55 protein-coding genes and 2 pseudogenes (1 of these 57 only partly in view) are annotated in these 56211 nt (G+C 67.9%); 36 read left to right on the forward strand and 21 right to left on the reverse strand.

What is annotated here, in order from left to right:
* The first annotated feature begins 170 nt into the window (after positions 1 to 170).
* Both ABZV91_RS12470 and ABZV91_RS12475 read left to right on the forward strand, forming a co-directional pair.
* Positions 171 to 686, forward strand: coding sequence for a hypothetical protein (locus tag ABZV91_RS12470; protein ID WP_355239564.1), 516 nt, complete (start codon positions 171 to 173; stop codon positions 684 to 686).
* 422 nt (positions 687 to 1108) lie between these two features.
* Positions 1109 to 3433, forward strand: a complete 2325-nt coding sequence (locus tag ABZV91_RS12475) for a hypothetical protein (RefSeq protein ID WP_355239566.1) — start codon at positions 1109 to 1111, stop codon at positions 3431 to 3433.
* A gap of 58 nt (positions 3434 to 3491) precedes the next feature.
* On the opposite strand, the pseudogene ABZV91_RS12480 reads toward ABZV91_RS12475, so the two are convergent.
* Together ABZV91_RS12480 and ABZV91_RS12485 are read right to left on the reverse strand one after the other, a co-directional pair.
* Positions 3492 to 3674: pseudogene (locus tag ABZV91_RS12480) on the reverse strand (formate/nitrite transporter family protein); the annotation flags it as partial.
* Between the two features lie 7 nt (positions 3675 to 3681).
* A complete protein-coding gene (locus ABZV91_RS12485; RefSeq protein ID WP_355239569.1) occupies positions 3682 to 4143 on the reverse strand; it encodes a MarR family winged helix-turn-helix transcriptional regulator in 462 nt (153 codons plus the stop codon).
* Between the two features lie 85 nt (positions 4144 to 4228).
* Between ABZV91_RS12485 and ABZV91_RS12490 the strand changes: the two genes are divergently transcribed.
* From ABZV91_RS12490 to ABZV91_RS12500, 3 genes are read left to right on the forward strand one after another with little or no spacing between them, the layout of a single operon-like run.
* On the forward strand, positions 4229 to 4621 hold the full coding sequence (locus ABZV91_RS12490) for a VOC family protein (RefSeq protein ID WP_355239571.1): 393 nt from the start codon (positions 4229 to 4231) through the stop codon (positions 4619 to 4621).
* Between the two features lie 31 nt (positions 4622 to 4652).
* The gene (locus ABZV91_RS12495) at positions 4653 to 4985 is read left to right on the forward strand and encodes a metalloregulator ArsR/SmtB family transcription factor (protein WP_355239574.1); all 333 of its coding nucleotides are present in this window, start codon (positions 4653 to 4655) and stop codon (positions 4983 to 4985) included.
* Complete coding sequence (locus ABZV91_RS12500) at positions 4982 to 5455, forward strand: SRPBCC family protein (RefSeq protein WP_355239577.1); 474 nt, start codon at positions 4982 to 4984, stop codon at positions 5453 to 5455. The genes ABZV91_RS12495 and ABZV91_RS12500 overlap by 4 nt, the downstream gene beginning before the upstream one ends.
* 62 nt (positions 5456 to 5517) lie before the next feature.
* On the opposite strand, the gene ABZV91_RS12505 is transcribed toward ABZV91_RS12500, so the two are convergent.
* Complete coding sequence (locus tag ABZV91_RS12505; protein WP_355239581.1) at positions 5518 to 6531, reverse strand: aldo/keto reductase; 1014 nt, start codon at positions 6529 to 6531, stop codon at positions 5518 to 5520.
* A 101-nt stretch (positions 6532 to 6632) separates the two neighbouring features.
* Here ABZV91_RS12505 and ABZV91_RS12510 point away from each other — a divergent pair, with 101 nt between their 5' ends.
* The gene (locus ABZV91_RS12510) at positions 6633 to 7523 is read left to right on the forward strand and encodes a helix-turn-helix transcriptional regulator (protein WP_355239583.1); all 891 of its coding nucleotides are present in this window, start codon (positions 6633 to 6635) and stop codon (positions 7521 to 7523) included.
* On the opposite strand, the gene ABZV91_RS12515 is transcribed toward ABZV91_RS12510, so the two are convergent.
* Genes ABZV91_RS12515 through ABZV91_RS12525 form a run of 3 tightly spaced genes read right to left on the reverse strand, consistent with a single transcriptional unit; the run spans position 7484 to position 9355 of the window.
* Positions 7484 to 8494: an aldo/keto reductase gene (locus tag ABZV91_RS12515; RefSeq protein ID WP_355239586.1), complete on the reverse strand. Its 1011-nt coding sequence runs from the start codon at positions 8492 to 8494 to the stop codon at positions 7484 to 7486. The two genes, ABZV91_RS12510 and ABZV91_RS12515, sit on opposite strands and share 40 nt — an antisense overlap.
* Positions 8495 to 8510: 16 nt before the next feature.
* Positions 8511 to 8957 (reverse strand): MerR family transcriptional regulator, encoded by a 447-nt coding sequence (locus ABZV91_RS12520; protein ID WP_355239589.1) that lies wholly within the window; start codon positions 8955 to 8957, stop codon positions 8511 to 8513.
* Positions 8954 to 9355 carry a zinc-binding dehydrogenase gene (locus tag ABZV91_RS12525; protein ID WP_355239592.1) on the reverse strand — a complete coding sequence of 134 codons (402 nt, stop codon included), beginning with the start codon at positions 9353 to 9355 and terminating at the stop codon, positions 8954 to 8956. Before ABZV91_RS12525 ends, ABZV91_RS12520 begins: the two co-directional genes overlap by 4 nt.
* A gap of 81 nt (positions 9356 to 9436) precedes the next feature.
* Between ABZV91_RS12525 and ABZV91_RS12530 the strand changes: the two are divergent.
* Both ABZV91_RS12530 and ABZV91_RS12535 read left to right on the forward strand, forming a co-directional pair.
* Positions 9437 to 9499 (forward strand): annotated as a pseudogene (locus ABZV91_RS12530) (hypothetical protein); the annotation flags it as partial.
* A gap of 91 nt (positions 9500 to 9590) precedes the next feature.
* The gene (locus ABZV91_RS12535) at positions 9591 to 9674 is read left to right on the forward strand and encodes a hypothetical protein (protein ID WP_355239762.1); all 84 of its coding nucleotides are present in this window, start codon (positions 9591 to 9593) and stop codon (positions 9672 to 9674) included.
* Positions 9675 to 9744: 70 nt separating this feature from the next.
* On the opposite strand, the gene ABZV91_RS12540 is transcribed toward ABZV91_RS12535, so the two are convergent.
* Entirely contained in the window at positions 9745 to 10728 is a 984-nt protein-coding gene (locus ABZV91_RS12540) for a pirin family protein (protein WP_355239595.1), read from the reverse strand.
* A complete protein-coding gene (locus ABZV91_RS12545) occupies positions 10721 to 11026 on the reverse strand; it encodes a GNAT family N-acetyltransferase (RefSeq protein WP_355239598.1) in 306 nt (101 codons plus the stop codon). The genes ABZV91_RS12540 and ABZV91_RS12545 overlap by 8 nt, the downstream gene beginning before the upstream one ends.
* Before the next feature lie 203 nt (positions 11027 to 11229).
* On the opposite strand from ABZV91_RS12545, the gene ABZV91_RS12550 reads away from it, so the two are divergent.
* Positions 11230 to 11430 carry a hypothetical protein gene (locus ABZV91_RS12550; RefSeq protein ID WP_030525238.1) on the forward strand — a complete coding sequence of 67 codons (201 nt, stop codon included), beginning with the start codon at positions 11230 to 11232 and terminating at the stop codon, positions 11428 to 11430.
* Between the two features lie 3 nt (positions 11431 to 11433).
* Here the strand turns inward: ABZV91_RS12550 and ABZV91_RS12555 are convergent, their stop codons facing one another.
* On the reverse strand, positions 11434 to 11925 hold the full coding sequence (locus ABZV91_RS12555; protein WP_355239601.1) for a histidine phosphatase family protein: 492 nt from the start codon (positions 11923 to 11925) through the stop codon (positions 11434 to 11436).
* 176 nt (positions 11926 to 12101) lie between these two features.
* On the opposite strand from ABZV91_RS12555, the gene ABZV91_RS12560 reads away from it, so the two are divergent.
* Positions 12102 to 13778, forward strand: a complete 1677-nt coding sequence (locus tag ABZV91_RS12560) for a 4Fe-4S binding protein (protein WP_355239604.1) — start codon at positions 12102 to 12104, stop codon at positions 13776 to 13778.
* 264 nt (positions 13779 to 14042) lie between these two features.
* On the opposite strand, the gene ABZV91_RS12565 is transcribed toward ABZV91_RS12560, so the two are convergent.
* Positions 14043 to 14813: an acyl-ACP thioesterase domain-containing protein gene (locus ABZV91_RS12565; RefSeq protein WP_355239607.1), complete on the reverse strand. Its 771-nt coding sequence runs from the start codon at positions 14811 to 14813 to the stop codon at positions 14043 to 14045.
* 380 nt (positions 14814 to 15193) lie between these two features.
* Here ABZV91_RS12565 and ABZV91_RS12570 point away from each other — a divergent pair, with 380 nt between their 5' ends.
* From ABZV91_RS12570 to ABZV91_RS12605, 8 genes are all read left to right on the forward strand, one after another.
* Positions 15194 to 16168 (forward strand): NADPH:quinone oxidoreductase family protein, encoded by a 975-nt coding sequence (locus tag ABZV91_RS12570; RefSeq protein WP_355239610.1) that lies wholly within the window; start codon positions 15194 to 15196, stop codon positions 16166 to 16168.
* Between the two features lie 104 nt (positions 16169 to 16272).
* The gene (locus tag ABZV91_RS12575) at positions 16273 to 16803 is read left to right on the forward strand and encodes a DUF3558 domain-containing protein (protein ID WP_355239613.1); all 531 of its coding nucleotides are present in this window, start codon (positions 16273 to 16275) and stop codon (positions 16801 to 16803) included.
* Between the two features lie 5 nt (positions 16804 to 16808).
* Complete coding sequence (locus tag ABZV91_RS12580; RefSeq protein ID WP_355239616.1) at positions 16809 to 17363, forward strand: DUF3558 domain-containing protein; 555 nt, start codon at positions 16809 to 16811, stop codon at positions 17361 to 17363.
* A gap of 399 nt (positions 17364 to 17762) precedes the next feature.
* The gene (rpsL, locus tag ABZV91_RS12585; RefSeq protein ID WP_030525247.1) at positions 17763 to 18137 is read left to right on the forward strand and encodes a 30S ribosomal protein S12; all 375 of its coding nucleotides are present in this window, start codon (positions 17763 to 17765) and stop codon (positions 18135 to 18137) included.
* Position 18138: 1 nt separating this feature from the next.
* Entirely contained in the window at positions 18139 to 18609 is a 471-nt protein-coding gene (gene rpsG / locus ABZV91_RS12590; RefSeq protein WP_014353063.1) for a 30S ribosomal protein S7, read from the forward strand.
* A gap of 126 nt (positions 18610 to 18735) precedes the next feature.
* Complete coding sequence (gene fusA / locus ABZV91_RS12595) at positions 18736 to 20838, forward strand: elongation factor G (protein WP_355239619.1); 2103 nt, start codon at positions 18736 to 18738, stop codon at positions 20836 to 20838.
* Between the two features lie 86 nt (positions 20839 to 20924).
* Positions 20925 to 22115: an elongation factor Tu gene (tuf, locus tag ABZV91_RS12600; RefSeq protein ID WP_030525250.1), complete on the forward strand. Its 1191-nt coding sequence runs from the start codon at positions 20925 to 20927 to the stop codon at positions 22113 to 22115.
* Between the two features lie 434 nt (positions 22116 to 22549).
* Positions 22550 to 22921, forward strand: coding sequence for an LppP/LprE family lipoprotein (locus tag ABZV91_RS12605; protein WP_355239622.1), 372 nt, complete (start codon positions 22550 to 22552; stop codon positions 22919 to 22921).
* 577 nt (positions 22922 to 23498) lie between these two features.
* On the opposite strand, the gene ABZV91_RS12610 is transcribed toward ABZV91_RS12605, so the two are convergent.
* Together ABZV91_RS12610 and ABZV91_RS12615 are read right to left on the reverse strand one after the other, a co-directional pair.
* On the reverse strand, positions 23499 to 25613 hold the full coding sequence (locus ABZV91_RS12610) for a hypothetical protein (RefSeq protein ID WP_355239625.1): 2115 nt from the start codon (positions 25611 to 25613) through the stop codon (positions 23499 to 23501).
* A gap of 321 nt (positions 25614 to 25934) precedes the next feature.
* Positions 25935 to 26291 carry an SPW repeat protein gene (locus ABZV91_RS12615; RefSeq protein WP_039826854.1) on the reverse strand — a complete coding sequence of 119 codons (357 nt, stop codon included), beginning with the start codon at positions 26289 to 26291 and terminating at the stop codon, positions 25935 to 25937.
* A gap of 222 nt (positions 26292 to 26513) precedes the next feature.
* Here ABZV91_RS12615 and ABZV91_RS12620 point away from each other — a divergent pair, with 222 nt between their 5' ends.
* A complete protein-coding gene (locus ABZV91_RS12620) occupies positions 26514 to 27713 on the forward strand; it encodes an FAD-dependent oxidoreductase (RefSeq protein WP_355239628.1) in 1200 nt (399 codons plus the stop codon).
* Between the two features lie 9 nt (positions 27714 to 27722).
* Complete coding sequence (locus ABZV91_RS12625) at positions 27723 to 28481, forward strand: aspartate/glutamate racemase family protein (protein WP_355239631.1); 759 nt, start codon at positions 27723 to 27725, stop codon at positions 28479 to 28481.
* Between the two features lie 271 nt (positions 28482 to 28752).
* On the opposite strand, the gene ABZV91_RS12630 is transcribed toward ABZV91_RS12625, so the two are convergent.
* Positions 28753 to 29634 (reverse strand): LysR family transcriptional regulator, encoded by an 882-nt coding sequence (locus tag ABZV91_RS12630; RefSeq protein WP_355239634.1) that lies wholly within the window; start codon positions 29632 to 29634, stop codon positions 28753 to 28755.
* 248 nt (positions 29635 to 29882) lie between these two features.
* Between ABZV91_RS12630 and ABZV91_RS12635 the strand changes: the two genes are divergently transcribed.
* Together ABZV91_RS12635 and ABZV91_RS12640 are read left to right on the forward strand one after the other, a co-directional pair.
* On the forward strand, positions 29883 to 31076 hold the full coding sequence (locus tag ABZV91_RS12635) for an MFS transporter (RefSeq protein WP_355239637.1): 1194 nt from the start codon (positions 29883 to 29885) through the stop codon (positions 31074 to 31076).
* Positions 31077 to 31083: 7 nt separating this feature from the next.
* Entirely contained in the window at positions 31084 to 32349 is a 1266-nt protein-coding gene (locus ABZV91_RS12640) for an FAD-dependent oxidoreductase (protein ID WP_355239640.1), read from the forward strand.
* A 349-nt stretch (positions 32350 to 32698) separates the two neighbouring features.
* Here ABZV91_RS12640 and ABZV91_RS12645 read toward each other — a convergent pair whose 3' ends face one another.
* A complete protein-coding gene (locus ABZV91_RS12645; protein ID WP_355239643.1) occupies positions 32699 to 33754 on the reverse strand; it encodes a ferredoxin--NADP reductase in 1056 nt (351 codons plus the stop codon).
* Positions 33755 to 33822: 68 nt separating this feature from the next.
* Positions 33823 to 34473, reverse strand: a complete 651-nt coding sequence (gene mftR2 / locus ABZV91_RS12650; RefSeq protein ID WP_355239646.1) for a mycofactocin system transcriptional regulator MftR2 — start codon at positions 34471 to 34473, stop codon at positions 33823 to 33825.
* 328 nt (positions 34474 to 34801) lie between these two features.
* On the opposite strand from mftR2, the gene mftA reads away from it, so the two are divergent.
* The 4 genes from mftA to mftG all read left to right on the forward strand — a co-directional run bounded on the left by mftA (position 34802) and on the right by mftG (position 39493).
* On the forward strand, positions 34802 to 34900 hold the full coding sequence (gene mftA / locus ABZV91_RS12655; RefSeq protein ID WP_355239767.1) for a mycofactocin precursor MftA: 99 nt from the start codon (positions 34802 to 34804) through the stop codon (positions 34898 to 34900).
* 16 nt (positions 34901 to 34916) lie between these two features.
* Complete coding sequence (gene mftC / locus ABZV91_RS12660) at positions 34917 to 36422, forward strand: mycofactocin radical SAM maturase (RefSeq protein ID WP_355239649.1); 1506 nt, start codon at positions 34917 to 34919, stop codon at positions 36420 to 36422.
* 193 nt (positions 36423 to 36615) lie between these two features.
* Entirely contained in the window at positions 36616 to 38016 is a 1401-nt protein-coding gene (gene mftF, locus ABZV91_RS12665; RefSeq protein WP_355239652.1) for a mycofactocin biosynthesis glycosyltransferase MftF, read from the forward strand.
* A 19-nt stretch (positions 38017 to 38035) separates the two neighbouring features.
* Complete coding sequence (gene mftG, locus ABZV91_RS12670) at positions 38036 to 39493, forward strand: mycofactocin system GMC family oxidoreductase MftG (protein ID WP_355239654.1); 1458 nt, start codon at positions 38036 to 38038, stop codon at positions 39491 to 39493.
* Between the two features lie 611 nt (positions 39494 to 40104).
* On the opposite strand, the gene ABZV91_RS12675 is transcribed toward mftG, so the two are convergent.
* The 6 genes from ABZV91_RS12675 to ABZV91_RS12700 form a co-directional block, all read right to left on the reverse strand.
* The gene (locus ABZV91_RS12675) at positions 40105 to 41538 is read right to left on the reverse strand and encodes an ATP-binding protein (RefSeq protein WP_355239657.1); all 1434 of its coding nucleotides are present in this window, start codon (positions 41536 to 41538) and stop codon (positions 40105 to 40107) included.
* A 94-nt stretch (positions 41539 to 41632) separates the two neighbouring features.
* Positions 41633 to 42475 carry a carbohydrate ABC transporter permease gene (locus ABZV91_RS12680; RefSeq protein ID WP_355239660.1) on the reverse strand — a complete coding sequence of 281 codons (843 nt, stop codon included), beginning with the start codon at positions 42473 to 42475 and terminating at the stop codon, positions 41633 to 41635.
* A complete protein-coding gene (locus tag ABZV91_RS12685) occupies positions 42475 to 43425 on the reverse strand; it encodes a sugar ABC transporter permease (RefSeq protein ID WP_355239662.1) in 951 nt (316 codons plus the stop codon). The genes ABZV91_RS12680 and ABZV91_RS12685 overlap by 1 nt, the downstream gene beginning before the upstream one ends.
* On the reverse strand, positions 43422 to 44744 hold the full coding sequence (locus ABZV91_RS12690) for a sugar ABC transporter substrate-binding protein (RefSeq protein ID WP_355239665.1): 1323 nt from the start codon (positions 44742 to 44744) through the stop codon (positions 43422 to 43424). Before ABZV91_RS12690 ends, ABZV91_RS12685 begins: the two co-directional genes overlap by 4 nt.
* A 212-nt stretch (positions 44745 to 44956) precedes the next feature.
* Positions 44957 to 46237 (reverse strand): hypothetical protein, encoded by a 1281-nt coding sequence (locus ABZV91_RS12695; protein WP_355239668.1) that lies wholly within the window; start codon positions 46235 to 46237, stop codon positions 44957 to 44959.
* Positions 46238 to 46960: 723 nt separating this feature from the next.
* A complete protein-coding gene (locus tag ABZV91_RS12700) occupies positions 46961 to 47893 on the reverse strand; it encodes an oxygenase MpaB family protein (RefSeq protein WP_355239671.1) in 933 nt (310 codons plus the stop codon).
* A 277-nt stretch (positions 47894 to 48170) separates the two neighbouring features.
* On the opposite strand from ABZV91_RS12700, the gene ABZV91_RS12705 reads away from it, so the two are divergent.
* The 10 genes in view from ABZV91_RS12705 to ABZV91_RS12750 are tightly spaced (at most 7 nt apart) and all read left to right on the forward strand, a layout consistent with a single transcriptional unit that may run on beyond the window.
* A complete protein-coding gene (locus ABZV91_RS12705) occupies positions 48171 to 48395 on the forward strand; it encodes a hypothetical protein (RefSeq protein WP_355239674.1) in 225 nt (74 codons plus the stop codon).
* Positions 48395 to 48610: a hypothetical protein gene (locus ABZV91_RS12710; protein ID WP_355239677.1), complete on the forward strand. Its 216-nt coding sequence runs from the start codon at positions 48395 to 48397 to the stop codon at positions 48608 to 48610. The genes ABZV91_RS12705 and ABZV91_RS12710 overlap by 1 nt, the downstream gene beginning before the upstream one ends.
* Positions 48604 to 49464, forward strand: a complete 861-nt coding sequence (locus ABZV91_RS12715) for an ABC transporter permease (RefSeq protein ID WP_355239680.1) — start codon at positions 48604 to 48606, stop codon at positions 49462 to 49464. Before ABZV91_RS12710 ends, ABZV91_RS12715 begins: the two co-directional genes overlap by 7 nt.
* A gap of 1 nt (position 49465) precedes the next feature.
* Entirely contained in the window at positions 49466 to 50329 is an 864-nt protein-coding gene (locus ABZV91_RS12720) for an ABC transporter permease (protein ID WP_355239684.1), read from the forward strand.
* A 7-nt stretch (positions 50330 to 50336) separates the two neighbouring features.
* Positions 50337 to 51824 carry an MCE family protein gene (locus ABZV91_RS12725; RefSeq protein WP_355239686.1) on the forward strand — a complete coding sequence of 496 codons (1488 nt, stop codon included), beginning with the start codon at positions 50337 to 50339 and terminating at the stop codon, positions 51822 to 51824.
* A complete protein-coding gene (locus tag ABZV91_RS12730) occupies positions 51824 to 52846 on the forward strand; it encodes an MlaD family protein (protein ID WP_355239689.1) in 1023 nt (340 codons plus the stop codon). The genes ABZV91_RS12725 and ABZV91_RS12730 overlap by 1 nt, the downstream gene beginning before the upstream one ends.
* Entirely contained in the window at positions 52846 to 53859 is a 1014-nt protein-coding gene (locus tag ABZV91_RS12735; protein WP_355239692.1) for an MCE family protein, read from the forward strand. Before ABZV91_RS12730 ends, ABZV91_RS12735 begins: the two co-directional genes overlap by 1 nt.
* On the forward strand, positions 53856 to 54956 hold the full coding sequence (locus ABZV91_RS12740) for an MCE family protein (protein ID WP_355239695.1): 1101 nt from the start codon (positions 53856 to 53858) through the stop codon (positions 54954 to 54956). The genes ABZV91_RS12735 and ABZV91_RS12740 overlap by 4 nt, the downstream gene beginning before the upstream one ends.
* Positions 54953 to 56071: an MCE family protein gene (locus ABZV91_RS12745; RefSeq protein WP_355239698.1), complete on the forward strand. Its 1119-nt coding sequence runs from the start codon at positions 54953 to 54955 to the stop codon at positions 56069 to 56071. The genes ABZV91_RS12740 and ABZV91_RS12745 overlap by 4 nt, the downstream gene beginning before the upstream one ends.
* A protein-coding gene (locus ABZV91_RS12750) for an MCE family protein (RefSeq protein WP_355239701.1) crosses the window boundary here: on the forward strand, positions 56068 to 56211 show its 5' portion. The gene runs 1038 nt beyond the window's last position; 144 of the gene's 1182 nt are visible here — the first part of the coding sequence; the start codon lies at positions 56068 to 56070; its stop codon lies beyond the right edge, outside the window. Before ABZV91_RS12745 ends, ABZV91_RS12750 begins: the two co-directional genes overlap by 4 nt.

A 56211-nucleotide genomic window follows, 5' to 3' on the forward strand; every position in this document is an offset into this window, starting at 1 on the left:
CGCGATCTGGCACAACCACACGATCGGCGCACCGGTCACCCGGTCACTGATCGCCTACGACCATTGACCAGGGTTTGGACTTACTCGTCTAGGTGCAAGTGTCGGGTTATTGTACTTTTACTTAGTTCAAGTCAGCGGCCGCGGAGTTCGCCGAGAGAAGAGGGATCATCATGAACGTCACTGCCGTCCTGGCCCTGATCGTTGCCGCCGCGTTCGTGAGCATGCCGCTGGTGCGGCACCGCTACGGAGCCGCGGCCATGGCGAGCGCGCAGCGGGAGCTCGCCCGCCAGCGGGTTCGCCCGACCGCGCTGGCCGAGCACGGGATGCGCTTCGATGCCAGTGGGCACGAATGGGCGGCGCCCGTCGGCATCGCCGCGGTGCTGCTGGCGGTCGCCGGTGTGAATCTGGCCGGACCGGCCTGGGCGGCAACCGTGAGCGTGGTGGTGTTCGCGCTGGTGCTCATCGGCAACGCGGTCATCGTCTACAGCAACCTCACCGCTGTGCGATCGGTGCGGGCCGCCTTCGCGGGCAAGAACGATCCGGAACTGCGGCGCGTGGATGTGCCCGCACTGCTGGCGGCGGCCGAGGCCGGGTTCCCCGGCTGGACGTGGACGCTGCAGAAACTGCGGAACGTGGCGGTGTTCGGCGCCGCCGCGCTCGGGATCGCGGTCACACTGCTCGGGTGAGTACCCAGCGTAGGGCGACTTCTGTCAAGGCCGGGCCCGCTCCCGAAAGGGAGCGAGCCCGGCTCTGTCGGCGCCGCTGAGCCGCTGAGCTGCTGGTTGCTGGTTGCTGGTTGCTGGTTGCCGGTCGCTGGTTGCCGGTTGCCGGTTGCCGGTTGCCGGTTGCCGGTTGCCGGTTGCCGGTTGCCGGTTGCCGGTTGCCGGTTGCCGGTTGCCGGTTGCCGGTTGCCGGTCGCCGGTCGCCGGTCGCCGGTCGCCGGTCGCCGGTCGCCGGGCCACTCGGTCCAGCAGTGGGAATATGAACCGGGCATTTCGATCACATTGCGTACAAACGTCGTTCGGCCGAACAGTAGTGAATAACGTTGCAGCGCACTGTCTGCCGGAGTCGTCGAACAGGCGCCGAACCGACGACCACCGGAGGGCCCATGACATTCCGAATCACTCAGCTCACGCGCGGTGGTCGTGCACAGGTGGGGCGTGCGGAGGGCGGCGCGGCGGTCGCTCGCCGTCGCCGGTGGTTGCGGCGGCTCGCGGTGTTCGGCTCGGTTCTATTCGTGCTTCCCGCAATGCTCGGGGCGGCAGCACTGGCCGCGACCGGGGATTCCGAAGCGGTGGCGACCGCGGGTTTTCCGGCGTTGAACTGGATGAACATTCGCGATTCCAGCGGTGTCGAACTGACCCACTATCGATTCGTCACCACACACGGCAGTATTTTCGAGCCGCTGGAGACGGCTGTCTCGGTGGTGCTCGGGCTCGAATTCGCCGGCTACATCGTCATCGTGACCAGTGCGATCTGGGTGATCGGCTACACGATGAGCTTCCACTGGCTCGACCCGTTCGGTGACGCGCTGGCCGGAGTCGCCCGCAGCCTGCACGCCCAGATCGGTATCCCGATGGTCCTCCTCGTCGCGGCGTCACTCGGCGCGTTCATCGTGGCGTGGTTCGTCTTGCGCGGTCACCACGCGCGGGCCGCGACGCAGGCGGTCACCATGGTCGGGGTCGCCGTGCTCGGCCCGGTCTTCATGGCCCAACCGCTCGAGGATGTACTCTCCTCGCACGGACTGATGTCGCAGGGCCGCGATATCGGTATCGCGGTGGCTGCCGGGCTCACCGGGCACGCGTACAGCGATCCCACCGGACTGGTCGCGACCATGCAGGTGAATCTGGCCGACAACTTCGCCCGGCGCCAGGTCCAGGTGTGGAACTTCGGGCATGTGATCGACGACCGGCCGGGCTGCGCGGCCGTGTGGTCGGCGGGGGTGCGGTCGGGTTCGGATTCGGCCCTGGCCTCCGGGCTGCGCGGCTGCGGTGATCTGGCGGCATACCAGGCGGCGCTGAACCCGAGCATGGGGCAGGTCGGTTCGGGGCTGGTGGTGCTGCTCTGTGCCGGCATCCTGCTCGCCTTCGGGGCCTACCTCTCGGTCAAGATCATCTGGTCCGCTCTCGATTCGGTCTTCCACGGTTTCGCGGCGATCTTCGGTTTCGCGGCGGGCGGTTTCGTCTACGGTCCCACGCAGACCTTCCTCGTCCGCAATCTCGTGGACAGTTTCTACGGTGCCGTGGTGATGGCGGCCTATGTGATCTACCTGGGTTTGTATGTGCTGTTCCTCGGTAACCTGTTCGATCAGGCCCGCGGCCAGGCGACCGTGGTGCTGATCCTGGCCGCGGTGGTGGAAGTCGTCGGCCTGCTCCAGTTCCGGCGGTTCGCCGCCGCGCTGCGCCAGGGCAACGAGTGGATCGTCAACCGATTCTCCCTGGCTCTGCAACAGGCGCCGGGCGGAAGCGGTGCGGGCGGGGGCGGCGGCCCGGCGCTCGGTATGGGTTCCGGTGGACTCGCCCATTCCGGCGTACCGGGGCTCGGGTTGCTCGCCGGTGCCGCCGCACTGTCGACCTTGAACAACAACCCGGCATCGGCCTGGCTGTTCAACCGGGTATCACCGCTGGAACCGCATTCGATGAAACGGCAGAGCGCGATGCTCGACCAGTGGGGTGTGTGGAATGCTCGCTGGAACGGTGAGAAGGCCGGTGGTCCGGATGGGCTGGCCACGCACACCTACCTGGATCGACTGCATCTTTCGCACGCCGCCCGCGATGCGGCGGCCGTCGCCCGTGACGCCGGTCGCGGCGGAGTGAACACCGCGCGGGGCGCGGCGGCCGCCGTCGACGGTGTGCTGGTCGGTGGCGGTGGATTCCTCGGGCAGGTCGCCGCTTCGTTGCGCGGCGCCGGCTTCACCGACGAGGACATGATCCAGCGCGCGGTGGAAGCGCGGGGTTATGTGGTGAAGCACGGAGGCGATGTGTCGCTGGCCGACAAGAATTTGGCCGAGGTCGTCGCGGCCTCGCACTACGCCTCGGCGATGAACACCCCGGCGGCCCACGCGGAGCTGGAGCGCGCTGTCCTCGACTACTCTCTCGGCCGGGAAGGGCTCCAACTGCAGGGTGCGTCGCGGCGGGTCGGCGAGGAATATCTGACCGCGCCGTCCCGGGTGAAACTGAGCCAAATCCAGAAAGTCGCTACCGGAGAGGAATCGGCCGCGTACTCGGAGGCGGACGCCTCCCAAATTCTGCGCTGGATCGGTGACGAACATGCGCGACGGGTTTCCGCCGCGATGACCAATTTCGTTCTGAACCCTACCGATCCCGAGAGTCGCCGCCGCTTCTTCGCCGCGCAGAACGCCGCTGTCGATACCGACTACTGGGCCGCCGAAGCGACCCGCGCCCCCGCGTCCGCTCTCGCCGCAGGCGCATGAGCGACCGGGCCCGTTGCGGCCGGGTTCGATTCGGAAGCGCTGGATCCGGCCGGAGTGCGGCAGTGCGCGCATGGGTCGCGTAGAGGGTGAGGCCGACGAAGGCAGGACCTCCGACGAGATTGCCGGCCACCGTGGGGATGTCATTCCAGATCGGATAGCCACTGATCGAGGAACCGCCACCGAGGAGCAGCCTCGAGGGGAACAGGAACATATCGACGATCGAATGCTCGAACCCCGTGTGGGTGTTCTCACTGATTGTGCGGTAGTTCGTCGGCCAGTCGCTGAAGGTAACCGGCGAACCGGCGGCGGTCGGCGGGGGACCAGTCGTCGGTGAGCCGATCGAATATCTGCCGCTGCCAATCGTGGGCATCGGCCAGCAGGCGGGTACCCGCCGGGGTGAGGTGGAGTGCGGTACGGCGGCGGTCGAGATCGGATTCGCGGCGTGACAGGTAACCGGCGGTGGTGGCGTCCCGGACCATCCGGCTGGCGCCGGAATGGTCGAGGCCGAGCTGGTGGGCGACCGCGGTGATGGTCGCCTCGTCCGGGGCCTGGGCGGCACCGGCCACCGCCTCCACGACCTGGACATGTTGAGCATTGCGCAGTTCGGCGCTCTGCCCGCCGACACCGCGCTGTATCCAGCGCCGGGACCAGAACCGGACCAGGCGGAACAGGGCGGGTCCGCCGTCTGCGGGGGAGGAGCTGCCGCTCATATAGACCAATCTATCCTCTTCTGATTTTTCTGTGCGAAACGCATGTAGATTACATGTGTAACGCATGTAAATAGGAGGAGCTGTCATGTCCGGAACGAGTAGCGCTCCGCGCATCGTGCTCGACCACACCATCGTCCCGGTGTCGGATCGCGCGGCGGGGGCCGCGTTCTTCGCCGAGCTCATGGGGCTGACGGTGGGCGAGCCGGCCGGTCCGTTCGTGCCGGTGCGGGTGAACGAGAGCCTGACCTTCGATTTCGGCGACCGCGGCCGGGCCGAGCCCGGACACTACGGATTCCTGGTCGACGAGGCCACCTTCGACGCCGTGCTGCGCCGGCTGGCGCGATGGCCCGCCGTCGAGTTCGGATCGGGGCCCGGGAACGGTTGGGACCGGGATATCAACCACCTGGGCGGCGGCCGCGGTGTGTACGTCCGCTCGCCCGAGGGGCACAGCTACGAGATCTTCACCGTGGCCTGTTGACATCGCGTGCTCCGCCCTCATTCTGAACTAGATGGTTCAGTATGAGTTCTTGGACGCCTCTTTCGGGGCGCTCGCGGACCCCACTCGGCGGGGCATCCTCGAGCGGCTCGGCCGTGGCCCGGCCACCGTCAGCGAGCTGGCCGACGACTTCTCGATGACCCTCACCGGTATCAAGAAGCACATCCGGTTGCTCGAGGACGCGGGCATGGTGGTCACGGAGAAACGGGGCCGGATCCGGTACTGCCGGGTCGGACCCGATGTTTTCCGGCGGGAGGTGGCCTGGCTGCAGGGCTACCGGCAGATGCTGGAAGCGCGTATGGACCGTCTCGGCGAATTCCTGCAACGAACGGAGCACGAACAATGAGCACTGCCACCGAAGAAGCCGTCGTCACCGCGGCCGCGGACCGCGAGATCAGAATCGAGCGGGTTTTCCACGCACCCCGGGAGCGGGTGTGGGACGCCTACACCCGGCTCGAGCAGCTCACCCAGTGGTGGGGCCGGGGCAATCGCCTCGATGTCGAGCGCTGGGAGTTCCGGGTCGGCGGACACTGGCGTTTCGTCGAACACGCCGACGGGCAGTCGCACGGGTTCGAAGGACGGATCCGGGAGATCGTGCCGCAGGAGAGGATCGTGCAGTCCTTCGAATGGGACGGGATGCCCGCGCACGTCGCCATCGATGCCGCGACCTTCGAGGATCTCGGCGACGGACGCACCCGGGTGGTCACGGTCAGCCAGTTCCACACCCCGGAGGAACGGGACGGAATGCTGCAGTCCGGGATGGCCGAGGGGCTCAATGCGAGCTACCGGGCGCTGGACGCACTGCTGGCGAAATGAGTCCTTCGTCGCGGGCGCCCGGCAGTACGCCGGGGCCCGCGACGCGGCGATCCCGGCCGGGTTCAGCGCTCGCTGTCGAGTGCGCTCATCTGCGCCTCCGCGTACCGGCTACCCGCCACCGCCGCGGCCGGAACCGCGGCCTCGATCGCCGCGATCTCGGCCGCGGTGAGGGCGATGTCGAGCGCGCCGAGCGCCTCCGACCAGCGGGTACGGGTGCGCGCCCCGATGAGCGGAACGATATCGTCGCCGCGGCTCAGCACCCAGGCGATGGCCAGTTGGGCGGTGGAGACACCCTTGTCCCGCGCCAGCGCGGCCAGCGCGTCGACCAGTTCCAGGTTCGCGACGAGGTTGCCGGCCTGGAAACGCGGGGTATGGGCGCGGTAGTCGGCCGGCCCGAAACCGGCGGTGCGGCCGGGCGCGGTATCGCTGAGCAGACCCCGCGAGAGCACGCCGTAGGCGGTGACGCCGATGCCGAGTTCGCGGCAGACGGGCAGGATCTCGGTTTCGATTCCGCGGGAGAACAGCGAGTACTCGATCTGTAGGTCGGCGATCGGATGTACCGCCGCCGCCCGGCGCAGGGTATCGGCGCCCACCTCGGACAGGCCGATATGCCGCACATATCCCGCGTCGACGAGTTCGGCGATGGCGCCGACCGTATCCTCGATCGGTACCGCCGGGTCCAGCCGGGCCGGGCGGTAGATGTCGACATGGTCGACCCCCAGCCGGCGCAGGCTGTAGCTCAGGAAGTTGCGCAGCGCCGCCGGACGGCTGTCGAAACCCTGCCAGCTGCCGTCCGGGCCGATCATCCCGCCGAACTTCACGCTGAGGATCGTCTCCTCCCGCGGGCGGTCGGCGATGGCTCGGCCCACCAGCAGCTCGTTGTGGCCCATGGCGTAGAAATCGCCGGTATCGACCAGCCGGGCACCGGAATCGAGCGCGGCGTGGACGGTGGCTGTGGATTCGGTTTCGTCGGCGGGGCCGTAGGCACCCGACATCCCCATCGCGCCGAGCCCGATCCGCCCGACCGTCGGCCCGGTGCTGCCCAGTCGTGCGACTGCGATCTGTGTATTCGTCATACCGACCACGGTGGTGGACCGGAGGTACCCGTGGCAGAGACGCTTTATCGGGGGACCGACGATCCCTGGCCGACCGCGCGGCGGTGCGCGACAGTGGAGGTATGGATCGCAGCGAACTCGCCGATTTCCTCCGGCGACGCCGGGAGCAACTGACCACCGAGTCGGTCGGCCTGCCTCCCGGGACCCGCCGCCGGACCCCCGGCCTGCGCCGTGACGAAGTGGCGCAGCTGGCCGGGATCTCCACCGACTACTACACGCGGTTGGAGCAGGCACGTGGGCCGCGGCCGTCCACTCAGGTGCTCGCCGCCCTGGCCCGTGCGCTGCGCTGCACCGCCGACGAACGCGATCACATCTATCTGCTGTGCGAACACGCGCCGCCCGGCGGCAGCCGGACCGATAAACACGTCGGGCCGGGACTGATGCACGTGCTCGCGAAATTGGACGATATCCCGGCGGCGGTCATCACCGATCTCGGTGAATGCCTGGTGCAGAACCGGATGCACACCCTGCTGTTCGGCGATCAGGCCGAACAGCAGGGCTGGGGTAGGTTCTACGCCTGGCGGTGGTTCACCGACCCGGAAGCCCGGGCGATCTCTCCGCTGCGCGACACCGACGGGCTCGCCCGCAGGCAGGTCGCCGACCTGCGCGCCACCGCCGCGCGCCGGCCGAAGGATCCCGACGTCATCGAGTTCATCGGCGCGCTGCGGGCGAACAGTCCGGAGTTCGAGCGGCTCTGGAACGAGCACGAGGTGGCGGTCCGGCACTCCGATACCAAGAGCGCGGTGCATCCGGAGCTCGGTGTGATCGATATGTTCTGCGAGACCATGCTCACGCCCAACGCCACCCAGCGGTTACTCATCTACTGGCCGCTGCCGGGTACCGACGCCGCGGAGAAGATGGAACTGCTACGCGTCATCGGCACCCAGCGGCTGGGGGCGCCGGAGCAGCCGACCTACTCGCGGCCCGCCGAGGTGAACGACATATCGGCGTAGCGCGGTCCGGCCACCTGACCGGCGATCGGTTCCAGCTGATCCAGTTCCGCCGCGGTCAGGGTGACCGCGGCCGCGGCGGCGTTCTCCGCGAGCCGGGTCCGGCGGCGGGTGCCGGGAATGGGCACCACCGGCAACCCGTGCACCCGGCCGCGCGACTGCACCCAGGCCAGCGCGATCTGGGCGGGGGTCAGTCCGCGCGCCTCGGCGATGGCGTGCAGCGGTGCGAGGAGTGTGGCGTTGTGTGCGGCGTTGTCGCCGGTGAAACGTGGCATATGCCGCCGGAAATCGCCCTCGCTCAGGTCGTCGGTGCTGGGCAGGGCTCCGGTGAGGAAGCCGCGGCCCAGCGGGGAATAGGGCACGAAGGTGACGCCCAGTTCGGCGGCCGCGGGAACCGCTGTCCGCTCGACGTCGCGGGAGAACAGCGACCACTCCGACTGCACCGCCGCGATCGGATGGACCGCGTGCGCGGCGCGCAGTTCTTCCCCGGTGACCTCGGACAGGCCGAGCGCGCGTACCTTGCCGGCGCGCACCAGCTCCGCCATCACCCCCACACTGTCCTCGATCGGCACCTGGGGGTCGCGCCGGTGCATGTAGTACAGGTCGATGGTGTCGGTACCGAGGCGGCGCAGGCTGGCGTCGACGGCCTGCCGGATGTAGTCGGGTGAGTTGTCGATGCCGCGATAGTGCGGATCGTCGGCCCGGCGGACGATCGCGAACTTGGTGGCCAGCACGATCCGGTCCCGGTTGGCGCGGACGAAATCGCTCAGGAATTCCTCGTTGTCGCCGGAACCGTAGATATCGGCGGTGTCGAACAGGGTGATGCCGAGTTCGAGGGCGCGATCCAGAGTCGCACGGGACTCCGCGCGATCGGTGGGGCCGTAGAACTCGCTCATACCCATGCAGCCCAGGCCTTGGACACCCACCCGGATTCCGGTGGTGCCCAATGGCGCGGTCGGCAGTACTTCGGTCATGGTCTCGGGTATCCCTTCACGATGCTGCGTTGTCGGGTGACCGGGCGGCGTCGCCGGGGACGTGCTGCTCGTAGAGCGAGATCTTGTGATCCAGCACCGCCACGGTCTGTTCGAGTTCGGCGATACGGTCGAGGACATCGGCGCGGGTCTTGCGGAACATCGCGAGCCGTTCGGGGACCGTGCTCGCACCCGCGCGGACCAGTTCGGCGTACCGGATCATGTCCGCCACCGTCATGCCGGTGGTGCGCAACCGGGTGATCAGCGTCAGCCAGTCCAGGTCGCGGTCGCTGAACCGGCGTTTGCCGGTGTGGTCGCGGCCGATATGGGCCAGCAGGCCGATGCGCTCGTACCAGCGCAGCGTGTCCTGGCTCAGACCACAGTGCCGGGCCGCCGCCCCGATCGAATGCCGGGGGAGGTCCCGAGCCGGATCGGTGAGGCCCGGGCCGGGTTCGGTGATACTCACGCCGACTGCTCTCCTTGCTGAAAAGTACTGCACCACAACGTTTTCCGCATGGCGCTCGATATCCTCTCGTCGAACGAGGGCAACGTTAGCCACCTGGAGTGGACTCCAAGCAAGTGCTGATCACAGAGAGTACTCGGCTGCTGCACGCCGGCCGGTCGGAAACCGGCCAGGGTTATCTTGCCGACGGCCTTCCCGGCCTCCAGGACACGATGGGCCTCGCGCAGGTGCTCGGCATTGATCGTGCCGAGGGTGGTGGTGGCCGTGGTGGTCAGGATTCCGGTGTCCACCAGCCGGGAGACCTGGTCGAGGATGCGGCCCTGCTCGGCCAGGTCGCCGGTTACAGCGAAGAGGAAGACGCCATGATCACGCGCTGCGAGACCCGGCGGCACGATCATCACGATGTGTACGCCGCCCAGTGCCCCTGCCGCGACGTGCTCGATCTCCTGGCGAACAAATGGTCCGCACTGGCCATCGGCGCCATGGAGGAGAAGCCGCAGCGCTTCGGAGCCCTGCAGAAGCGGCTCGAGGGAGTCAGCCCCAAAGTGCTCACCGCCACGCTGCGCCGCCTCGAGGATCGGGGCTTCGTGAACCGGACCGTCTATCCGGCGGTGCCCCCTGCACGTCGAGTACGAACTGACCTCACTCGGCCGCAGCGTGGCGCAGCCCCTGGCCCAGCTGCGGACCTGGGTGGAGGAGCATCTGGACGAGATTCCCTGACGGGCCCCGTTCCAACTACTTTTTGCGCGGCTTCGCAGCCGCGTTCCGTAACTCCGGAGCGGGCAGCGGTTCAGCTGCCGTGTGGTCGCCGGGCGCGGGGCTTCAGCTGCCCACCGGGCATGGGTGGCGCCGGAATGCGCTGGTCCGGGGTATGGCCGGCGATATCACCGAAACGCTCGGAGTTGTGCGACTCCCAATCCGCGCGGGCCGCCACGATCTCCGCATGCTCGCGCGCGACGAAGTTCCACCACATCACCAGTTCCTCCGCGAGCGGCTCCCCGCCGATCAGGGCGAACCGGCCGCCGGAGTCGCTGGAAAGGTCGAGGCTGTCGCGCCCGGTGCCCAGGTACAGCAGCGGGCCCGGGGTGAGCTCGCATCCGGCGGCGGTGACCGTGCCCTCGATCGCCAGCAGGGCGTACTCGTACTCCGGCTCCAGCGGCAGCGTGGACGCGGTCGCGGGATCGATCTCGATATCGGCTCCCACCAGGGGGGTGTAGATCGTTGCCGGCGAGGTCACCCCGGCCAGCGAACCCAGAAGTATGGTCGCCCGCAGGCCCGGGGCGGTGCGGACAGGTAGATCCCGGTGCTGCTCGAAATGGGGAGCGATATCGCGGTGCCCCTCCGGCAGCGCGACCCACAGTTGCACCCCGCGCCCGGCGGGCGCCTCGGGCGCCGTGTACTCCGAGTGGGCGATTCCGCGCCCGGAGGTCATCAGATTGAGCTGGCCGGGTTCGATGCGCACATCCGAGCCCACCGAATCCCGGTGCCGGATCATTCCCTCGAACGGCCAGGTGACGGTCTGCAGACCGATATGCGGATGCGGATCGATATCCGGCGGCGCGTCGGTGACGGTCACCGTCGGAGCGCCGAAATAGTCCAGGAAACACCAGGCCCCGACGGTCGGCAGCTCCCGCTGCGGCAGGGTCCGTTCCACATAGGTGCCGCGCACACCGCCCAGCGGCACCTCCCGGGCCGGATACAGCCGCGTTATCGGCCCCGGCCCGGTCCCCGGCTCGCAGAGGGTCTCGGTGGGGTGCGGATCGAGGTCACTCACCGCCGCCGACCACGTGCTCGTTGTACTGCGGATGCTTTTCCAGATAACTCCGGATGAAGGGGCACTCGGGCCGGATCTTGCGCCCGCGGTCCACGGTGTCGGAGATCGCGAACTCGGCCAGCCGGCTGCCCAGTCCTTTACCGCCGAACTCCGGGCCGATCTCGGTATGGGTGAAGACGGTTTCCCCGCCGCGCTCGGTGTACTCGGCGAATCCGGCCAGTTCGGCGCCGTACCACACCTCGTAACGGTTCTCGCCGGGGTTGCGCACCACCTTGCTCTGCTCGGTCGCTTCGGTCATCTCCGCGGCTCCTTTCCGTGTCCGGCCATTCTGCGCACGGCGCCACGACCCGGGGCCGTACCGCCGAGCGCCAGCGTACTCAGCTGTCCGAGACCCGGACGCCGCGCTGCGACGGGCCGCGTGGCCCGCGCCTGTCCAGGGTGCTCACCGCCCGGAACGCGCGTGTACCAGCGCATCCGGGATCCGGCACGTAGCCTGGGAGGATGGCCAAGGAAATCGACCGGGTCCGGGCGCGTTCGGCGTGGGCCACGGTCCGGGAGAGCCCGGTGATCACCGCGATCGCGGTGGCGCCGATCGTCGTGGTGTTCGGTCTGGTCTGGTGGCTGATCGGCGGCTGGGCGGCGTTCCTGCTGCTCGTCGTGCTCGGCGCCGGAGCGGTGTTCGGCGGCAAACTGCTGCGCTGAGGGTCAGCGCGGTACGTGGAAGGTCACCAGGTCGGCCGTACCCGAGCCGACCCGGTCCCATTCGCCGGACAGGCGCAGCACCGCCAGCGCGGAGGTGGGGAACTTGCGACTCAACCGCAGGGCATCCTCGGTATCATGCGTGGCCGCGAGGTCCCAGGCCGTCCACGGCAGACCCGGCGCGTGCCCGATCACCAGCAGGGTCGAGACGGCGGGGTCGGTGAGCCCGATCAGCTCGATCAGATAGTCGGTCGTGGCCTCGTAGATTCCGGCTTCGAACTCGACCGGCGCGGTGATGCCGGTGGCGGCGAGCGTTTCCCGAGTGCGGGTCGCGGTGGAACAACGCACCGCGTCGATCGGCGGCTGATGCGCCCGCAGCCAGGTGCCCGCCAAGGCCGCCTCCCGCTTCCCGCGCGGCGCCAGCGGACGCTCATGGTCCTCTGTTCCGGCCGGATACGCCGATTTCCCGTGCCGCATCAAGATCAGAGTCCGAGCCATGGGTCCACCGTAGGCACCCTCGGTGCGGAGATCCACAACACACTCGAGGCAAACTGAAAGCGGCGTCACAATGGAGGGAGGCCCGGTGATCCCGGTCCACGCTCAGTCGTCACGCCCTGCCACCCGCGACCCGGACGGCACCAGCCCGTATATCAGTCTCGAGGATCTGCACAAATATGGCCTACGTAATCACGCAGCGTTGCTGTAACGACGCGAGCTGCGTTTCCGAGTGCCCGGTCGACTGCATCCGCCCGACTCCGGACCAGCCGGAATTCGCCACGACCGAAATGCTCTACATCGACCCCGACACCTGCATCGATTGCGGCGCCTGTGTCGACGCGTGCCCGGTGGAGGCCATCTTCTCCGAGGACGATCTGTCCGCGTCGCTGGCCCGTTTCCGGGAGATCAACGCGGCCTGGTTCGAGCGGCATCCGCTGGAGTCGAACCTGGATCCGATCGCGACACCGGTGCGGCCGCCCAAGGATCTGGGCACATTGCGGGTCGCCATTGTCGGCGCCGGCCCGGCGGCCGCCTACGCGGCCGACGAACTGCTGCGGCGCTGCGATGTCCAGGTGGAGATGTTCGACCGGCTGCCCACGCCGTGGGGTCTGGTCCGCGCGGGGGTGGCCCCCGACCATCCCGGCACCAAAACGGTCGCGGCCATGTTCGAATCGGCCTTCCGCCGCGACACCCTGCAGTACTACCTGAACGTCGAGGTCGGTAAGCACATCACCCACGAGGAACTGCTGGCTCATCACCACGCGGTCCTCTACGCGGTCGGCGCGTCCTCGGACCGGCGCATGGGTATCCCGGGCGAGGACCTGCCGGGCAGCCATTCCGCGACCGAATTCGTGGCCTGGTACAACGGCCATCCCGACTACGCCGACCGGGTCTTCGACCTCTCCGGCGAGCGGGCGATCATCGTCGGCAACGGCAATGTCGCGCTCGATGTCGCCCGGGTGCTGACCGTGGATCCCGACGAGCTGGCGAAAACCGATATCGCCGACAATGCCCTGGCCGCGCTGCGCGGCAGCAATATCCGCGAGGTCGTGGTGCTGGGCCGCCGCGGCCCGCTGCAGGCCGCCTACACGTCACCGGAATTCCTGGCGCTGGCGCACCTGTCCGGGGTCGATATCGTCATCGATCCGGCCGAATTGGAACTCGACCCGGCCTCCCAGGCGCTGCTCGACCACCCGGACGTGGAACCCTCGCTGAAGCTGAAATACGCGCTCGCCGAGGAATTCGCCGCGAAACCGCCGGCCGAGGGCAACAAACGGATCGTGTTCAAGTACCTGGCCGCTCCCACCGCGCTCACCGGTACCGACAAGGTCGAAGCACTGGAGTACGCCCGCAACGAGCTGGTGGAAGAGGACGGAATCCTCAACGCCCGCCCCACCAGCGAGGTCGGCAGCCTCCCGGCCTCGCTGGTGCTGCGGTCCATCGGCTACCGCGGACAGCCGGTCCCGGACCTCCCCTTCGACGACAAACGCGCGGTGGTCCCCAACGAACACGGGCGCGTGATCGGTGCCGACGGGCAACCCCTCACCGGGGTGTACGTCAGCGGCTGGATCAAACGCGGCCCGCGCGGGGTCATCGGTTCCAACCGGGTCGACTCCGAGGAAACGGTGGAGGGCCTGATCTCCGACTTCATCGCCGGCAAGCTGGCCGCCCCCACCGCCGACCGGGACGCACTGCGCGCCCTGGTGCAGGAGCGCCAGCCGGACCTGGTGGACCGGGTCGGCTGGAAGGCCATCGACCAGGCCGAACGCGGCGCCGGCAAGGAGTCGGGCCGGCCCCGGGTCAAGTTCACCTCTCTCGCCGACCTGCTCCAGGCGGCCAAGGGCGGTAGCTGACGGCGAGGGCGACGGCGGCCGGTTACCGGGCCGCGCTGAGTGGGTTCGTGCCCCGGAGTGATCCCAGGGCACGGACCCACGGTCGTCAACAGGTATCCGCCCGTACCGGCGCGGCCGGGCCACCACCTCCTCGTGCGGGTCCGCACCCGACCCGAGCATCGAATACCGAAGCAACCCGCATGCGTCGAGTTCTGCGAGACAGGCCCCGACCTCGAGTTTCCCGGTCACCGCCACCACCGACGACTCCCGGCCGGTTCTGGCGGTCTACAGCGGCGCGATACGGACGATCGTGGTGGTGATGCCGTCGACCACGAACCAGAGGCGCAGGGTGGGCCGGCCCGTGGTCCGGTCGCCGGGTTCGTATCGGCTGCGGACGCTGATGTGCTGGCGGGCCAGGACCGGGGCGACGTATTCGATGACCGCCCGGTGCGGGCCGCTGACAAGTTTGGGGTAGTCGACGAGATACTGCTCCACGGCCTGCCAGTAACTGGTGTTGTTCACGTGGTTGTACTGGTCGATATCGGTGGCCCGCAGCGGGAACGGCAGGTCGGTGTCGGATTCGGGCGGGGCGGGGTCGGTGAGCCAGGGGCGCCAGCGGAGTCGCTGTTCGGCGGTGGTCTGGGCGAGGTAGGCCAGGCCGGCGTCGCTGATGCGGGCGGGCATATTGTTCGACTCGTTGATATTGATCCAGAAACCTTCGGTTTCGATCAGGCCACCTCGGTCGCTGGTGATGCGCACCCGCATATTCGCCCAGCGGGTGGACATACTCGAACACCAGCGTCGCAGGTGGACGTGGTCGGGCCAGAGAACGGGGCGGACCACGTCGATGACGGTGCGCCGGATGATCCAGCTCGGGTCGCTCTGTTCCAGGACCGATTGCTGGAGGTGTTCCCAGGCGATGTCCTGGAGGTAGCGGGCGACACCGTCGAGGCGTACGCGGTTGTACGGGTCCACGTCGCCGGCTCGCACCGGCCACGCCGTGACGAACCCCATGCCCTCCTGGGGAAGCGGGGCGAGTGGCTGATCGAGTGACACTTGTGCTCCTCGCGCGGCGGACTGGCCGCGGTACTTCTGCGTGTTTCCTGTGAGACGACTTTACGGGGCGTGTGTCACCGCGCCACGCCGAGCCGTCGGTTAACTGTGCTCGGCGTGTGGCGGCGGTCGGACCGGGCAGCGAATAGGAGTTGAAGGCCGGGTCGATGGTCCACATGAGACCCTTCGACGGGATACCGGCCGCGGCGTTGCTGTCCCACAGATCGATGGCGTTCGGATCGCCGCCGGCGCCGGTGCGGTCGGACCCGGCGGGGGATGGACTCGGGCCGGTGGCGCCGATAAGTTGATGAGGACGGGTGGATTGGTACATATCGACTGGCGCGTATCTATAACCGCCGGTCGGCGAACAGAGAGGGCGGCATATGCGCGCAGCTCAGGTCAGCAAACTCGAGGGACCGGAGGCGATCGAGATCGTCGACATCCCGGAACCGCAGCCGCTGCCGGGCGGTGTGGTGATCGATGTGCACGCCGCCGGGGTGGCCTTCCCCGATGTGCTGATGACCCGCGGGCTCTACCAGATGAAACCCCAGCTGCCGTTCGTGGTCGGCGGCGAGGTCGCCGGGGTGGTGCGCGAAGCTCCCGAGGGGGCGCATGTGCAGCCCGGTGATCGCGTCTGTGCCCTCACCATGCTCGGCGGCGCCATGGCCGAAGTCGCCAGCACCGCCGCCGAGATGGTTTTCGCGCTCCCGGACAACATCTCCTTCGAGGCGGGCGCCGGAATCCTGTTCAACGATCTCACCGTGCACTTCTGCCTGCGCAACCGCGGGCGTCTCGCCGCGGGTGAATCCGTGCTGGTCCACGGCGCCGCCGGTGGGATCGGCACCTCCACCCTGCGGCTGGCGGGCGCATTGGGCGCCGGCCGGGTGATCGCGGTGGTGAGCACCGAGGAGAAGGCCGAGGTCGCTCGCGCGCACGGCGCCACCGATGTCGTCCTCACCGACGGCTGGTTGGATCGGGTCAAAGAACTCACCGACAACCGGGGTGTCGATATCGTGCTCGACCCGGTCGGCGGCGACCGCTTCACCGACAGCATCCGCTCGCTGGCCCGCGGCGGCCGGCTGCTGGTGGTCGGCTTCACCGGCGGCGATATCCCGACGGTGAAGGTCAATCGGCTGCTGCTGAAGAATGTCGAGGTCGTCGGCGCGGGCTGGGGTGAGTGGATGCTCTCGCACCCGGGATACCTGGCCGAGCAGTGGGCCGAGGTGGAGCCGCTGTTCGCGGCAGGCGAGATCGCCGCGCCACAGGCGGTGTTGTTCCCGCTGGAACAGGCCGCGCAGGCGGTGGCCTCGCTGGAAAAGCGCGCCGCCACCGGCAAGGTCGTGGTCACGGTCCGCTGAACGCGTCCGGCCCGCGGCGCGCGGGCCGGACCGGTCGGACGCCGGAGACCACCGTCGACCTGCACCGCCGCCGGGAGCGATCTTTCGTCGGTATTGTGCACGGCATGCGGATCAGGTCGGCGATAGTCCTCGGGTTAACCGCGGCGTTTGCTCTGACGGGCTGCGGTTCCGACCAGGGCGCCGAGGATGCCGACGGGCCGCGCGGTCCGGCGCCGAAAGTGGCCGCGCTCGGTCCGTTCGTGGGGGAATGCGGACATGTCACCGACAACGAGGTACGCGACGTAGGGGGTCTGCGGCAGATCGTCCAGTCGTACAAGAACGCGGTCGGCTGTAACTGGCAGTCGGGCGGACTGGGCGGTGCCTCGATCACCTTCGCCTCCTATCGTGGTAGCCCGCTGGAAAGAGAGAAGGCCTGGGTCACCACGCACGGCCGTCCCCCGGAGCCGATCACCGTCGGCGGTCGTAACGGCTTCGCGGCACTCGATCCCACCGGCACCATCTGCGATCTCGCGGTCCAGCTCGACGACGACTTCTTCGAATGGTCGACCTCGCTGGGTTCGTTCGCTACGGACCGCGGCAATCCATGCGATCGCAGCCGAGCGCTGGCCGAACTGACCATCGAGCGGCTGGAGTGAACAGGATGCGACGTCTGCGAACCCGCCACCGGCGACTGCGCGCCGCCGCCGCGGCACTGGTCCTGCTGGTGATCACGGTGCTGGGCGCCGGCTGCGGCAGTACCGTGGAAGGGACCGCGCTGCCGGTCGGCGGCGGCGAATCGGTAAATACCACCCAGATCGACAAGCTGCTCCGTGAATGCGATGTGGTCACCGACCAGCAGATCATCGACGCGCTCGGCGGCAACACCTATATCAGTGATTCGTTCTTCGGCGCGGTCTGTATGTGGGATATCGGCGGCGGGTCCGGAATGCTCACGCTGAACTGGTACGAGAACGGGTCGTTGCGCACCGAGCAGGCGACCAACGACAAACTCGGCTACACCAGCACCAAGACCACCGTGCAGGGGACGATCGCGCTGGAGGTCCGCCGGCCGAACGATCCGAATTCGTGCGGTATGACCGCGAGTGCCGCCGACTCGGGGGTGATCGGCTGGTGGGTGAACTCCTCGGGCGGCACGGCCGATCCGTGCGCCGCCGCCAAGAAACTGCTCGAGCTGACGCTCAATATCGCCCGCTAGTACCGCGCCGATCATCGGCGCGGGCCCACCCCGCGAACCCGGGGAACAAGCGGCGGTATCCGGCGGTTGAGAAGGGAACGCGAGACTGCCCGGGAGGGGTCGAGAGCCGGAAGACGAGGGGCCGCGGTCGGCCCGCCATATCACAACATCACCCCGGTTTTGACCCTATTCACTACGCCCGAGTACAGTGGACCGCTGTGCCCGGAAGGATACGGGCAAGTTCGAGCGTAGACGTAGGCCAGCGAGAGCGGCTGACGATTCCAGCGTGCCTGTAAATCGGGCCCTGAACTGCGCGCGACACGCCCGACCTCGGGACGCGAGAAACGTGGTTGGACGTGCGGGTGAAAGCTCGATGAACAGCCCTGACACCGCCATAACCGATAAAAGGAAAGCCGGTATATGCCAACCATCAACCAGCTGGTCCGCAAGGGTCGCCGCGACAAGGTCGCCAAGACCAAGACCGCGGCCCTCAAGGGGAGCCCGCAGCGTCGTGGCGTGTGCACCCGCGTGTACACCACCACCCCGAAGAAGCCGAACTCCGCGCTGCGGAAGGTCGCGCGTGTGAAGCTGACCAGCGCGGTCGAGGTCACGGCTTACATCCCCGGTGAAGGCCACAACCTGCAGGAGCACTCGATGGTGCTCGTGCGCGGCGGTCGTGTGAAGGACCTCCCCGGTGTGCGTTACAAGATCATCCGCGGCTCGCTCGATACCCAGGGTGTGAAGAACCGCAAGCAGGCCCGCAGCCGTTACGGCGCCAAGAAGGAGAAGAGCTGATATGCCGCGCAAGGGCCCCGCTCCCAAGCGTCCGCTGATCAACGACCCGGTCTACGGGTCGCCGCTGGTGACGCAGCTGGTCAACAAGATCCTGCTCGACGGCAAGAAGTCCACCGCCGAACGCATCGTCTACGGTGCGCTGGAGCAGGCGCGTGAGAAGACGGGCACCGACCCCGTCGTCACGCTCAAGCGCGCGCTGGACAACGTCAAGCCGTCGCTCGAGGTGAAGCCCCGCCGCGTCGGTGGCGCCACCTACCAGGTGCCGGTCGAGGTTCGTCCGGGCCGCGCCAACACCCTGGCCCTGCGCTGGCTGGTCAACTTCTCCCGGGCTCGCCGGGAGAAGACGATGGTCGAGCGCCTGGCCAACGAACTGCTCGATGCCAGCAACGGTCTGGGCGCCTCGGTGAAGCGTCGTGAGGACACTCACAAGATGGCCGAGTCGAACCGGGCCTTCGCGCACTATCGCTGGTGATGTCTGCCCGGCCCATCGCTCCGGGGTCGGGAGGCTTACGGAAGCTCTGCTTCCGCTTTGACGACAGATGACGGCCGCGAGGTCGTCGGCGAAAATCCCAACTAGCTACGAGCGGGGAAGATTTCCGTGGCACAGGACGTGCTCACCGACCTGAACAAGGTCCGCAACATCGGCATCATGGCCCACATCGATGCGGGCAAGACCACTACCACCGAACGCATCCTCTTCTACACCGGTGTGAACTACAAGATCGGCGAAACCCATGACGGGGCGTCGACCACCGACTGGATGGAGCAGGAGCAGGAGCGCGGTATCACCATCACCTCCGCGGCGGTGACCTGCTTCTGGAACCAGAATCAGATCAACATCATCGACACCCCGGGCCATGTGGACTTCACCGTCGAGGTGGAGCGCAGCCTGCGGGTTCTCGATGGCGCCGTCGCCGTCTTCGACGGCAAAGAGGGCGTGGAACCGCAGTCCGAGCAGGTGTGGCGGCAGGCGGACAAGTACGACGTGCCGCGGATCTGCTTCGTCAACAAGATGGACAAGCTCGGTGCCGACTTCTACTTCACCGTGCAGACCATCAAGGACCGCCTCGGCGCCAAGCCGCTGGTCATCCAGCTGCCGATCGGTGCGGAGGATTCCTTCGAGGGCATCGTCGACCTGGTCGAGATGAACGCGAAGGTCTGGACTGGCGAGACCAAGCTCGGTGAGAAGTACGAGGTCCAGGAAATCCCGGCCGACCTGGCCGAGAAGGCCGAGCAGTACCGTCAGGAACTGCTCGAGGCGGTCGCCGAGTCCGACGAGGCGCTGCTGGACAAGTTCTTCGGTGGTGAAGAGCTCTCGATCGACGAGATCAAGGGCGCCATCCGCAAGATGACGGTCAACTCCGAGCTGTACCCGGTGCTGTGTGGTTCGGCGTTCAAGAACAAGGGCGTACAGCCCATGCTCGACGCCGTGGTGGACTACCTGCCCTCGCCGCTGGATGTCGAATCCGTGCAGGGCCACGTGCCCGGCAAGGAAGACGAGGTCATCACCCGTAAGCCGAGCGCCGACGAGCCGTTCGCGGCCCTGGCGTTCAAGATCGCGGTGCACCCGTTCTTCGGCAAGCTGACCTACGTCCGTGTGTACTCGGGCAAGGTCGACTCCGGCGCCCAGGTCATCAACGCGACCAAGGGCAAGAAGGAGCGGCTGGGCAAGCTGTTCCAGATGCACTCCAACAAGGAGAACCCGGTACCCCAGGTCAGCGCCGGCCACATCTACGCGGTCATCGGCCTGAAGGACACCACCACCGGTGACACCCTGTGCGATCCGAACAACCAGATCGTGCTGGAGTCCATGACCTTCCCGGACCCGGTCATCGAGGTCTCCATCGAGCCCAAGACCAAGTCCGACCAGGAGAAGCTGGGCACCGCGATCCAGAAGCTCGCCGAAGAGGATCCGACCTTCACGGTGAAGCTGGACCAGGAGACCGGCCAGACCGTCATCGGCGGTATGGGCGAGCTGCACCTGGACATCCTGGTCGACCGGATGAAGCGCGAATTCAAGGTCGAGGCGAACGTCGGCAAGCCGCAGGTCGCCTACCGCGAGACGATCACCAAGAAGGTGGAGAAGCTCGAATTCACCCACAAGAAGCAGACGGGTGGTTCGGGTCAGTTCGCGAAGGTCATCATCGCGCTGGAGCCGTTCGTCGGTGAGGACGGCGCCACCTACGAGTTCGAGAACAAGGTCACCGGTGGCCGCGTGCCGAAGGAATACATCCCTTCGGTCGACGCGGGCGCACAGGACGCCATGCAGTACGGTGTGCTCGCCGGTTACCCGCTGGTCAATCTGAAGGTGCTGCTGCTCGACGGTGCGTACCACGACGTCGACTCCTCGGAGATGGCGTTCAAGATCGCCGGCGCGCAGGCCCTGAAGGAAGCGGCCCGTAAGGCCGGTCCGGTGATCCTCGAACCGCTGATGGCGGTCGAGGTCACCACGCCCGAGGATTACATGGGCGATGTGATCGGCGACCTGAACTCCCGCCGTGGCCAGATCCAGGCCATGGAGGAACGCAGTGGTGCCCGTGTCGTCAAGGCGCTGGTTCCGCTCTCGGAGATGTTCGGCTACATCGGTGACCTGCGGTCGAAGACCCAGGGCCGGGCGAACTACTCCATGGTGTTCGATTCGTACGCGGAGGTTCCGGCCAACGTGTCGAAGGAGATCATCGCCAAGGCGACCGGCGAGTAATATCGCCCGGTCGTCTGCACGACCCCTTGTAAATCAATCCGCACTGCTGCAACTGCAAGCAACAACAAGTCCAGGAGGACACCACAGTGGCGAAGGCGAAGTTCGAGCGGACGAAGCCGCACGTCAACATCGGCACCATCGGTCACGTCGACCACGGCAAGACCACGCTGACGGCTGCGATCACCAAGGTGCTGGCGGAGAAGTATCCGGATCTGAACGAGAGCTTTGCCTTCGATCAGATCGACAAGGCGCCGGAGGAGAAGGCTCGTGGTATCACGATCAACATCTCCCACGTCGAGTACCAGACCGAGAAGCGCCACTACGCCCACGTAGACGCCCCCGGTCACGCCGACTACATCAAGAACATGATCACCGGTGCGGCGCAGATGGACGGCGCCATCCTGGTGGTCGCGGCCACCGACGGCCCGATGCCGCAGACCCGTGAGCACGTGCTGCTCGCCCGTCAGGTCGGCGTGCCCTACATCCTGGTCGCGCTGAACAAGTCGGACATGGTCGACGACGAGGAAATCCTCGAGCTCGTCGAGATGGAGGTCCGCGAGCTGCTGGCTTCGCAGGAGTTCGACGAGGACGCCCCCGTGGTTCGCGTTTCCGGCCTGAAGGCGCTGGAAGGCGACGAGAAGTGGAGCGAATCCATCATCGAGCTGATGAACGCGGTCGACGAGTCCATCCCGGACCCGGTGCGTGAGACCGACAAGCCGTTCCTGATGCCGATCGAGGACGTCTTCACCATCACCGGTCGTGGCACCGTCGTCACCGGTCGTGTGGAGCGCGGTGTGGTCAACCTCAACGAGGAAGTCGAGATCGTCGGCATCCGCCCGGAGAAGACCAAGACCACCATCACCGGTATCGAGATGTTCCGCAAGATGCTGGACACCGCGCAGGCCGGTGACAACGCGGGTCTGCTGATCCGTGGCATCAAGCGCGAGGACGTGGAGCGCGGCCAGGTCGTCATCAAGCCGGGCACCACCACCCCGCACACCGAGTTCGAGGGTCAGGCCTACATCCTGTCCAAGGACGAGGGTGGCCGCCACACCCCGTTCTTCAACAACTACCGTCCGCAGTTCTACTTCCGTACGACTGACGTGACGGGCGTTGTGACCCTGCCCGAGGGCACCGAAATGGTCATGCCCGGCGACAACACCGAGATGCTGGTCAAGCTGATCCAGCCGGTCGCCATGGACGAGGGTCTGCGCTTCGCGATCCGCGAGGGTGGCCGCACCGTCGGCGCCGGTCGCGTCACGAAGATCATCAAGTGATTCACTGAATCGCTGAGAACGGCGCCGCTCCGAAAGGAGTGGCGCCGTTCTTCTTCACGGACCGATGCGGGCTGTGCAGTGGATCAACATGACCACCGGGATCGACGGTACCGCGCAGACATCCGATGGGCTCTTCGATCGGCCTGCCGAGGCGGTACCGCACACGGTGTCGGGCAGATTGCCATCATGATCAACGGCGATACCCCGGCACTCACCACGGTCTTCGTGCCATCGGTTCGACCGGTCCGATAACGCTCGAGCTCCTCAGTCGATATTACGGTTGTCCATATCGAACGAAGGAGCTCGGTTTGATACGTAAAGCTACGGCGGCGCTGACACTCGCATTCGCTGCCATGGCGGCCGGTGCGGGCACTATCGGCGCCGCGCCGGAGGCCCCCATTACACCCGCGTGCCCTGGGATCCCTGCCGACCGGGTGGACGACGCCGTCAGCCGACTGCCACGGGCTTTCCCAGATGCGGCGTGGGGAGTGACGGCAAGCGGTTCGTCCATCGACTGCGCACTGAATTGGGTACAGGTCGACCCGCAGGGAGCGACCGGCAGCTCGCCCAGTCATATCCTGCTCTTCGACCACTTCAAATACGGGAGCACGGCTACCGAGGATCCCGAGGCATTCATGGCCGTTGTCGGCAGCGACGCTCCGGGGCAAATCACTATCGCGTTCAGGTGGCTGAACCCCGGCGACCCCAATGCGAATCCCACCGGCCGGGCCGATGTGCGCTACCAGCTCTTTCCACAGTCACCGCCCGGGCCGATCGATCCGCTTCCGGCCGAGGTGGCCGACTGACAGACCATGCCGGCGGCGCCCGGTCACGGACGTAGCCCGACTCGCGGAGTTCAGACCGTCTGAATCCCTGGTGACAATGTCCGTAGCCGAGGCGGCACGCAATTTTTCTTCTGTGCTCAGTCGCGCTGAGTCAGAGGGGGATCATCCGTATCGTCCGGCATGGACGAACCGTGCGACCGTGATACCGCCCACGACGAGTACAGGCTGTTCGTTGCGGCTCGCTCTCGAGGAAGCCGATATACCGCCGTTCGAGGACTACGCCCCCCATCTCGCGGTAGGTCTCGCGAAGGTGATCAACGCTATGGAGGGCCCGTCGGCAAGCTCGGCTACGAGCACGGAGCCATCGACCGTTCGATCTGTGACCAGCCGCTCACCAAGCGCAGCTTCTGCTCGGGTATGCCGACCGGTATCCCCGCGGCACATGATCTGATCATCGCCGCGCATGCTGCGGAAACCGGTCGTCCCGTCGTTTCTCGATACGAAGGTGGAAGTTCGGTGAACTCGCCCTGGGGGCGATCGCCGACGAGTACGTGGACGGTGCCGCTGCGTGCGCGGACGGCGGCACCGCCGAGTGATTTCAGTTCTCGCGAGCGGCCTGGAGCAGGGCGTTGGCGAACTTCACCATCTGGGCCGGGCCGCCGTACCAAGCCGTGACCGCGGAAAGGACCGCGGCCCGGGCCTCGCGGGCGGCGCGGGCCACCTCCGCGGCCGATACCTCGCCCGTCTCCGCCTGTCCCGCGAGGACCTCGAGATCATCGCTCGCGGTCAGCAAACGCATAATGAGGTGGATGTCTATGTCGGCGCCTTCCTCGCTGCGGCCGTGCCGGGATGTGGTGTCCTCCACCGGCGCCGGGCGCCCGGTCGGCGGCAGTGCCGGTGCCGGTTCCGGGGCGGGGCCCGACAGCGTCGCCTCCGTGCGGTCCGGTGCGGATTTGGCGGCCTCGGCCTCGGCCGCCTCCCGCGCCCGCCGGGACCGCCGTGTTTCCAGCGGCGGCCGGGCATCGGCTCCCTCACCGGATTCCGGGGCCGGTTCGCCCGCGGCGTCGGGTACGAGGGTCAGCGGCGATACGGCCGCGGCGGTGGGGTCGGGCGCCTCCTCGCCCGGCTCGTCGGATCCGCCGTGCCGGGAATCCTCGGACTCCAGGATCCGGGTGAGCAATTCGGCCACCGGCGCGCCGGATTCGTCGTGGGGGTCGATACCGTGCGCGGGTTCGGGATCGAGCAACCGGTCGAGGATCGGGGTGCCGTCCGGCGGGGCCAGCCGCGGCGGGGCGGTATGCGCGCCGGACTCGTCGGCCGGGTCCGCCTCTTCGGGCTGCGCCGCGAGCCGCAGCGCGGGTTGCGGAACGCCGTGCGCGCCGGGCTGTTCGTCGTCGGTGTTGAACCGGGCCGCGGAACGCGGCAACCGACGCGGAGCCGGCAGGTCGCGATCATTGTCCGCGGCGTCGGAGAGGTCGCCGGCCGGCGCCGGTCCCGGAAGAATCGCGGAGTTCGCCGGCAGCGCCTCGTGGGCATTCGGCGCCACCGTGTCCGGTTCGTCGGCCGGCGCGGGCGCGTGCCGGGCCGCCGACCGCGGCAGGCGCCGGGCCGGCAGCTGCGGGGTGGCGGATTCCTCCTCGGCGCCCGATCCGGGTGCGGTGTGGCCGCGGGGGCTGCGGGTGGGCAATCCACGCGAGGGCAGTTGCGGTGGGGCAGGGGGATCACTGTCGAGCGCGGGCTCGCGCTCCGCGTTCGGAGCTCCGGACAGCGCGTGCGAATCGGTGACCGTGGCCGCGGTGTTCTCCTCGTGGCCGGGCGCATGCTGATCCTCGAACGGGTTGAAGCCCTCCGCGGATGTGCCGGATTCGGTGAGATCGAGTTTGCGGCGCCGCCCCCCGGTTTCCAGTGGGTGCGGTACCGGTTCGTCCCCGATCGAGCTGAGCCAGCTCGGCAGCGATCCGGTGTCCGCGGCCGCATCGCCATAGCCATCGGGCCGCTGCGGTGTTTCGGGCGGCAGCGGATAGGCGGCCTCCAGGGAGCCCGAGCTGGGCAATTGGGTGGTGGGGACGGAGAACGGATCGGATCCGGGCCGGCCGCCCGAGGTGGGGGCCGTGGGATCGGCGGGCGGCGCCGACTCGGCCGCGTACGGCGATCCCGGCGCGGGAATACGGGCCGAGGAGGACAGGGCGGCCGAATATTCGCCGGCCTGGCCGGGACCCAACTGCGATATCCGCGGCATCGCCGCGGGATCGGAGGGCCCGGGGTCGCTCACAGATCCGGCGCTGTGCCGGGTGGTCAGGGCGGCGGTGTCCGGGCCGCTGGGGTCGTCGGGAGGTGCGGGGAACTGGGCCGGGTCCGTCGGTGAGGTGCTGAAGCGGGAATCCGGTTCCTGATTACCGGATGTCATGACACCGACCGCGGCGTCCCCGTCGATCCCGGGAGTGTTCCAGGCGGCGAATGGGTCCAGTGCCGCCGAACCGCCCGCGCTGTGCTGGTTCCGGGTGGGAGTGGACGGTGGTGCGGGGGTCCACGTATAACCGTGATCCGGAACGGAATCGGATCGGTTCGTGGCGCCGTTCGTTCCATTCGCCGAATCGAATTCGTTCGATCCGAAGCCGGCGAAGCCCCTCGACTCGGAGTCCGGGTGCGCGCGGCCGTACTCCTCCTGGCGGCCGCGACGTTCGTCTCCGAGGCTGGCATTTTCGGCATCCATGGGCCCATTCTTACCCGCCGGGGTGGTTTTCGTTCTAGTGTGCGAAGCCCATGAATGGTGCGTGAGCCGTCGGTGGTGATCAGTATTACATCCCGGGCGGGAGCTGCCGGTGCGTGTATCCGTGTCCGGGGCACCCGGATACGCGGCTCTGACGTGCCCGGACGGCGGGATGTGCGGAAACCGGCGCGGATCGGTGCGTCGGGGACCCGCTGCGCGTCGGATCTGTCGGGTCCCCTCGAAATTTTCCCGGTGGTGTCGATGGCGCAAATGAGCCTGCCCGCCGGGCTCGGCCGGCGGGTAGCTCGTCGAGGTGGTTGCGGTTCAGTGGTGCGTCGCGGCCCCGTGCATCCGGCCGGCCACTGCCGGCAGTGCTGCGACGGCGAGTACGACGGTGACGATTCCGACGACCCACGACGTCCACGACGCCCCGTTGTAGCTGGTGTAATTCATGACCCACGGTGCGAGGAACAGCAGTGCGCCGAACAGTGCCATGCCGTAGTCGGCCGCTGCCATCGCGGGCCGGTACATCTGGGCGAGTCCGGTGAGTGCGATGAGCGCTCCGAGCACGATCATCGTCCACACTGCTCGGTCGTTGGTCGCCACCCAGATCGGGGAGAGGGCGGTGAAGACGCCGAGCACCACGGCCAGGAAATCCTGAGTCCGGCTTTCTGTGAACATAGTGGCCTCCTGAGACTGGAAACAGGTCCGTTGACAGGGCCTGACCTCGGTATATCGTGTCCGGCCGCGACCGGTCGATATCGCAACGGACACGATTACGCGGCGAAATGATGCGCAGCGGACGCGCTTCCGCCGCGGGCCAGGGCAAGTTAGGGTGGGCTACACATTTTTCTGTAACCTGTTCCAGGCGCGGCGCCGGGTGCCGCGGGGAGGGAGTTCGGTATGTCCGCACCGATCGTGATCGCCGGCGCCGGCCTGGCCGGATTACGCACCGCCGAGGAGTTGCGCCGCGCGGGGTACGAGGGCGAGCTGGTGCTGCTGGGTGACGAGCGGCGCGCGCCCTACGATCGTCCACCGCTGTCCAAACAATTCGTCCGTGGCGAGACCACCGCGACGCCGTTGCGTCCGGACGAGTTCTACGACGAGAAGAAGATCGACCTGCGCCTGGGCACGGCCGCGACCGGTGTGGACACCGACGCCAAACAGGTGCGGCTGGCCGACGGTTCCGTGGTCGCCTACGAGCACCTGATCATCGCCACCGGGCTGCGGCCCCGGCTGCTGCCCGGTGCCGACGAGGTGACCGGGGTTCACGTCCTGCGCAGCCACGACGACGCTGTCGCGATCCGGGAGGGGCTGCGCGATACCGGTGCGGCCCTGGTGATCGGCGCCGGTTTCATCGGCTGTGAACTGGCCGCGAGCCTGCGCGCGCGGAACGTGCCCGTGGTGCTCGTGGAACCGCAGCCCGCCCCGCTGGCCGGGGTTCTCGGCACGGAGCCGGGTGAACTGGTGGCCCGCTGGCACCGGGCCGAAGGAGTCGATCTGCGCTGCGGCGTCGGGGTGGCCGAACTGCTGGCCGATCCCGCGGGCCGGGTGCGCGGGGCGCGGCTGGCCGACGGGTCCGAGGTGACCGCGGACCTGGTGGTGTCGGGTATCGGGTCCAGTCCGGTGACCGACTGGCTGGCCGGTTCCGGGATCGAACTGGCCGAACCGACCGCCGGTGGCGGAGTGTTCGCCGACGAGACGGGGCGGACCAGTGCGCCCGGTGTCTGGGCGGTGGGTGATGTGGCGGCGTGGCGGACCCCGACGGGTGAACATCGCCGGATCGAGCACTGGACCAATGCCGGGGAGCAGGCCAAGCTGCTGACCTGCGCTCTGCTGGGAGTCCCGGCGCCGGGTATTCCGCAGGTCCCGTACTTCTGGAGTGATCAGTACGACCTGAAGTTGCAGGCGCTCGGCACGCCGCGCGCCACCGACGATATCCACATCCTCGCCGACGACGGTCGCAAGTTCCTCGCCTACTACTTCCGCGAGGGCCGGCTGTCCGGCGTGGTGGGGGCGGGGATGACCGGTCAGGTGATGAAGATGCGCGCCAAGATCGCCGCGGCCGCCCCGGTGGAGGAATTGCTCGGCGCGACTCAATAACCTGTGGGGGTGATCGTCGCGCTCATCGATTCGGGTTTCGGGTTGCTGCCCACCGCGGCGTGGCTGCGCAAGCTGCGCCCCGACGTGGACCTGCTGCTGCAACTCGACCCCGAAGGGGCGCCGTGGGGCCCCAAACCACAGGACTGGATGATCGACCGGGTGGTCGCGGCCGGTCGCGCCGCGCGTGACCTGGGCGCCGAGGTGGTCGTGCTGCCGTGTAACACCGCCAGCGTGACCGCGCTCGAACACGTCCGGGCCGATCTGGGCACCGCGATCCCCGTGGTGGGTACGGTCCCGGCGATCAAACCGGCCGCGGCGGCCTGCCGATCGGTGGCCGTCTGGGCGACCGCGGCCACTACCGCCAGCCCCTACCAGGCGGATCTGATCGCGCGGTTCGGTGGTGAGGCGAAGGTGACCGGGGTGGCCTGCCACGGACTCGCCGAAGCGGTGGACCGCGGTGATATGGCCGCGGTGCGCGCGGCGGTGGCGGACGCGGCGGCCCGGACACCCGCCGATGTGGAGGGCGTGGTGCTGGGTTGCACCCACTATCCGCTGATCGTGGACAGCATCCTCGCCGCGCTGCCCGACGGCGTCCGGCTGTTCGACAGTGCGCAGGCCGTGGCCGCGCAGACGGTGCGGCGGATGGAAGCGCTCGGGGGCGCGACGACCGGTGACGGGACCGTCCAGGTGTATCTGAGCGGCCGGCCCGGCGCGCTGCCGCCCGGTGCGGCCGCGTACGAGTCCGGCCGCATCCTGGGCGGCCGGTAGGGCTGCCCGGGGCGGGGCAGGTGCTCCTGTGCGGGCGTGCGGGTGGTTCTCCGGCCGGGGAAGCGGGGGCTGTGGCGGCATCGGTGGCGCGCCGGTCTGTCCACCGTGCGGTGCGACCACAGGCGGATGACGCGGGGGCCGGATGCGGGAAGTCCGCGAGGCTCGCGCCGATGACAGCTCAGGGCTCGACCGTGTGCCTCCGCCGAACTGCCCGGCGGACGGCCGTCCGAGCGGCCCGCCGCGGACGAGCGCGGGACCGCCCCGCGCCGTTTCAGTCGATGCCGAAGGAAGCCGCGATGGTGTCGGCGACCGCGGTGACGGTGCCGCGGGCCACCGGCTGGCGCACGATCCAGGTCTGCATGGTGATCGGCGGGTCGACCAGCCGCCGCCACACCCATCCGGGCAGCAACCGGCCCGCGGTGGTGCGGCTCAGGATCGCCCCGCTCGCTCCCGTGGCGTGCAGACAGGCCCGCGCGTTCTCGGTGTAGTTGGCGAAATGCCACCGTGGTCTGATCCCGGCCTCGTGGGCCGCCGACACCAGCCGGTCGTGGCCGATGGGAACCTGGTCGCGGGCGTGCGCGAGCACGTCCATGCCGTCGAGGGCGCTCAGCGGGCAGATGTCGCCGCTGAACTCGCCGTCCAGTCGCGGATCGACGACGAACCCGAAGGGCTCCTCGAGGACTCGGTGGCGGACCAGCTCGCCCGACGGCGGCTCATGCACGAACGCTATATCGAGCCGTCCGGCGCGCAGCTGCTGGAGTTGCACGGTGCTGGTCGCGTCGGTGAGCGAAAGGTATGCCTGGGGTACGGCCACTCGTACGGTGTCGATGATTTGCCCGAGCCAGGTGGGCGGTAGGCCGGGAGCGAGCCCGATCTGCACGATCTCGCGGACCGGACCGGCCTCCCGGGCGGCGTCCTTCGCGGTATCGGCGTAGCGGAGCAGGGTGAGGGCATGCCGGTAGAACGCGGTCCCGGCGGGGGTGGGCACGATACCGGCAGGTACCCGTTCGAAGAGCGGCACGCCGCACTCGCGTTCGAGCTGCTGGACCTGACGGGTGAGGGCCGGTTGGGAGATGAGCAGCGCCTTCGCCGCCGCGGACAGTGAGCCGCGATCGAAGACTTCGACGAAATACCGTAGCTGCCGTAGCTCCATCGTTGCTCCCTGTTTCACATACCGATCGGTATGCCATAACTTCAGGTCATACCCGGGCCAGCCAAGTGGCATTGGATCACGAGGCGTCCGCGCGGTTGCATTGTGGTGGGTACCACAGCCGTCACGCAGTGTGGGCGCCGGTGCCCCAGCTTCACTCGAAAGGACCTCCGGTGACCGCGATATCCCCCGCAACACCAGACACCCGGTATCGCTGGGTGGTGTTGACCCTCTGCTGGGCCGCTTTCACGATGACTTCGGTCGACCGGGCCACCTGGGGCCCGGCGGCGGGATCGGTGGGCGAGGATCTCGGGGTGGCGGTCGCCGGCCTCGGTGTCTTCGCCACCACCTACTACATCGGCTATGTGATCTCCAACGCCATCGGTGGTTTCGTCGCCGACTGGCTCGGCGCCCGGATGACCGTCGGGGTGAGCATCCTGCTCTCCGGCGGGTTCATGCTCGCCTTCGGTGAGGCCGACAGCCATGCGATGGGCCTGCTCTTCCAGGCCTGTATCGGATTGTGCGCCGGTGCCGAGGTGGGCGGCGGCGTCAAGCTCCTCACCAGCTGGTTCGTCCCGGAGCGGCGCGGCTTCGCGATGGGCGTCTTCATGACCGCGACCTCGCTCGGACTGGTGATCGCGAACGCGGTGGTGCCCCGGCTGATCGAATCGCACAGCTGGCGCACGTCCTATCACCTGTTCGGGCTCACCTCGATCGTCGTCGGTGCGCTGTGCCTGATCCTGCTGCGTCCCGGTCCGCTGGTGGAGGCGCGGGCCGGAACCGGTGGCCGCCCCGATCTGCGCCCGCTGCTGCGCAATCGCGGCCTACTGTTGATCGCGCTCGCCGGGTTCGGCGCGCTGTGGGGCACCTACGGATTCATCACCTGGTCGAACCTGCTGATGGTCAAGGGGGTCGGTATCGACCCGGTGCGGGCCGGCACCGTGGTGGTGATCTTCGGTGCGGTGGCGGTGTTCTCCAAGCCGCTGGTCGGCCTGGTCGGCGACGCGCTCGGACTGAGTCGCCGGCGGCTCACGATCGCCATCCTGGCGGCCTTCGTGACCTGCCTTATCGCCTTCAGCTTCGCCACCACCGCGACCCAGTTCCTGTGGATCGCGCCGTTCCTGGGGATCACCGCCTACATCTACAGCCCGGTCATGATGGCGATGATCCCGACCCTGTCCGGTGCCGAACTCGCCGGGACGGCGACCGGCGGGGTGAATGCCTTCTGGCAGCTCGGTAGCACCATCGTGCCCGCCGTGGTCGGCCTGGTCTTCGCCGCGAGCGGATCGTTCCAGCTGGTCTTCCTGGTGCTCGCCGCGGGCCCCTGCCTGGCGATCCTCCCCATGTTCTTCATCCGCGACGCCGACGATCGCGAATCGGCGGCCGGTGCCGCCGCACCCGGCGACGGCACCGCGCTGATCCTCGCCGCCGACGGAAAGGCTTGATCCCCGTATGACCCCGAGCAATACCCACTACGACGTCATCGTCGCGGGTGGTGGATCGGCCGGTATCGCCGCGGCGGTGGGCGCCGCCCGGACCGGTGCCCGCACCCTGCTGATCGAACGCGGTCCGTGCCTGGGTGGCGCCGCGACGCTGCGCAATGTCGTCACCTACTGCGGCCTCTACACCCGCGACGACCTGCGCCAGGTCGTCTTCGGTATCGCCGACGAGGTGGTGTCGCGGCTCAAGGCGCGCGGCGCGGTCGGCGAGCCGCGCCGGTTCAACGCGGTCACCGTGGTCTTCGATCCGGAGAATGTAAAGGTCGTGCTGGACGAGCTGTGCCGGGAGGCGGAGGTCGATATCCGCCTGCACAGTCTGCTGATCGGCGCGCACACCGAGGGCGACAGCATCACCGCCGTCGAGGTCGCCGACCACCAGGGCGTGCACCGGTTCACCGCCGACGCGTTCGTCGACGCCACGGGGGACGCCGACCTCGCACACCACGCGGGCGCCGAGGTCCGCTACGGCACCGACGGCTGGGTCCAGAACGGCAGCCTCGGTGTCCGGTTCGGTGGGATCGCACCCGATGCCGAGGTCACGGTGGACACCGTCGGGGCGGCCGTGCGCAGTGCCAAAGCCGCCGGTGTGGACGGTCTGCTCGCCGAATCCGGGTTGGTCGCCCGGATGCCGGTCTCCGGTGACGTCATCATGTACCTGGTGGACGAGGGCTACGACGCCCGGTCCGCCGCCGACACCACCCGCGCCGAGATCAGCGCCCGCCGGCAGGCCCAGGTGTATCTGCCGGTGGTGCGGACGATCCCCGGCGCCGAACACGCCTACATCGTCACGACCGGCCCGGAACTCGGCACTCGCGAATCCCGCCATATCGTCACCCGGTACCGGCTGCGCGAGGCGGAGATCCTGCACCCCGACACCACCGAGGGCGCGGTCGCGATCGGGGCCTGGCCGATGGAGTACCACCCGGGTCCCGGTATTCCGTCCACCTGGAAGTTCATCGGTGATCCGGGCTTCTACCCGATTCCGCTCGGCTGTCTGCGCAGTGTCGGCACGGACAATCTCTACGCCGCCGGGCGCACCCTCGACGGTGACCGCCAGGCCGGCGCGTCCCTGCGCGTCATGGGCACCGCCTTCGCCACCGGGCACGCGGCGGGGGTCGCGGCGGCCCAGCAGGCCCGCAACGGTGTGGTCACCACCGCGAGTGTGCGCGAGGAACTCCAGCGTCAGGGAGCTCGGCTACCCGAGCCCGTGCCCGTCTGATCGCCGGGAAACGCGACCGGGAGCCTGTGGGCAGCGATCGTCCGGCGGATCGTATCGAGGGGTTCGCGGGCTCCCGGTCGCCGGGAATTCCCGGATGACCGGGGCGCCCCGCCGCCGCCCTACGTCCTCGATCGGCATCGCGTTCGGCATTGGGCGACCGGCTCGGCGCGCGGTCGCCCCGGTTGTCTCTGGGACCAGGTGACGGCCACGTGCAACGACGTGCGAACCGCACCGTCGGCAACGAGATGGGCACGCGCCTCGGGTTCGCCCGTATCCGGTAGGCCGTATCGGACACCGGACACCGGACACCGGACACCGGATACCGGCGACCCAGGACGCAGGTTGGGCGTCAGAACTGGATACGCAGGTGGTCGGTGACCGGGCGGGCCTGGCAGCCCAGGATGTATCCGTTCTCGATGTCCTCGGGATCGAGGATCTCGGCGTTGTCCATCTCCACCTTGCCTTCGAGGACCGTGCAGGCGCAGGAGCCGCACTCGCCCTCCTGGCAGGAGTAGGGCACATCGATGCCCTTCTCCAGCATGATGTCGACCAGGGTCTGTTTCCGCGGCCAGCTCAGGTTGTGCGTCTCCCCGTCCAGCTCGACCTCCACGGTCGCCGCGTCCGCGGCCTCCTCCTCGGAGATCTCGACCGGGGCGGCATCGGCGAACGGGTCGCCGGCCAGCGAGTTGAAGACCTCGGCGTGGGTGCGATTACGCGGGACACCCAGCTGGGTGAGTGCGTCGTGCACACCGTCCATGAAGGGCTTCGGACCGCACATGAAGGCCGCGTACGCGGTGTAGGGCCGCAGCAGTTCGGACAGCGCGGTCACGGTCGGCAGGCCCTGGAGGGTCTCCAGCCAGTGCACCACCACCAAGCGCTGCGGGTTCTTCTCGGCCAGTTCGCGCAGTTCGGTCGCGAAGATCACCGATTCCGCGTCGCGGTTGGCGTAGAACAGCACGATCTTGCCGCTGCCCCGCTCCAGCGCGGATTTGAGAATGGACATCACCGGGGTGATACCGCTGCCGGCCGCGCAGAGCAGCAGGTCCTCGTCGAGATCCTTGGGGGTGAACACACCGGAGGGCGGCAGCACCTCGAGCTGATCGCCCGGCTTGATGTTGTCGCACAGCCAGTTGGAGCCGTAGCCGTCCTTGGTGCGCTTCACCGTGACCTTGGGCAGGTCGTCGGTGAAGGGCGAACTCGCCAGCGAATAGCAGCGCGCCACCGATCCGGTGCGGTCGCTGGGGATACGCAGGGTGAGGAACTGGCCGGGCCGGTACGCGAACTTCTCCCGCGCCTGCTCGGGGACCTCGAAGACCAGCGAGCTCGCGTCGGTCGTTTCCGCGATGACCTGGGCGACCCGCAATACGACGGATCGCGAGCCATGGGGCACTTCGACGGTGGTCATCTCGTCCTCTCGAAACACTGGTTGCCGGTGGCTCCGAGCCTACGGCAAAACTAGAACGTGTTCCAATTTTACCCTATGCCGGCGGATTGTTGGCGGACGAGCTGACCCTCCAGGCCGGAGACCAGCACGCCCACGCCGAAATCGTAGGAATATCTGCCCCGCAGATCGGGCAGGTATTCCATTGCGCGGGCCACTCGTTCCGGCATCACCACATCGGGCGGGGTGTCGAGGTTGCGCGGATTCACCCGGCGACGGCCGAACAGATAGGTGTGGATCGTGGCGTAACCGGCCAGTACGTTGCGGTCGTCGAACCCGGCTTCGTAGAGGATCTCCATGATCCCGGCGATCAGGTCGAGCTGTTTTCCGAGCATCTGCTCGATCAGCACATCGCCCAGTCCGGGGTGCCGGCGCAGCCGTTCGTCGATCTGGGCGAGCAGATCGACCAGGCGGTCCTGCCAGGGGCCGGACTCGGGCGGCGGTTTGCGCACCCCGGTGAGCGCCGCGGTGGCCACCAGGTCCAGTAGCTCGCGCTTGTCCGCGACGTAGTAGTACGGCGCCATGGGGGAGACGCCGAGTTCGCGTGAGAGTCGTCGCATGGACAACTTCTCCACCCCGTCGGCACGTACCACCCGAAGTGCCGCCTCGACGATCTCGGTCTCCGAGAGGGTGCTGCCGTTACCGCCGCCACCCCCGCTCGCCTGCATCCGCACGACTCCCATTGCCACCTCTACACGTCGAGCGGCATCCGCTCGTCACGTCCTGTTCAGCTGCTCTGCCCCCGCAGTCTAGAGGTCGCGTTTCGGCGTGAGCGTGGACATTACCCGAAAACTGTTCCATTTTGTCAGTGGATGACGTTATGGTGTGACGGTGGTCGCACCGGGCGACCGCGGCGCCGGTATCGTGCCGGGGCTCATCGGCGGTCTCCCCAGCGGCGCCGCGACGGACGGGGCACCACGGCAATCGCGCCGGCGCAGGCACCAATCTGTGGAGGTAGCCATGGCGGACAATCGTTCCTTCGGACCGGCCGGAACCGATCAGCGCGGTCCGATCGCGACCGTCGACACCGACGCGGCCGACACTGCGCCCGTGATCGAGGAATCGCTGATCGAAGAGGTGTCCATCGACGGTATGTGCGGCGTCTACTGACCGGCGGGAGCCAACCATGCTCGATCTGGAAAACCGCTGGCAGTTGCACCCCAGGGTGGCGCTGCGGCCGGAGCCCTTCGGTGCGCTGCTCTACCACTTCGGGACCCGCAAACTGTCGTTCCTGAAGAATCCGCGGATCGTCGAGATCGTGCGTTCCCTGCCCGGGCACACCTCGGCCCGCGCGGCCGTCCGGGCCGCCGGGATCGAGGACGCGGCCGCCGCCCCGTACGTGCGGGCGCTGACCGAATTGGCCGATTCGCAGATGATCCAGCGCGCGCCGGACACCGCGACCCTCAGCGAGCCCGCCCCCTTCACCGGGGTCGGTCCGGCCGATCCGGCCGTCCGGCTGGTGGACCGATTCGAATCGGGCCTCGCGGCTCCGATTTGCCTCACCTGGGAACTCACCTACGCGTGCAATCTCTCGTGTGTGCACTGTCTGTCCTCGTCGGGTAGGCGTGATCCCGGTGAACTCAGCACCGAACAGTGCAAGGCGCTGATCGACGAATTCCAGCGGATGCAGGTGTTCTACGTGAACATCGGCGGCGGCGAACCCACCGTGCGTCCGGATTTCTGGGAACTGGTCGATTACGCGACCTCGCATCAGGTGGGGGTGAAGTTCTCCACGAACGGCGTACGGATCACGCCGGAGGTCGCGCAGCGGCTCGCCGCCAGCGATTACGTCGACGTCCAGATCTCGCTGGACGGTGCGGACGCCGAGGTGAACGACGCGGTCCGCGGACCGGGTAGCTACGCCACGGCGATCCGGGCGCTGGAGAATCTCGCGAACGCCGGGTTCCGGGACGCGAAATTGTCCGTGGTGGCGACCCGGCACAATATCGACCAGCTCGACCAGTTCAAGGAGATCGCGGACCGCTACGGCGCCACCCTGCGGCTCACCCGGCTCCGGCCCTCGGGTCGCGGCGCGGACGTCTGGGACGAACTGCATCCGCTCCCGGAACAGCAGCGCACGCTCTACGACTGGCTGGTCCGCAACGGCGAGGGTGTGCTGACCGGAGATTCGTTCTTCCACCTCTCCGCCTACGGTCAGGCGCTGCCGGGATTGAACATGTGCGGGGCCGGCCGGGTGGTGTGCCTGGTCGACCCCCTGGGTGACGTCTACGCCTGCCCGTTCGCCATCCACGAGAAATTCCATGCCGGAAACGTGGTCACCGACGGTGGTTTCGCCACGGTGTGGCGGGAATCGGCGCTGTTCGAGGAGTTGCGGGAGCCCAGCGGCGGCGGGGCCTGCGCCTCGTGCGCGCACTACGACTCCTGCCGTGGTGGATGTATGGCGGCGAAGTTCTTCACCGGGCTGCCCGCCGACGGCCCGGACCCGGAATGTGTTCAGGGCTACGGGGAAGCGGCGCTGGCCGCCACCGGACGGGTGATCCCGCGTCCGGCGGTGGACCATTCCCGCAAGAGCGCCCCGCGCCGATCCCGTTCGCAGGGCCCGGTTCCGCTGACATTGTTGCCGCCCGCACGGCGTCCGGCGCGCGCGTGCGACGAGAGTCCGCTCGTGTGACGACCTTCCGTGAAGCTGCCCGGAGCGACGATAGCCAGACCGTTGCTCCGGGCGGCTTTTCATACCCGCGCTACGGCGGTGGTGATCCATTTCATGCCCGCGCTCCCGGTGATTCCGGGAATTTCTCCGGCTCGAAACACTTTTTCCAGGACTGCTGATGTCTCGTATCGAATCGGCAGTTACCATCCGTGGAATGCGCAATGATCGCCTGCCCGACGGATTCGGGGTGCGGATCGACCCACGGGTACGCGCATACTCGGGGGGTCGAATCCTTATCGGAGGTTCACCTGCCCGGTTGCTGCGCCTGGCTCCCGAGGCCGCCGAAATGATCGGCGACGGCTATCTCGAGGTGAACAGCCCGCAATCGGCAGTGGTAGCCAGACGGCTACTGGATTCGGGGGTGGCGAATCCCCGGCCGCGGCTGTTGCCGTCGCCGGAGGACGTGACGATCATCGTCCCGCTGCACAACAACCCGGCCGGATTGGACCGGCTGCTGGCCGCGCTGCGCGGGCATACGGTCATCGTCGTCGACGACGGTTCCGACGACGAGGTCCGGATCGCCGACGAGCACACCGGCCGCTGCCGGGTGAAAGTACTGCGTCACGAACGGCGCCGCGGCCCGGCCGCGGCGCGCAACACCGGCCTGCGGGCCGCGACGACCCAGTTCGTGGCCTTCCTCGACTCGGACGTCGTACCGCGCAGCGGCTGGCTCGAAGTGATGCTCGGCCATTTCAGCGACCCCCAGGTGGCCCTGGTCGCGCCGCGGATCGTGGCGCTGGACCCGGAGACCAATATGCTGGCGCGCTACGAGCACACCCGCTCCTCACTGGACCTGGGCCGCCGCGAATCGGCGGTGCAATCGCGCGGAGTGGTGTCCTATGTGCCCAGCGCGGCACTGCTGGTGCGCCGCTCGGTCCTGGAAGCCGAGGGCGGCTTCGACGAGACCATGCAGGTCGCCGAGGACGTGGACCTGTGCTGGCGACTCGAACGCTCGGGCTGGCGGGCCCGCTACGAACCGGCCGCGCATGTGGCCCACGACCACCGGGTGTCGTTCCGGGACTGGTTCCGCCGCAAGATGTTCTACGGCACCGGTGCCGCGCCGCTGAGTGATCGGCACGCCGGGATGGTGTCGCCGCTCCAGGTACCGAAATGGACCGCGGCGGCGGCACTGCTCTTGGCGACCCGGACCCGATGGGGTGTGCTCGGCGCGGGACTCACGCTGCTGTTGCCGCTGCGCCGGTTGCGGCGCGCGTTCGCCGGCGTCGACAACCCGACCGGTGTCGCGGCGATCTACGTGGCCCGCGGGTTCTTCGCCGGCCTGTGGCGGATCGCCTCGGCCATGTGCCGGCACTACTGGCCGATCACCCTGGCCGCCATGCTGTTCTCCCGTCGGATCAGGCAGATCGCACTGTCGCTGGCGTTGGCCGAGGGCGCGGTCGACTGGTACACCCATCGCGAACCGGGCGGACTGGACCCGCTGCGCTATATCGCCTTCCGGCGGGTCGACGATATCGGCTACGGCACCGGCCTGTGGCTGGGCGCCATCCGGGCGGGTAGCCCCGCCGCCCTCAAACCGACCGCCCCACCCCAGTAGTCCGCGCAGGTCACCCCGCATGGTGGACACGCTGATCATCGGCGCCGGGACCGCCGGGTGTGTACTGGCCGCCCGGCTCAGCGAGGATCCGGGACATACCGTGCGGGTGGTGGAAGCGGGGAGCCACTGGGCGTCGGCCGACGACTTCCCCCCGGAGCTCGCCGACAGTGCCGATCTGCCGATCGGAGATCAGGCGGCCTGGCTGTGGCGGTATTCCGTGGCCCTCACACCGGACCGGCCGGGCACCATCGTGCGCGGTCGCGGCATCGGCGGTTCGGGTTCGGTGAACGGGTCCTATTTCATCCGGGCCGCGCCGCGGGATTTCGCGGCGTGGAGTGGGGAGGTGGATGCCCGCTCGTGGGATTTCGAGTCGGTGCTGCCGTTTTTCCGTGCGCTGGAGAACGATCACGACTACGGCGATCACCCCGGCCACGGCCGGTCGGGCCCGGTCCCCGTACGCCGGACGCACGCGCCCACCCGGTTGGTCGAGGAATTCGGCGCGGCCTGCCGGGACCTCGGATTCGGCGAGGTGGCGGACTGGAACGCGCTGCCCGGCGGTCCCGAATCGGGTGTCGGCCCGGTGCCGTGCACGGTCGGGCCGCCCGACGGCGCCGGGCGGCGTCATCGGATAGGGCCCGCGCATTCCTATCTGCTCCCGGCGCTGTCGCGGCCCAACCTGACGGTGCAGGGCGAAACATTGGTGACCCGGTTGCGTTTCCGCGGCGACCGGGTGATCGGCGCCGACTGCCTTCGCGGCGGCGCGCCGGATACGATCCGGGCGGACCGGGTGGTGCTGTGCGCGGGCGCGATCGAATCGGCGGCGCTGCTGCTGCGGTCCGGTATCGGACCGGCCGCGGCGTCGACGGCACTGGGTATCCCGGTGGTCGCCGACGCACCGGTCGGGCGCTGGCTCACCGACCATCCCGAAATCGGGATCGACTACCGGCATCCGGCGCCGGCGGGCCGGTCCGTCCCGCTGGAATACGTCCTGGAATTCGACGATATCGAGATTCGCCCCTATACGGTCGCGTTCACCCCGGGGGTCTGCCGGATGGGCGTGACCCTGATGCGGCCCACCAGCTCGGGCACCATCCGGCTGGCCGCGGCCGATCCGCTGGCCGCGCCGCGCATCGAGCACGGCTACCTCGGGACCGGGACCGACCGGGCCCGGCTGCGCGACGCGGTGGAATTGACCGCCCAGATCCTCGCGTCCATGGCGGCCGAACCGCTGGGGGCAGCCGGCCCGGTCTCGGATCGGTGGCTGTACGACCGTCTCGGTACCTCACAGCATCTCGGTGGCACCTGCCGGATGGGCCGTGCCGGCGATCCGCGCGCGGTGGTCGACGAGCGGTTCCGGGTGCACGGCGTGGACGGGCTGTCGGTGGTGGACCTGTCCGTGGTACCGGTACCGCTGAGCCGGGGACCGCAGGCGGCCGTGGTGCTGCTGGCGGAACGGGCCACCGTCGAGCTGCGCTGAATCCGCGACCTGGATCACCTGCCGGTACAGCGCCGTAGCACTTTCGCATTATGGAGCGCGCGATGGTGCGCTAACCGGTGGCGAACTCGCCGGGACCCGCCGCCCGGCACCCCGGGAAGGCCCGGAACTCCCACTGGCGCGGCCGTGGCCGGTGCGGTACTTTCCACCGGGGCGATTCGCCGGTCGGTGATCACGACGGGCCGCTGTGGAGAGGTCCGGCCACTGCCCGGCGCCCGAGAGCGAATTGCCGCCACCGAGGTAGAGCCGATCACTATCGGCATACCCCAACTGCCTGCGCCGGGCCAACCGGTGTGGTAGGTGAGCTGTATCGGTCGGGGATACAGCTCACCGCGGCCGGCCCGGCGAAATATCAAGCGGCACCGTGCAATATTGCATCTCCATTTTCGACACCCCGGGCCGATCTCCCGGGAATCGGACCGCGAGCTTGTACTCTGGTCCCTCGGGTGGCCCGCTGCGGCAACGTGATCCGGCCACCCGGGAATCCGCACCCGGCGCCGGACACGGGGAAGGTACGGCGCCGGTGCGGAAGACTCAGCGAACTCCCCGCGACCCGTCGGCTGTGATGGTCGGATGACCGACCCGTGGCCGGTTCAACTGCTCCAAGCGGACAAGATGTCATCCGGTCCCCAGACCAGGTCGGAATCGCACCGGGCCGTTCCGGACCGCGATGCGATGACCAGGCCGGTCTTTCCCGGCTCGTAGTCCGGCATCTGCGATATCGATTTGCGCAGGGCGGCCATATCGTGGTCGTCGAACGGCGTGTCCAGCCATTTGACCGATCCCGCGAAGTACACGTTCCGGGCGATGGGCCCGCGGTCCGCGCCGACCAAGTCGATTTCGGGATCGAAACGTCGGTTCCACCAGCCACCCACGGCCTCCACCTCCGGCCAGGGAAGTGTGCCGGCGAAGGCGGCGAGCTCCAGTGATTCCCGGATCAGAGGTTCGATCGCCCGGCCGCGCCAGGCCGACCAGCGTCGCTGGATCAGCCGAAACGCGCTCTGGTACCGCCCACGGCGGGAAAGTTCCTGCGCAGAGCGTAGAACCGCCAGATAGAGCCGAAGGTTACTGTCGGCGACTCGGTACAGCGCGGGCTTGCCGGGTCTGGTGGACAGTGGTTCGTCGATGGCCAGAACTCGTTTGTCGTCGGTGAGTCGTCGCAGGATCGGCGACAGGCTTCCGGATGCGATCGCGCCGGCGCGGCCGCCCGCGGTGGCGGCGATATTCGCGTGGGTTCGGTCGCCGCCGCCGACCGCTTCGAGTACGCGACGTGTTTGATCGGGAGATGGGAATTCGGCCAACAACGCGGATTCGGGCACGCTGAACAGTGGCGCCGCCGGATCCGCGGATTCCTGTTCCAGGAAGTCGAGGGGTGCGGTGCCGTGCGGCCAGCTGCGCAGAATGCCCGGTAGGCCCCCGGTGATGAGGTGGGCATCCAGAGCGTCCGCCGCGTCCAGTCCGGTGGCGGCGGCGATCTCGGCCGGGTCGAGCGGGCCCAGGGTCAGGTTGTCGGCGCGCCCGAAGAACGGCCGGTCATAGGCGGTGAGGCGTTCCATCATATGCAGATCGCTACCCAGGAGCAGCAGGAGCACCGGGCGCCGGGACAACAGCCGATCCCAGGCGGTTTGGAGCACGCCGTCGAAGCTCGTGTCCTGCTCCGCCAGCCAGGGCAGCTCATCGATCACTACCACCGACGGACTCGACGGCAGCACCCCCGCCAGGATCCGGAATGCATCGGCCCATGAGCCGGCAAGTTCGGGAACCAGTGCGGGGTCGGTGACGAGCGACGATTCGCGCAATTCGAGAAGAAAGGCAGCCAGGGATTCGGTCGGTGCAGCACCCTTGGTGGCCATGAAATAGACGTACGGCAACCTCGCGCGGTCGCAGAATTCCTGGACCAGCCGGGATTTGCCGACCTGGCGTCGGCCCCGGATGGCCACCGCGGACCCGGCGGCCGATTCGGCGACGCGCCGCAACCTGGTATCGAGCGTCGTGAGCTCGTTCTGTCTGCCGACGAATCCGGACACCTGTACCGCCTCTCCGCGACTACGTCGGTAGCTATTATCTACGTAGATTTCTTCTACATAGATAATAGCTACCCGTCATCGTGGTCCCGCCTCGTCACCGTCCCCCGAAACCCGACATGCCGATACCGCGGAGGAACGCCTTCTGCGTGACGGCGTAGACGATGACCAGCGGTAGCAGGATCAGCATGGACGCGGCCATCAGCACCGGCCAGTCCGAGACGTATTGGCCCTGCATCCACACCAGGCCCAGGGTGACGGTGGAGATCTCCCGGCGTTGGATCATCACCAGCGGCCACAGGAAGTCGTTCCAGACATGAACCCAGGTGAGAACGGCGAGAACCATCACCGCCGGCTTCGCATTGGGTAGCAGGACCCGCCAGTAGATCTGCCACGGGGTGCAGCCGTCGAGGACCGCGGCCTCTTCCAGTTCCACAGGGAGCGTGCGAAAGAACTGCCGCATCAGATAGGTGCCGAACGCGCTGCCGAACAGGCCGGGCAGGATCAACGCCCAGGGCGTATCCGTCAGACCCAGCACCCGGATGAGTATGAACTGGGGCACCACCGTCACGGTCAGCGGGACCATGAGAGTGGCCAGATAGGCCACGAACAGGGCCTCGCGGCCCGGGAAACGGAGCCGGGCGAACGCGTATCCGGCCAGTGAGCAGAAGAAGACCTGGCCGGCGGTGACACATCCGGCGTACAGGACGGTGTTGAGGAGCATCCGGCCGAACGGCATCTCCTGGAAAACGGTGCGGTAGTTGGACCACTGCGGGTCGCGGGGGAGCAGGGTCGGCGTGGTGATCTCGGATTGTTTCTTCACCGAGCCCGCCAGGGCCCACAGGATGGGGAGCAGGGCGCACCACGCCATCGCGATGAGCGCGAGGTAGAGCGCGGCGGCACGGACGACGGCGCGAGTCTTCCAGCCCGGTGCCGCCATCACTGTTCCGGCGCGTTCTTGCGGGCGAACCACAGTTGCGCGACGGTCAGCACCAGCAGGACCACGAAGATCAGCCAGGCGATGGCCGACGCGTAGCCGGCGTCACCGAACGCGAACGCGTTCTGGAAGATCATGATGCCGAAGACGTAGGTTCCGGTTTCCGGGCCGCCGTTGCCGCCGGTGAGCACGTATATCTGGTCGAAGGCCTGGACCGCGTCGATGATCGAGACGACGAGGACGAAGGACAGCGCACCCCGGATCAGCGGCACGGTGATCGATACGAATCGCCGGACCGCGCCGGCTCCGTCGATCTTCGCCGCTTCGTACAGGTCCTGCGGGACGCCCTGCATCGCGGCGAGCAGGACGACGGTGGCGAACGGAATGCTCTTCCACACGCTGACCAGGCATACCGAGACCATCGCCCACCGCGGTTCGACCAGCCACGGGACAGGCCCGATACCGAGTCCGCCGAGCATCGTATTGAGCAACCCGTTGTTCGTGTCGAAGACGAAACGCCAGATCACCGCCATCACCACGCTCGATATCGCCAGCGGCAGGAACATGACCGTCCGGAAGAGGCCGGTCCCCCGGACACCCTGGTTCAGGGCCGCCGCGACCACGAGGCTCATCGACACGGTGGGGATCAGGGTCCCGAGGGTGTACACGATCGTGTTCCGCAAGGCGATGGCGAACAGCGGGTCCACGGTGAGCAGCTCACGGAAGTTCCGCAGCCCGATGAACCGGAAGGGACCGAACATATTCCATTCGTGGAAGCTCAGGTACAGCGAGAAGCCCAGTGGAAAGATCAGGAACACCGCGACCGCCAGTAGGTTCGGGGCGATGAACAGCCGTGCCGCCCGTGCCTGCCGCCTCGCCGACTCCGAGCGGCGCCGCCCGGTGGCGGCAGCCGGTACCGCCGATTTCTGGGCTATCTCATCGGTGGTGGTCATGGGCTGCGCAACACCTCGTCGGCTTCGGGAGCGAGCCGGTCCGCCAATGAGGTCGCCGGGGCGGCGCCGCGGAGTACACGGCCGATATACCGGTCCATCAGCGCGTCGATCCGCGGCCACTGCACCGCGACCGGCAGTGGCGCGGAATGCGCCGGTCCGTCGACGAGTATGTCCAGGTTGCGGATATCGCTGTGCGCCGCGGCGAACCCGGGGGAACGCACTGCGGAATCCCGGACCGGCACGAAAAGACCGGTCTCCGCGATGACCGCCTGGCCGACGGGTCCGGCCGCGAACTTGAGGAACTCCCATGCCTGCTCCTTGTGGCGGCTGCCGGCGGAGATGGCGAGGCCCGTGGTGCCGATATTCGAACGCGCACCGCCGACCGCCGCCCCGACCGGCAGGGCCGTGACATCGAAATCCAGATCGCCGGCCTCGGAAAAAGTGCGGTACCGCCAGTGCCCGCCCATCGCCAGCGCGGCTCGGCCCTGCGTGAACAGGTCCATCGCCGAGATCGACTGCTGATCGGCCGGGTTCGGTGCCACGCGATACCTGTTGGCCAGGTCCGCGTAGAACTGGACGCCGTCGATGAAGGCGGCGCCGGAGAAATCCGAACGATCGGGAACGGTCCGCGGGCTCGCCCATCGGGCGCCGTTGTTGACGGCGAAGAGACCGGCGGAATAGTGCGGCACCCACGTATCGACGAATCCCCACCGCAGGACCTCGCCGGTCCGGTCACGTTCGGTGAGCGCGCGGCAGATCTCGAGGAACTCGGTGAAGTTCCACGCGTCCTCCCACCGGCCGGGGAGTCGCAGCCCGGCCCGGTCGAACATCGTTCTGTTGCCGAACAGGAAGTTTCCCGACCATTGCTCCGGGAGCGCGTACTGCCCACCTTCGAAAGCGAAGGTGTCGTACAGCGCTGCGGCGCCGCCCGATTTCAGGTCGGCGGCGAAGGCGGGATCGCGGTCGAGCATGGTGTTGAGATCCAGCAGCACGCCCCGGTCGGCGAGGCCGGCATAGGTCTGCTCCCAGGCCATCAGCACATCGGGGCATTTACCGCCCGCGCAGAAGGTCAGCATCTGCTGCATCGGGTCGGGGCCGGACAACAGGGTGCGTACTCGGATATCCGGATTCCGCCGCGTGAATTCATCGATCACACGCTGCCGTCCGTCGGCTTCGGCGGGGTTGGCCTGGAAGAAGAAGGTGAGTGCGTCGCTGTCGCCGTCGCACGCACCGAGGGCCGCCACCGCCAGCGACACGCCGACACCGCCGGTAGCGCGCAGGAATTCGCGCCGCCCGAGAGGCACTCTTCGCTCGCCCACGCCGCCATCACCTCCCGCGCCGCGCTCGCTCGCACGACATCATCCGAGCCCTGGATCCGTGAATCGCGCATCGAACGCCGGCTGCTGCCGTCCGTTCCGCTTCCGGCGGTGACGAGGCCGCGGCCTCTGCGATTGTGCAACGTCGCCGTGCGTATCGGCCCGAGCGACTCGCGGGGCTTGTCGGGTGACGCTCAGCGCTGCCGGATCGGCCCCTAATCTCGGCCGGGAGAAAGTTTGTCGACATCGAAGCCGAGGTCGGCCAGATCACCTGCGAAATCACTCAAATCGATCACCGGGTCGGTGCCGCCGTCGGCTCCGTCGGAGCGGTGGAGTTCGAACCAGTGGGTGGCCGTCGAACCTTCGGTACCGAACCGGAGCTCCCGGCCGCAAGCATCGCTCAGCGCATGCGCGAGTTGGGTGCCTCGGCCGCCCTGACGTTCGACGGACTGCTGGTCGGGAACCCAGTCCCCCATCCTCAAGGCCTCGCCGGGGCCCATGGCGTTGCTCACCGAGACCCGCACCCGGCCGTCCGTCGGCGCGGTGATACCGATATCCGCTCGGTGGTCGGGTGAGTAGGTGACCGAATTCGTATGCAGCTCGGAGATGATCAATTTCGCATTGCCGATCTGGTCCTCCGTCAGCCAGGGATAGTTATCACTCAGATTTTCACCCAGCGACCTCCGGACCACGCCGACCTCCCGCTGATAGCCCTGATACACCGTCTCGCCTCCTCGGCCCCACATAGGGTTCCTCCGGTCGTCCCCGACGGTTCGGGGGTCGTGAGCCGGTCGCGGGGCCGAACCCGGCTTCGGCACGACGCGTTCCACGGTTCGCGGCGTCTGGTCCAACTCCCAGATCGTGCGTACCTCGCTGGCATCGGTATGGGTGACCTCGATGCCGAGCCGCCGGGTTCCGTCCGGTCGTCCGACGGTTTCCGCGGTGACGCGCACCGTGCCGCGGCCGTGCGCGACTACATCGCCTACAGCGCCGGCGATATCGTCGACGTACCCGGGCGAGGACCAATCGTGCAGCATGGCGGTCAACGAGTCCCGCGCCAGTGCCGCGCTGTCGGCGTCCGCGTGGAGCGGCGGCGAACCCGGGCCACCCAGATCCAGTCGCCCGCGCGGTTCGTCGTCACCGGCCCCGGATCGGCCGCCCGCGGGCGGTGACGGAGGCTCGTCCGCTCCGTCACCGGCTGAGGTGCGTGCGTCCTCGCCCGCGGGTTCCCGACGGCCGGTGGTCTCGGGAGCCGCTTTTCGTGGCGCAGTCGTGTGCTCCGGACTGGATAGCTGTGATGTCTCGCCGACGATCTCCTGGCCGCGGCGGTCCCTGTCGAGAAAAAGATCAGGGGATTGTCTCGTCCCACCGATCATGGCGTGCTCCCGCCGGACGATGTCCGAGCAGCACGTACACACGGCGCGTACCGCACGCTCCGCGGCCTCTTGGGCGGTCGCCGCCGGGCCGGTCGGACTCGGTGATGCTGCGTTGCTCATTGTCCTCCGCCCGCACGGTCGGCTCGGAAACTTTTGGTCGGACTCGACCTCGATCAGGGCGACGCCCGGCGAGCGAGAGAGGCGCGTGGCGGATCGGGCTTCGATAGGAGACGACTCGACCTTCCCACGGGCGGAACCTCTACCGGGGGTTTACCTGTCGCCTCGTGGCGGCAACCTCGAACCACCCGTCGAGCCTAACCATGGTCGTGCCGGTAGTGCACAGAATGTGCGTATCCGGCCCGGCACGCCGGGCCGCTGCGGCGACCGCGAGTCACGAGCCTCGAGAATGAGGTCGGGTGGTGGGATCGGCCGAGTATCCGGCTACCGGTTCGGTTCTCCGAGTACGACGGTGAGGTCGAGGGGGTGAGCCGGTACGCGTCGGAGAGGATGGCGGTGGCGGGCTCGTCTCGGCCGGTCCGCCGGGACGCCTGGTGGATCTGGGGATGATCCGGAGCGCCGGTGCCGAACCGCTGCGGCGGTCCGCGTTGGCCGATGTGGTTCGTGAGGTGGCGCGCGCCGCCGAAGCGGAGGACCGCCGCTACGACGGTGGACTTGCCCCACGGGTATCGCCCGCCGCCGGAGTACTACGCGGGAGACGAACTCGAAGCGTGGTGGGATGGGCGTCGACGAGCACGCGCCCTGGAGCGTGGCCGGTGGACACGTTTCGTGGTAACCGCGCGGCCGCGGCCACGCGGACGCCCGCGGTTCTACTCATCCGGTGGGTCAGATGAGGTTCTTCTGCTTCGCGATCCGGCGGCGGACGTCGGCCATCAGCGCGTGACTGCCGCCGTGCCGCAGGAAGCGGGGGATGAATCGGTTCACGAAACCGACGAAGAGGAAGAGGTTCTCGAACCGGCGCTGATCGGCATCGGACCATTCGACCCGCATCTGCTCACGGAACCAGGGGCTCAGGAAACCGATGGTGAGGAATCTGAGCAGACCACGGAACGGAATGCGCAGATACCAGTGGATCATCCGCAGGTTCAGCAGGTCCTCGAGGTAGGAGCGGACGAAATCGTCCAGCACCGCCTGTTCGCAGGCGGTGTTCCAGTATTCGTCGAACTCGGCCCGGGTGGCCGGCCACATATCCTCGGTGACCTGCAGCGTGGTGCCCAGAGAGGACGAGGACCGGTAGAACGCCTCGTTCTGTTCGGGGCCCATCCGGCCGGCGAGCAGCTGATAGGTGTCCTCGAAGCCGATGTAGAGACAGGCTGCCACCCACAGCTGGAGATCGCGATCGAAAGCGTTGTACTTCACCGGGGCGCCGGGTGCGGAACGCACCTGGCGGTGGGCGCCGTTCACCGCTTCCCGGAAAGCCCGCTTCTCCTCGTCGTCGCCGAGGATGGCCACGGCCAGGTACTGGGTGGTGGTGCGGGCGCGTTTCCACGGCCGCTTCATCAGTGAGCCCGATTCCACCTTGCTCTCGGCGACGCCGTAGCCGACGCCGGGACGGGCCATCTGCATGATGACGTTCGCCGCGGCCCCCGCGAACTGCCAGAAGTCCAGGGCATCGGTGAGCTTCAGGGGTCGTTTGGTGAAGGGGCGGTGGGTGGTGGCGATCCGGATGCGCGTCTGCTCGGTGGTCGGCCGCGGCTGATCGGCGGGCCGCGGATCGGGCGCGGCGTCGGTTTGCCAGGAGTGTGCGGCGGCGGTCATGGGTGTCCTTCCACGGGTGTCCAGTGTGTTCTAAGTTACTCCAAATTCCTTCGACAGTCAGTTGGTATCACTGAACAGTCGCTAACTTATGTCTCTTGGGTGGCAGTACCAAACGCGTCGAGAACAGGTGTCCAATGGCGCTCCTGGTTCAGGAATCTTCCGCAAAACCTTCCGTCGAGGCCGGAATTCTGCGTAACATACCGCTCCGACCCGACCGTCTCAGACGTTCCCCCGCGGGGAGGGTGCGTCAGCGGCCGGTCGAAGGAAGGAACGCACTATGCTCAAGCGGCTGGATCGACTGTTCAGCTACGAGATGAAGGTGTCCGAGTTTCTCGGGACACTGATAATCCTCGGCATTCCCTACGGGCTCATCGGGATCGTCTGGACACTCACGCACACATCGCATCTGCGTGAGATGCACGGTCTGGACGTGATCATCTCGTTCCTCGGTGCCATCGTGTGCTGGCCCGTGCTCACCTTCTCGAACGTGACGATGACCTGATGATGGCGCTCGTATGGCTCATCGACATCCTGGTGATCGTCGTCAAGATCCTCGGTGGGCGGATGAAGGTGAACCCGATTCTGCGTTTCGGTCTCTGGCTGGCTCTGCTGTGTGTCCTCGCCGCGGGAATCGCTGTGGTGGGCGCGGGATTCGTACTGTTGCAGCAGTACCTGACCGGTGACCTCGAGACGAACGGCCCGGGTCTGCCATGGTGACGGCCGGACCGGAGCAGCCGGCGCAGCGCACCGACCTCGAGCAGGCGGTCGACGATCTCAGGGGGCTGTGGCGGCGGCATCCGCAGCGCTCCCTGGAAACCCTCGGCCGGCAGGTGACCCTGGGGCGGGAAGCCGTGGTGGAGACCGTCAAAGCGGTCCTGGCGCGGCGCTTCCCGTTCGAAGAATTCGTCAAACAGTGCGCGTTCATGGCCAATGTGTCCGCCGCGCCCACCATTTTCGTCGCCATGCCCATCGCGGTGGTGGTCTCCATCCAGATCGGCGCGCTGGTGAACCAGGTCGGCGCCACCACCTTCATCGGCGCCGTGGCCGGTCTGGGCATCATCCGCCAGGGCGCGCCGCTGGTCACCTCGCTCATGATCGCGGGCGCGGTGGGTTCGGCCATCTGCGCCGACCTCGGCTCCCGGACCATCCGGGAGGAGATCGACGCCATGATGGTGATGGGGGTCGATCCCGTTCGCAGACTCGTGGCGCCGAGACTGGTGGCGGCCGTGGTGGTGAGCATGCTGCTGTGCGGGTTCATCGTGTTCGTCGGTTTCGCGACCGCCTACATGTTCAACGTCTACGCGCAGTCGGGAACGCCAGGCTCGTTCATCGGCTCGTTCGCTTCGTTCGCCGTGGCCGACGATATGGCGGTGGCGCTGGTGAAATCGGCCGTCTTCGGGGTGCTGACCGCGATCATCGCCTGCGATATCGGATTACACGCCAAGGGTGGACCCGGAGGCGTGGCCGACGCGGTGAACTCGGCGGTCGTCTCCTCGGCGCTGATGCTGTTCGCCACCAACATCATCATCACGCAGGTGTACAACACCGTCTTCCCGACGAAGGTGATCTGAGGTGGGCACTCCGTACACGCCACCGGCGCTCGAACCGGTCCGGATGGTGGCCTCGGCGGCGGCGGTACCCATCGCCGCCAACCGCCGTCTCGGTCACCAGACCATCACCTTCGTGCAAGCACTGGCCGCGATCCCGTTCGTGCTGAAGCACTATCGCAAGGAAGTGCTGCGGCTGACCGCCGATGTGGGCTGGGGCAACGGGTCGCTCGTCGTGGGCGGCGGAACCGTCGGTGTGGTGATCATCCTGTGCGCTTTCGGCGGGATCACCGTGGGGATGGAGGCTTTCAGCGCGCTGAATCTGCTGACCATGGGACCACTCACCGGAGCCATTTCCGGCTTCGCGACCACCCGGGAGTTAGCGCCGATTCTTGCCACGCTCGCGTTCGCGATCCAGGCTGGCTGCCGGTTCACCGCGCAACTCGGGTCCATGCGGATCGCCGAGGAGATCGACGCGCTGGAGTCCATCGCCATCCGGCCGCTGCCGTATCTGGTGAGTACCCGGATGATCGCGGCCACGGTCACCATCATTCCGCTGTACAGCGTGGGGCTGGCGGTCGCGTATCTGGCCACGAAACTGTCGGTGCTGCTGCTGGGCGGCACCTCGGCGGGCACCTACGACCACTACTTCTTCCAGTTCCTCATCGGACCGGACCTCTTCTTCTCGCTGCTCAAGGTCGTGGTGTTCGTACTGCTGGCGACCTATATCCAGTGTTACCACGGATTCTTCGCCACCGGCGGGCCCGAAGGTGTGGGAGTGGCGGCGGGGCAGGCGATCAAGATGGTGATCGTCGTGATGGTGTTCGCGAATCTTTTCCTGACCTTGGCCATCTGGGGTATCGACCCCGGTTTCCGGATTTCGGGGTGACGCGGCGATGTTCATCGATCACAGCGGCCGCGGGCCGCGCCCGTGGCATACGACGGTGGCCGGTCTGGCGATGATCACGCTGGTCGCGGTGCTGCTGGGCCTGCTCGGGCTGCGCTACACCGGCCGGTTCGAGGACCGGGTGGCAGTCGACGCGGTGCTCACCGGCACCGGTGACGGTCTGCCCGAACGCGCGGACGTGAAGTTCCGGGGCATGGTGGTCGGCGCGGTGACCGATGTGGCCGTGGTGGCCGCCGGGCAACGGCAGCAGGTCCGGATCGATCTCGATCCCCGGATCGCGCCGACCATTCCCGATACCGTGACCGCCCGGGTGATCCCGAACAACCTGTTCGGCGTCACCGGAATCGAACTCGTGGACAACGGTGCCGCGCCCGGTGGCTTGGCCGCGGGCGCGCAGATCCCCGAGGACACCAGCGCCGGCACCGTGCAGTTGCAGACGACACTCACCGTGTTGCGCAACGTGCTGGACAATATCCAGCCGGAGAAACTCGGCCGGGTCCTGGCCACCTTCTCCGAAGCGCTGGACCCCGGCGCCCGGGCGCCCGGTTCGACGATCGAGCGGTTGGACAAATGGGTGACCGAGGTCCGGCATATCGAGGGGGTCGGTGAGCTGCTCGGTGATCTGGGCCGGGCGACCACGGCGCTGAGCGAGTCGGCGCCCGAACTCGTGGGTGTGCTCTCGGAATCGGTGACCACCGCGCGCACCCTCACCGAACGCCGGGAAAACCTGATCACCATGCTCGCCAATGCCGGTGGCGCGGTGGATTCGGTGAACGAGCTGTTCGCCCGCAATCCCGACGCGGCCAAGGATCTGGTGCCCGGCCTCGACGGACTTTTCGGGTCGCTGGCGCAGGACCCGGAGGCGATCCCCACCGCGGTCGCAAACCTCAACGCGGCCCTGGGGAAGCTCTCGGGAGCGTTCGGCTGGGGCGCGCAACGGCAGATGCGCTGGAGCCTGGACGTATCGTTCACGCCGTTCCAGCAGTACACGGCGAAGGATTGCCCGCGCTACGGCGAAATGGCCGGTCCGCGCTGTGGCGGTCCCTCGGTGCCGCAGGTCGCGCCGCCGCAGGAGTATCCGCCGACGCTGCTGCCCGGCTGGGTCGAGGGGGCGGGACCGAAACCGCAGGCGCAGATTCCGGGGATACCCGCACCGGCGCAGGCTCCGGCCGTGCCGCTGCTGCCCGGGCTCCCGGCGCTACCCGGTCTGCCCGTCATCCCGGGCATCACCACGCCGCTGTTCCCCGCCGGCCCGACGGCGCCGGCAGTGCCCGGTCAACCGGCAGTGCCCGGTCAACCGGCAGTGCCGGCGGTGCCCGGCCAACCGGCTCCTGCCGGGGCGCCGATCGCGCAGTTGCGCGGTCACGCCGCCGTCGCCGCGCTGCTCGGCAGACAACCCACCGCGGCCGAACTGCTGCTGCTCACACCCGTGCTGGCGGGCGGCACGATCGATGTCTACTCCGACGGGGAGGCCTGATGCGCCTGGCGCGGACAATTGCCGGTTTCAGTATCTTCGCCGTGGTCGCGATCGTGCTGACCTTCACCATCTGGTCCACGCTGCAACGGTCGGTGCCGGGGGAGACCGAGACCTATTCGGCCACCTTCACCGATGTGATGGGGGTGCGGGTCGGTGACGATGTGCGCATGGCCGGGGTGCGGGTGGGCCGGGTCGATTCCCTCGAATTCGAGGACGACTACAAGGCCCGGCTGGTCCTGCGGATCGAGGCACGGCAGCGGCTCACCGATACCACCAAAGCGCTGGTGCGGTACCAGAACATGATCGGCCAGCGCTATATCGCGCTGTTGCCGGGACAGGAGAAGGGCACCGAGATACCGGCCGGTGCGCATATCCCGGTCGAGCGCACGGAACCGTCCTTCGATGTGTCGGCGCTGCTGTCCGGATTCGAACCGCTGTTCAGCGTGCTCCAACCCGACCAGGTCAATTCGCTGTCGGACACGCTGATCCAGGCTCTACAGGGTGACGGCGTCTCGCTGAGCGCCCTGATCACCCAGGCGGCGGAACTGGCGAACACCTTCGGGCAGCGCGACGAGATCCTCGGCGCGGTGATCACCAACCTCAGCAGTGTGATCGCCGGGCTGGCCAATCGCAGCCAGGAGTTGGAGACACTGATCACCCAGACGAGAGGCCTGATGGACGCGCTGTACGCCGAGGGCGAGACGTTGAAGAGTTCGGTGGACCAGGTGGCGTACTCCACCGATTCGCTGACCGCGCTGATCGGCTCGGTCAAACCCGATGTCGCTTCCGCCCAGGACCAGGCCACCACCGCGGTGGAACTGCTGCTGTTCAACGGCGCCGCCCTCGATCAGGCCGCGGTGGAATTGCCGAACGTACTCAACGGACTGGCCCGCTTCACCGGCTACGGCGCCTACGGCAACGCCTATATCTGCAATCTGGACGTCTCGCTGTGGGGGGTCCTGCTGCCGCCGGGCCTCTTCTCCCGGATCGGCGGAGATTCGCAGACGGAGGTGTGCCGCTGATGTCCCGGTTGCGTCGTCCGGCCTTCGCGAAGAACCGGTTCCTGTGGCAGGGGCTGCTCGCCGCCGCCGCGGTGGCCGCGCTGGTCGTCGGTTCGAGTGTGCTCTCCCAGTTGCGGCTCGGCGACAAGACCGTGACCGCGGAATTCGCGCAGGCCGCCGGAATGCGCCCGGGCGCGACGGTAGACGTTTCCGGGATCGAGGTCGGCGAGGTGCGTTCGGTACGCCTGGCCGGCGACCGGGTCGAGGTCGTGATGAGGATCAGCAGCGATATCCGGCTGGCCGACGACGCGCGTGCCGCGATAAAGATGTCGACCATTCTCGGCCGGATGCACATCGAACTGGTGCCCGGTTCGGGAAAGGAATCGGCGGACGGCCGGATCCCGCTGGCCGACACCTCGGTTCCGTACAACCTGGCCAAGGTCATCCAGGACCCGAAGTACACCTCGTCGTTCGAGCGGATCGAGCGCATCGATCCGGACAAACTGCGGCAGGCGCTGGACGTCTTCTCCCGGCAGATGGGTGATTCCCCGGAACTCGCGGTGACCGCGCTGGATTCGATCGGCGCGCTGGCGAAGGTGATCAATGCCCGGCGCGACGAGGTCGACACCCTGCTGCGGAGCATGGACCAGGTCTCCCAGCTGGTCGCCGACAACCAGAACAGCGTGCTGATGCTGCTCACCCGCGGTGAGGCGATCGGTAACGCGGTGGCCCTGCGCCAGGACCTGCTGCGCCGGCTGCTGGACAATGTCGCCGCGCTGTCGGGGCTGCTGCGCGATATGGGCCTGGAGAACAACGGGCAGCTCGGCCCGCTGATCCAGAACCTGAACACGATGACCCAGGGCCTGGAGAAGAACCGGGACAACCTGGATCGGCTCTACGAGATCCTGCCGGTCTCGCTGCGGCAGTTCAACAATGTGATCGGCAACGGACCCTACGCCGATGTGTGGGCGCCCTGGTTCCTGCCGGACAACTGGCTGTGCTTCGCACAGGTCGTACAGGGGTGTGGAAAGTGAACCTACGCATACTCGCGCGGGTGCTCGCGGCCGGTATCGCCGGACTGTGCGCGGCGGGCTGCTCGGTCCTGCCCGACAGTATCGCGGGACTGCCGGAACAATATCTGGGCGAACACGTCCGGATCAGCGCCGATTTCGAGAATGTGGCCGGCCTGTACGCCGGGAACGAGGTCGCGGTGCTCGGGGTGCCGGTCGGCCGGGTGGAGACGGTGACACCGCGCGGTAGCTACGTCGAGGTCACCATGGCCTTGGACAAGAACGTCGATGTACCCGCCGACGCCATGGCCGCGCTCATCTCGCCCCAGCTCATCACCAACCGGCACGTCGAACTCGCCCCCGCCTACAGCGGTACCGGCCCGAAACTCGCGAACGGGGCGCATATTCCGATCGAACGCACCCGGGTCCCGGTGGAACTGGACCGCATCCTGGACAATTTCGACCAGCTCGGCGCCGCGCTCAAAGGCGACAGCGAGGCCGGACCGCTGGCCAGCCGTGTGCTCTTCCCGCTGCTCGAGGGTAACGGCGACCGGTTGCGCGAAACCCTCGACGACCTGTCGGCCGCGTTCGAGGTGACCTTCGCCAACAAGGACCAGATCGCCAACACCATCATCGAACTGAACGAGATCACCCAGGTTGTCGCCCAGAACGATCAGACGGTGCGCGATTTCAGTGCCCGGCTCACCGAATTGGTACAGCTGATGGGGGATCAGTCGCCGGGCCTGCACGCGGTGCTGATCCAGTTGAACGATTTCGTGAACAACACCTCGACGCTGGTCGGGGAGAACCGCGACCAGCTCGCCGGGGCGTTGCAGCGGTTCGTCACCATCACCGCGCAGATGCGGGCCAACGCTCGTGGCCTGACCGAACTGGTGGACGTGGGTCCGCTGTTCTTCGAGAACCTCGCCAACGGCGTGAGTCACGAACACCAGGCGTTCCGCGTGCACGCGCTGCTGGACAAGGCACTGCTCGACAACGAGGTGCTGTCCACCTTCTGCGAACGGGTGCAGATGCGCTCCGACGGTTGCCGCACCGGCCGGATCCAGGATTTCGGTCCGGATTTCGGGATCACCGCCGCGCTGCTGGGGATGACGCGATGAAGAGGACGCACGCAAGGTTGGCGGTCCTGGTGACGGCGGCGGTGCTGGCCGTACCGGGGTGCGGTGCGCTGACGGTGCAGAACGTGCCCATGCCGGAACCGGGTATCGGCGGGCCGGGATACACCCTGCGCGTGCGGTTCGCCGACGCGCTCAACCTGCCCGACCGGGCCCATGTGAAGATCGGCGGCACCGATATCGGGGTGGTCACCGATATCTCCACCACCGATTTCGTCGCCGATGTGGACATGCTCATCCGGGAGGACATCCGGTTACCGCGCGGGACCACCGCGGAACTGCGGCAGGGGACGCCGCTCGGCGATATCTTCGTCGCCATGACCCTGCCCCGGGAGGAACCCGGCGCGGTGTCGCTGAGGGAAGGCGATGTGATCGATACCGATCACACCGGCGCCGGCGCCTCGGTGGAAGAACTCATGATGTCGGTATCGTTGCTGCTCAACGGTGGCGGGTTGAATCAGGCGGCGCGGATCACCGCCGAGATGGATTCGATGTTCGCGGGGCGGGCCCCTCAGCTGGGGCATCTGATCACCGAGATGACCCAGGTGCTGAGCGCGCTGAACAGCCGCACCGCCGATATCGACAGCGTGTTGCACGGGGTCGCCGCGCTCACCGGCGAACTCGCGGCGCGCAAACAGGAACTGGGTCTGGCCGCGGACACCTTCCCCGACCTGCTGGGTCTGGTGGCGGAGAACAACCGGGACATCACCTCGCTGATCCAGAAGATCTCGGTGACCATGTCGGCGCTGGGCGATTTCAGCGATACCACCGGCCCCGAGTTCATCAGCCTGTTCGACAGTATCCGGCGGCTCATGGGCGGTTTCACGGCGATGGGTGACAATCTGCGGCAGACCCTGGACGGTCTGCACGCGCTGTACCCGTCCCTGGAACAGTCCTTCGAGGGCCCGACCCTGGCCGTGGCGGCCCGGGTCTCCTACCTGAGCGTCGGCGCGCTGACCGATCCGTCGCGTAGTCGGCTGCCGGACGGATCGGATGCGCCGGCCTTCGTCGGCAGCCTCGCGCAGGTGCTGCAGAAGATCCAGGGCCGGCTGACCAGCCCGCCGCAGCCCGGCCCGGCGCCGCAGGAAGGTCCGCGATGAACATTCCGCTCTGGAACTGGCTGGTCCGGCATCGGGTCGGCGTGGCGAATCTCGGCCTGGTGGTGGTGCTGGTCGTGGGGTGCGGGTATCTGGGCACCCAGGTGCTGCGGATCGATCTGCTGCCCGGCAGCACCTACCGG

The sequence above is a fragment of the Nocardia sp. NPDC004568 genome, assembly GCF_040609955.1.
In the GTDB taxonomy this organism is placed as follows: domain Bacteria; phylum Actinomycetota; class Actinomycetes; order Mycobacteriales; family Mycobacteriaceae; genus Nocardia.

Bases quoted from the DNA above. Each gene is read 5' to 3' on its own strand.
- ABZV91_RS12470 (WP_355239564.1), top strand. From the start codon at position 171: ATGAACGTCACTGCCGTCCTGGCCCTGATCGTTGCCGCCGCGTTCGTG.
- ABZV91_RS12475 (WP_355239566.1), top strand. From the start codon at position 1,109: ATGACATTCCGAATCACTCAGCTCACGCGCGGTGGTCGTGCACAGGTG.
- ABZV91_RS12485 (WP_355239569.1), bottom strand. From the start codon at position 4,143: ATGAGCGGCAGCTCCTCCCCCGCAGACGGCGGACCCGCCCTGTTCCGC.
- ABZV91_RS12490 (WP_355239571.1), top strand. From the start codon at position 4,229: ATGTCCGGAACGAGTAGCGCTCCGCGCATCGTGCTCGACCACACCATC.
- ABZV91_RS12495 (WP_355239574.1), top strand. From the start codon at position 4,653: ATGGTTCAGTATGAGTTCTTGGACGCCTCTTTCGGGGCGCTCGCGGAC.
- ABZV91_RS12500 (WP_355239577.1), top strand. From the start codon at position 4,982: ATGAGCACTGCCACCGAAGAAGCCGTCGTCACCGCGGCCGCGGACCGC.
- ABZV91_RS12505 (WP_355239581.1), bottom strand. From the start codon at position 6,531: ATGACGAATACACAGATCGCAGTCGCACGACTGGGCAGCACCGGGCCG.
- ABZV91_RS12510 (WP_355239583.1), top strand. From the start codon at position 6,633: ATGGATCGCAGCGAACTCGCCGATTTCCTCCGGCGACGCCGGGAGCAA.
- ABZV91_RS12515 (WP_355239586.1), bottom strand. From the start codon at position 8,494: ATGACCGAAGTACTGCCGACCGCGCCATTGGGCACCACCGGAATCCGG.
- ABZV91_RS12545 (WP_355239598.1), bottom strand. From the start codon at position 11,026: ATGACCGAAGCGACCGAGCAGAGCAAGGTGGTGCGCAACCCCGGCGAG.
- ABZV91_RS12550 (WP_030525238.1), top strand. From the start codon at position 11,230: ATGGCCAAGGAAATCGACCGGGTCCGGGCGCGTTCGGCGTGGGCCACG.
- ABZV91_RS12555 (WP_355239601.1), bottom strand. From the start codon at position 11,925: ATGGCTCGGACTCTGATCTTGATGCGGCACGGGAAATCGGCGTATCCG.
- ABZV91_RS12560 (WP_355239604.1), top strand. From the start codon at position 12,102: ATGGCCTACGTAATCACGCAGCGTTGCTGTAACGACGCGAGCTGCGTT.
- ABZV91_RS12570 (WP_355239610.1), top strand. From the start codon at position 15,194: ATGCGCGCAGCTCAGGTCAGCAAACTCGAGGGACCGGAGGCGATCGAG.
- ABZV91_RS12575 (WP_355239613.1), top strand. From the start codon at position 16,273: ATGCGGATCAGGTCGGCGATAGTCCTCGGGTTAACCGCGGCGTTTGCT.
- ABZV91_RS12580 (WP_355239616.1), top strand. From the start codon at position 16,809: ATGCGACGTCTGCGAACCCGCCACCGGCGACTGCGCGCCGCCGCCGCG.
- rpsL (WP_030525247.1), top strand. From the start codon at position 17,763: ATGCCAACCATCAACCAGCTGGTCCGCAAGGGTCGCCGCGACAAGGTC.
- rpsG (WP_014353063.1), top strand. From the start codon at position 18,139: ATGCCGCGCAAGGGCCCCGCTCCCAAGCGTCCGCTGATCAACGACCCG.
- ABZV91_RS12610 (WP_355239625.1), bottom strand. From the start codon at position 25,613: ATGGATGCCGAAAATGCCAGCCTCGGAGACGAACGTCGCGGCCGCCAG.
- ABZV91_RS12615 (WP_039826854.1), bottom strand. From the start codon at position 26,291: ATGTTCACAGAAAGCCGGACTCAGGATTTCCTGGCCGTGGTGCTCGGC.
- ABZV91_RS12620 (WP_355239628.1), top strand. From the start codon at position 26,514: ATGTCCGCACCGATCGTGATCGCCGGCGCCGGCCTGGCCGGATTACGC.
- ABZV91_RS12630 (WP_355239634.1), bottom strand. From the start codon at position 29,634: ATGGAGCTACGGCAGCTACGGTATTTCGTCGAAGTCTTCGATCGCGGC.
- ABZV91_RS12635 (WP_355239637.1), top strand. From the start codon at position 29,883: ATGACTTCGGTCGACCGGGCCACCTGGGGCCCGGCGGCGGGATCGGTG.
- ABZV91_RS12640 (WP_355239640.1), top strand. From the start codon at position 31,084: ATGACCCCGAGCAATACCCACTACGACGTCATCGTCGCGGGTGGTGGA.
- ABZV91_RS12645 (WP_355239643.1), bottom strand. From the start codon at position 33,754: ATGACCACCGTCGAAGTGCCCCATGGCTCGCGATCCGTCGTATTGCGG.
- mftR2 (WP_355239646.1), bottom strand. From the start codon at position 34,473: ATGGGAGTCGTGCGGATGCAGGCGAGCGGGGGTGGCGGCGGTAACGGC.
- mftC (WP_355239649.1), top strand. From the start codon at position 34,917: ATGCTCGATCTGGAAAACCGCTGGCAGTTGCACCCCAGGGTGGCGCTG.
- mftF (WP_355239652.1), top strand. From the start codon at position 36,616: ATGCGCAATGATCGCCTGCCCGACGGATTCGGGGTGCGGATCGACCCA.
- mftG (WP_355239654.1), top strand. From the start codon at position 38,036: ATGGTGGACACGCTGATCATCGGCGCCGGGACCGCCGGGTGTGTACTG.
- ABZV91_RS12680 (WP_355239660.1), bottom strand. From the start codon at position 42,475: ATGGCGGCACCGGGCTGGAAGACTCGCGCCGTCGTCCGTGCCGCCGCG.
- ABZV91_RS12685 (WP_355239662.1), bottom strand. From the start codon at position 43,425: ATGACCACCACCGATGAGATAGCCCAGAAATCGGCGGTACCGGCTGCC.
- ABZV91_RS12695 (WP_355239668.1), bottom strand. From the start codon at position 46,237: ATGAGCAACGCAGCATCACCGAGTCCGACCGGCCCGGCGGCGACCGCC.
- ABZV91_RS12700 (WP_355239671.1), bottom strand. From the start codon at position 47,893: ATGACCGCCGCCGCACACTCCTGGCAAACCGACGCCGCGCCCGATCCG.
- ABZV91_RS12705 (WP_355239674.1), top strand. From the start codon at position 48,171: ATGCTCAAGCGGCTGGATCGACTGTTCAGCTACGAGATGAAGGTGTCC.
- ABZV91_RS12710 (WP_355239677.1), top strand. From the start codon at position 48,395: ATGATGGCGCTCGTATGGCTCATCGACATCCTGGTGATCGTCGTCAAG.
- ABZV91_RS12715 (WP_355239680.1), top strand. From the start codon at position 48,604: ATGGTGACGGCCGGACCGGAGCAGCCGGCGCAGCGCACCGACCTCGAG.
- ABZV91_RS12725 (WP_355239686.1), top strand. From the start codon at position 50,337: ATGTTCATCGATCACAGCGGCCGCGGGCCGCGCCCGTGGCATACGACG.
- ABZV91_RS12730 (WP_355239689.1), top strand. From the start codon at position 51,824: ATGCGCCTGGCGCGGACAATTGCCGGTTTCAGTATCTTCGCCGTGGTC.
- ABZV91_RS12735 (WP_355239692.1), top strand. From the start codon at position 52,846: ATGTCCCGGTTGCGTCGTCCGGCCTTCGCGAAGAACCGGTTCCTGTGG.
- ABZV91_RS12745 (WP_355239698.1), top strand. From the start codon at position 54,953: ATGAAGAGGACGCACGCAAGGTTGGCGGTCCTGGTGACGGCGGCGGTG.